Below are 54,236 nucleotides of genomic sequence, written 5' to 3' on the forward strand. Positions count from 1 at the left end.
GACCCGGCGCCACGGCACCACGATCCTGGTCACCAGCCACGACATGGACGACATCGAGGCGCTCTGCTCCCGGGTGATGGTCATCGACCACGGTCGGCTGCAGTACGACGGAAGCCTGAGTGGGCTCGTCCACGCCGCACGCCCGCGCAAGCTCGTCCGGGCGACGTACGCGCGGGCTGTCGACGCGAGCCGGCTGACCGGCCTGGAGGGTGTCGCGGTCGCGAGTGGCGGCTCGGACCTGACCGTGTCGCTGGAGGTCGAGCGGGAACACACCGGGGAGCTTCTGGAACGGCTGACCAGGCTCGGCCCGCTGGTGGACCTCGACGTCGCGGACACCGACATCGAGGAGATCATGCGCGACCTGTTCCTTCGTCGCGGCACGGTCGGCGCTGAGGCCACTGGCAGGGCCGGCACCGAGGCCGTCGGCAAGGGGGAGACGCGATGAACCGGTTGCTGCTCACCGTCCGGCGCAATCTCCGGATCATGCGGCGGATGACCGCCGCCCACGTCGCCATGTCGCTGACCTACCGCGGCGAGTGGGTCGTCTTCATGGCGGCGAACATCAGTGTGCCGATCATCTCCCTGCTCATCTGGCGTACGGCGCTCGCCAACGGCGCGCAACTCCCGGTTGACGAGCACTACCTCACCACGTACTTCGTGTTGCTGAGCATCGTCACGATGGCCACCTCGTCGTGGATGACCGGCTTCCTGTCCAGGGACATCAGGCTCGGTCGGCTGTCCAGCTGGATGGTGCGGCCCGCGTCGTTGCTGCTGGACTTCGTTGCCAACAACCTCTCGGAGAAGATCCTCAAGACCTGCGCCCTGGTGCCCATGGTCGGTGTGCTGTGGTGGATCTTCCGTGACTCGATGAGCGTGCCGTCCGGGCCGGGCCACCTCGCGGTGTTCGCGGTCAGTGTCGTGCTCGCCGCTGTCCTGGTGTTCACGATCGACATCCTGGTCGCCGCGCTGACGTTCTGGATGGACGACGTGACGGCGCTGCACCAGGCGCGGCTGATCATCGCGAACGTGCTCTCCGGCGCGATCGTCCCGCTGGCGCTGATGCCGGACTGGTCGCGCGGGTTCGTCGACCTGCAGCCGTTCCGCTACACCGTGTCGTTCCCGGTCGAGATCGTCGCCGGCCACCTGTCGAACACGGAGATCCTCACCGGCCTGGGCGTTCAGCTCGGCTACGTCGTCGGGTTCGGCGTCCTCGCTCGGCTGGTCTGGGCGGCCGGGATCCGCGGATACTCGGCGGTGGGCGCATGACCCCGAAGCCGGTACCGACACCGACAACGGCAACGACTCGTACGTACGCCGATCCCAGGGAACCGATCGACCGGACCTGGCTGCGGAGGCAGACACGGCATCTGCGGCTGTGGCGGCGGTTCCTGGCACAGGCGATCGTGCGCGAGACCCACTACCGCGCGCACTTCGTGACCACGCTGGCCGTCGGAGTGGTGCAACTCGGCCTTGCGCTCGTCCCGATCCTCCTGCTGTACGGCTACACCGACGACATGCGCGGCTGGTCGCAGGCACAGGTGCTCACCCTCGTCGGTGTGTACCAGGTCGTGACGGGAGTGCTCGCGGCGTTCGTGGCGCCCAACCTGCAACGGATGACGACCTACATCACCGAGGGCGAACTCGACGTGGTGCTCGTCCGCCCTGTCTCCAGCCAGTTCTACCTGACGCTGCGGTGGATCAACGTCGCCGAACTCGGCAACGTGGTCAGCGGTCTGGTGCTGCTGGTGTTCGGCCTGGTCCGTTCGGGGGCAAGCCCGAATCCGCTGCAGATCGCGCAGGCGCTCGTCCTCGCCGCCTGTGGAACCGTACTGCTGGCCTGCGTGTGGTGTGCGATGTCGTTCGCCGCGTTCTGGATCCAGTCGGTGAACCCGATCGGCATGCTGTACACCAGCCTGGCCGAGTCGGGCCGATATCCGCTGGTGTTCTTCCCGTTCGCGGTCCGTACGTTTCTCACGTTCGTGTTCCCGGTGGCGTTCGCGTCGACGCTTCCGGCGCAGGCGCTGCATGGCGGCGTCGGCCGGCTGCCGGTGGTGGGAGGCGTCGTGCTCGCCGCGGTCGCGGTGACGCTCGTCCGCCTGCAGTGGCGGCGCGGCCTGCGTTCCTACGCCAGCGCCAGCAGCTAGGGCAGATCCCGAACGTCCGGCAGGTCGTCCGGAGTCAGTACGGACAGTTTCTCCAGCGCGCGTACGAAGGTGGTGCGTTCGGCGGGGGTCAGGGCGGAGAGCAGGCGCTCCTCCGCGGCCCTGATCTCCGCCCGGGCCGCCCGGCGGACCCGGCGGCCCTCGTCCGTGATCTCCAGCAATCGAGCACGGCGGTCGTTCGGATCGGGCGTACGCGAGATCAGCCCGGCGGCCTGCAACTCGTCGAGGGTGCCGATGATCCGGGTCTTGTCCGCCCCGATCGCCTCCGCCAACGTGGCCTGGGTGCGCACCGGTCCGTCGTCCAGGGCCGTGAGCACGCTGTAGCCCCACATCGAGACCTCGTGCGCGGCGAGGATCGGCAGCTCGACCGCGATGAGCAACCGCAGCACCGGATGCACCATCGCCCCGAGGTCGCGGCGGTCGCTCTCGCGGTGGGCGTTCCCGCGGCGTGCCCCCTCACGACGTGCACTGTCGCGGTCGCCGCTGTCACGGCGTCTGCCTGCCCGGTCGGTCACGTGCTCGAAGATAACAGTGGCGCAATGATGTGCTCTCGCATACGATACGCGCATGTCTATTAATCAGGAGAACTCGACCACCCGGTCACCGGGCGGTTCCGCAGACCTCGTCGCGCTCGACGCGCACGCGGTCGGTGTCAGCATCGATCTCGTGGCGCGAGCCACGCCGGCGGACCTGACCAGACCGACACCGTGCGCGGAATGGACGCTGGAGGGGCTGCTCACCCACATGGCCGTCCAGCACAACGGCTTCGCCGCCGCGGCGCGGGGCGAGACCGACCCGGGGGTCTGGGAGGTGAGCTCCCTCGGCGACGATCCGTTCGGCGCCTACCGCGACTCCGCCGAACGCGTGCTGGACGCGTTCGCCGCGGAGGGGGTACTCGACCGGATGTTCCTGCTCCACGAGTTCCGCGAGGAGCCGTTTCCCGGCCACCAGGCGATCAGCTTCCACCTCGTCGACTACGTGGTGCACTCCTGGGACGTCGCGAAGGCGCTGGGACTGACCCCGAACCTGGCCGCGGCGGCGGTGGAGGCGGCGTACGAGATCGCGCAGATGGTGCCGACCGGCGAGGCCAGGCTGGTACCCGGCGCAGCGTTCGGCCCGGAGGTTGCCTTCAGCGGCGGATCACGCCTCGACCAGGTGGTCGCCCACCTCGGCCGCTCACCGAACTGGCCGGCCTGACACCCGCCCTCACAGGTCGAGGTCGACCACCACCGGGGCGTGGTCGGAGGGGCCCTTTCCCTTGCGGGCTTCACGGTCGACGTAGGCGTCGGTGACGGTCGAAGCCGCCGGCCGGCTCGCGTACACCAGGTCGATCCGCATGCCCTGGTTCTTGTGGAACATCCCGGCGCGGTAGTCCCAGTAGGTGTACGGCGTTCCGTGCTTGAGAGCGCGCGCCGGTACGTCGTCCAGCCCGAGTGCGCGAAGCTCCGCGAGCTCGCGGCGTTCGTCGTCGGTGACGTGGGTCGATTCGGCGAACACCGACGGGTCCCAGACGTCGTCGTCGGTGGGCGCGACGTTGAAGTCCCCGGCGACGACGAACGGGTCACCGGAACGCACCTCTGGTTCGAGGGCGGCGCGCAGTGCGGCCAGCCAGCGCAGCTTGTACGGGAACTGCGGGCTGTCGAGTGACCGCCCGTTCGGGACGTAGACGGACCACACGCGCAGCGGCCCGCAGGTCGCGCCGATCGCACGGGCCTCGGGCACGGATCGGCCCGGCACGTCGACGAGAGTGGGGTCGCTGTCGGCCGGCGCGGGTGCGAGCGGCTCGCCGGGGAAGCCGCGGGAGACCTCTTCCAGCCCCACCCGGGACAGGATCGCGACGCCGTTCCAGCGCCCCTCGCCGTGAGCCGCCACCTCGTAGCCACGCTCGATCGCACCCTGACTGGGGAAGGCGTCCCCGGCGACCTTGGTCTCCTGCAGGCACAGCACGTCGGGCTCGGCGAGGTCGAGCCACTCGTGCAGCCGTGGTAGCCGCGCGCCGACCGAATTGACGTTCCATGTCGCGAATCTCATAGGTACGCGTTATACCCCTTCCGGGTGGCCCATCCGCCTCCGTGGCAGGTTCGCCGATGGCCGCCGTGAGGCGAGGCCGTCTCCCCGGACGCCTCACCGAACTGTTATTGACTAACTAGTGATAGTCGATAACACTTCCTGCATGTGCTCTGAAGTTGAGGTTGCGATCGCGGGTGCGGGCCCGACCGGGCTGGCTCTTGCCTGCGGGTTGCTTGCCAACGGTGTCTCCGTTCGCGTACTGGACAAGGCGCCGGGTCCGGCGGCCACCTCCCGCGCGCTCGGGCTGCAACCACGCGGCGCGGAGGTGCTCGACCACCTCGGCGCCCTCGGTGACCTGGCCGACCGCTCGGTGCGGATCGGCCGGATCGCGATCCACGTGGGCGGCTCCCGGGTGGGGACACTGGAGGTCGGACGGCCGACCCCGCTGGTGACCAGGCCGGGCCTCCTCGTCTCCCAGGCCGAGGTGGAGGCTGCCTTGCGTTCGCGCCTGCGTGACCTCGGCGGCTCGGTGGAGTGGGGCCGGGAGGTGGCTGACGTCACCCAGGATCGCGAGGGCGTCGTTGTCGCGACGGCCGCGCGGGGTGGCACGAACGCCGCGCAGGAGAAGTTCCGGGCGTCCTGGGTGGTCGGCTGCGACGGCGCGCACAGTCAGGTCCGAAAGCTGGCAGGCATCGGCTTCCCGGGGGTCGCGCTGATCGAGCGGTTCCTGCTGGCGGACGTTCAGGCCGATCTCCCGATCCCGCGGGACGAGGTGGCGGTGTGGCTTCGCACCGACCAGATGCTGGGGGTGTTCCCGTTGCCGGGCGCGGACCTGTGGCGGCTGATGGCACCGGCCGAACCACTCCCGGCCGCAGCCACGGGCGAGGAGGTGGTGCCCGCCTTGCTCGCCTCCTGGTCCGGCCACACCGGGCTCGCCGCCCCGGCGGTGAAGAACGTCGTCTGGACCTCGACGTTCCGCGTCCACCGGCGACTTGCCGACCGCTACCGGCAGGGGCGGATCATGCTCGCCGGAGACGCCGCACACATCCACAGCCCACTCGGCGGGCAGGGGATGAACACCGGGCTCGGTGACGCGGAGAACCTCGCGTGGAAGCTCGCCCTGGTGGCGCGTGGACGTGCCGACGTCACGCTGCTGGACACCTACGAGAACGAGCGCCGGCCGGTCGCCTCCGAGGTGCTCGACTCCACCAGCGCGATGACCAGGGTCGTCCTGGGCGACAGTGCACCCGCTCGCCTGATCCGGGACGGGGTGTTCGTGCCCGTACTGAAACGCCCCTTCGTCCAACGGCTGATCTGGGAGCAGGCATCACAGCTGAGGATCGGTTATCGGCGTGGTGTTCTGGCTCGAGGAGAACGCCGCCGGGGGTTCGCGGCCCCTCGGCGCCGCCCGCGGGCTGGTGACCGGGTGCCGGACCTGTCCTGCCGGCGCGCCGACGGAACTCCTACCCGGCTGCACGCCGAGCTTGGCGGACGATGGGTTCTGCTGGGATCTCCTACGGTCACCGGGTCGGCCGCCGACTCCGCCGCGTCTCGGCTGGGCGCCGACCTGGTGACCGTCTTGGAGCCGTTGGAGCCGCTCGACTCGTCGGCCGGTGACATCCTTCTCGTCCGCCCCGACGGGCATCTGGCCTGCCGCGCGGACCGAGCCGACAAGGACCCGGCCAGCGCGGCCGAGCGGGTGGGCGCGTGGATCGGCCACGCACTGGAGGGAGGTCGACGGTGAGCACGCCGGGTGCCAGGCGTTCCGGGAACAGTGCGGACGACTCTGGAGGCTCCGGCGACACCGACGACTCCGGCGGCGGCCGGCGGCCTGGCCTGCGTGAACAACGCAAGGCGCGGACCCGCCGCCTGATCCAGGAGCAGGCGCTACGACTGTTCCTCGCCCAGGGGTACGAGTCGACCACTGTCGCCGAGATCGCCGCAGCCGCCGGCGTCTCCCATATGACGTTCTTCCGGTACTTCCCCAGCAAGGAGGCGGTGGTCGAGAACGACGAGTACGACCCCGTGCTCGTCGACCTCATCCAGCGGCGGCCCGCAGGAGAGGGTCCGCTCATCGCGCTGCGCGAGGCGGTCCGGGAAGGGCTGGGACTCGTCTACGCCGAGGACCGGGAGGGTCTGCTGGTGCGCTGCAGGCTGGTGCTGCGCACCCCGGCCCTGCGGGCGAGGATGGCCGGCAACCTCGGCGCCACGGAGGACATGCTCGCTCGTGCGCTGGCCGCCCGGGCACGCACGGACGTCACCCTGGAGATCAGGGTCGTCGCCGCGGCGGCGCGGGGCGCGCTCACCACCGCGATCGCCGCCTGGGTGGACGGGGAAGGTGCCGAGGAACTGCCCGACCTCATTGATCGGGCCTTCGGCGCACTCCTGCAGACGAACGTCAGTGCTCGATCGCGGCGGGGTCGACGCTGAGGAACCCGCCGCCGACGCCGAACAGTCCGGTCAGGAAGCCGACGACGGCTCCGGTGGCGACCGCTTGGGCAGGCACCCCCTTCCTCGGAGGGTTCGCGGAGCATCCGGACGGCGGCGCTGACCATCAGGACGGCGAACCCGCAAGCACGACCCAAGGTGGCAACGGCCGGTTGACAGCGGCGCCACCGAAGGCGGCCGCCGCGCCGGGCAGGCCGAACACCGGGGCGATCCGCCACCGGATCCGCCCGGTCCGCAGACGTGGGACGAGGCCGGTGAGTGCCGAGACGCCCACGACGACCAGCGCGAGCAGAAGCGCCGCGGTCGTCGCGGCGTCACCTCGTGGAGTCCGCGCCGGGTGTCATGCCGCCCGGCTCGTGGGGAGCCGGTCCAGAACCGTCTCGGCGCTGGGCTCGTCACCCCGGTTGTACGGGAGGCGGGCCAGCAGGCGGCCCATCATGCAGTTGTCGGTGAGCCCGGCGAACGTCAGCCCGGCACCGACGAAGGTCGCGAGGGCGAGCATCCACGGCACCACCAGGCTAGTCAGCGTGCCCAGGAGGACGAGCAGGCCCGCGACCAGGCGTACCTGCCGCTCGATCGACCACTGCCTGCGCCCGTAGACGACGTTTCCGCCGGCGGCGGCGTAGGCGGGGACACCGCCGTCCAGGACGAGCAGGCCGTCCATGCCGACGGAGGCGAGACGCTTCCTGGCCTGGTCGGCCCGGATGCCGGACTGGCACACGAGCACGATCCGGTGGCCGAGGCGGTCACGCAGTTGGTGAGCGTGCTCGTCCAGCAGTCGCAGCGGCACGTTGTACGAACCCCTGATGTGCGCGGACTCGAACTCCGCGGGCGTGCGGACGTCGACGACCGTCACAGCGTCGGAATCGGTGCCGACGTGGCCTGTGCCGGCCAGCCAGCCGGCGACGGTCGGGGCGTCGACCTGATGGGTTGCCCGGGTCATGGGGTTCCTCACGGGTTCTCGGTGTCAAGACCGGCTTTGCGGGCCGAATCGTAACCGTCGTCGTCGATGAGTACGACCCGCCGGCCCGGCCGGTCGAGGGCCGACGCTGCGATCGACGGGCGGTAACCGGAACCGCAGTAGACCCAGACCTCGCTCTCGGGCACCTCGTCCAGGCGTTCGCCCAGCTCGTGCAGCGGAGTGTGCCGCGACCCGGCCACGCCGCCGGCTCGTCGCTCGTCGTTGCGGCGCGCGGCGGTCGCCTGGGCGCATGAGTCGGTTCGGTAACCGAATAGTTCGGCCACAGTAGTATTGTGATGGACGGCCGCCCGGATGGTTCTGCCGCACGGCCGGCGATCACCTTCTGCGTCGACCCGAGATGAACTGACCGGAAATGAGCTGACGATCCGAATGCCCGTCGCCCTGCGCCCGCACTCCCTTGCCGCCGTCCTCGTTCGTGAGCACCCGCGGCCGGAGCGGGTCCGCAACCACACGCGTGCCTGGTGGCTGGCGGTGGCGACGGTGTGCGGCGGAGCGTTCATGGGTCAACTCGACGCCAGCATCGTGACGTTGACCTACGGCGCACTGCGGCGGGAGTTCACCGCGTCGCTGGCCGCGGTCGAGTGGGTGTCGGTGGCGTACCTGCTCACGTTGGTGGCGTTGCTCGTCCCAGTCGGCAGGCTCGCGGACGCCCACGGCCGAAAGCTCTTCTATCTCTACGGTTTCGTCGTTTTCACGATCGCGTCGGCCGCGTGCGGGCTGGCGCCGTCGCTCATCGCCCTGATCGGGTTCCGCGTACTGCAGGCGGTGGGCGCGGCGATGCTGCAGGCCAACAGCGTGGCGCTGATCGTCACCAGTGCACCGCGGGAGCGGATGCGCATCGCGCTGGGTGTGCAGGCCGCGGGGCAGGCGCTGGGGCTGGCCCTCGGGCCGACCGTGGGCGGAGTGCTGGTGACCACCCTCGGGTGGCGGTGGGTGTTCGGTGTCAACGTCCCCGTCGGTGCGCTGGCACTGGTCGCCGGGCACTACCTGCTGCCGCGCACTCGCGTACGCCACCACACGATCGGTCGGTTCGACTGGCCGGGCTTCGTGCTGCTGGGCGTGGCGACCACCACGGCGCTGCTCGGCGTGTCGGCCGCGTCCGGGTTCGACCTCCCGCTCGCCGCGGTGGTGGGGCTGTTCGCGGTGGCAGTCCTCTCCGGAGTGGCGTTCGGCCGGCGGCAGCGTCGTGCCGCCGAACCATTGGTGGACGTGACGCTGCTGCGCAACCGCGCCGTGTCGTGGGGGCTGCTCGGTGCGATGTGCGGCTACCTCGTGCTGTTCGGTCCGCTGGTGATGGTGCCGGTCGCGCTGACCGCCCAAGGTGTTTCCGAACTCACCTCCGGGCTCGTCCTCACCGCGCTGCCGGCGGGGTTCGCCCTGGCCGCTGCCGTGGCCGACCGCGTGCTCCCGCCGGGCCTCGGCGGCCGGGGCCGGGCGACCCTCGGCCTCGCGACCTGCGGCCTCGCCCTGGCAGCCATGCTCGTCGTACCGTTCACGCCCGGTTTGCTGGCACCGCTGCTGGGGCTGGTCGGGCTGGGCCTGGGGATCTTCACGCCGGCCAACAACGCCACGATCATGCGCGCCGTACCGACGCGTTCGTCCGGGACCGGCGGTGGGCTGGTCAACATGGCCCGTGGCCTGGGTACCGCGCTCGGGGTGGCGCTGGTGACCCTGGCGTTCCACCTCGCCGGACCGGCCGCCGGTGCTGTGGGAGAGTACGGTGCCGTGGTGGTGCTGCTCCTCGCCACCGCCGTCGCGGTGATGACCGCCTGCCTCGCACGCGAGGAGCCGTCGAGGGCCCAGGAGTAGCTAGGGTTTGGGGCATGCCGTCGCAGCCGTCCCAGGAGCGTCCGCCGCCGACCGTCACCTCCGACGCCCGGCAGCTCACCGAGGCTGTCACCCGGCTGCGGCGCGCGTTGCGTTCGTCCATACGTACCGACTACCCGTGGGAAGCGCTGCCCATGGCCCAGGTCGAGCTGTTGCAGGTGCTCGCCGAGCACTCACCGGCCCGGACCGGAGACCTCGCGGCTCGCCAGCGACTGGCGCCGAGCACGGTCAGCACCCTCGTCGGGCAGATGATGGCGGCCGGACTGATCACCCGGGAGGTCGACCCGCACGACCGTCGCGCGTCCGTCGTCAGTCTCACCGATGCCGGCAGGGCGGAGCTCGCCTCCTGGACCCAGGCGCACGAACGCCGGCTGGACGCCGCCCTCGGCGCGCTGCCGGAGAAGGATCGGGCGAAGGTACGCGCGGCCCTGCCGGCGCTGTTCCGGCTCGTGGAACACCTCGACGAGACCGCCCGAGCAGACGGGTGACTCGACGGGGACAAGAATGCGTAGGGACAAGGATGCAGGGTGACGACTCGGAAGGAGACAGCCGTGCCCGAGGAGATCCTGGTCACCGGTGGCACCGGACTGCTCGGCCGGCTGGTGGTCCAGCACCTGCTCGACGAGGGCGCGCGGGTGCGGGTGATGAGCCGCCGTCCTCGGCCGGCCGACGATGCTTCGCCGTACGCCTGGGCGACCGCGGACCTGCGATCGGGTGCGGGCGTGGCGGAGGCCGTCGCCGGGGTGGCCGCGGTCGTGCACTGCGCGACCGCGTTCGGCCGGCAGGCTGAACTCCAGTTGGTACGCACGCTTGTCGAGGCGGCCGGCCGGGGCGGATCACCCCACCTGTTGTACACCTCCATCGTCGGCGTCGACCGCATTCCACTGCCTTACTACAAAGGGAAACTGGCGGCCGAGCAGCTCGTCCAGCAGTCCGGTCTTCCGCACACCGTCCTGCGCGCGACGCAGTTCCACGACCTGCTGCGGACGGTCTTCGCCGCGGCCGCGACAGCGCCGGTCGTGATGCCGGTCCCCGACTTCCGCTTCCAGCCTGTCGACGCCGGCGAGGTGGCCGCCCGGCTCGCCTCGCTCGCGGTCGGCGAGCCTGTCGGCCGCGCGCCGGACTTCGCCGGTCCGGAAGTACGGCAGGCGGGTGAGTTCGCCGCTGCGTACCTGCGAGCGAGCGACCGTCGCCGGCGCATCCTTCCGGTACGACTTCCGGGCAGGACCTTCCGCGCCTACCGGTCCGGTGCCCATCTGGCCCCGGACCAGACGGTCGGAAAGGTCACCTTCGAGGACTACCTCGCCGGCATCCCCGACGTACGGGGCCGCTCGTATCGTCAGCGGTGACTTCAGCGCGGTGGGGCGTTTCCGGTGGCGTGGTCGACGTACGGGACGATCGTCGCCACGACGGTGAGCGCCAGGCCCCGTACATCGCCACGACGGCCCGGGGGGCAGTGGGCTCGGCGGCGGAAGTCTTGCCAGAGAAGGTGCACCGCTTCCGCGCGACGGTTCGTCGACGGACTGCTCACCCGGGCCACGTCAGGTCGAAGGTCTCGGGAAACAAGGGGGTCCTGACAATGGCGGCGGACCCGGCGGAAGGACTGGACGCGGACGGGTTCATCACCACCGGCGCCGACCTCGCCAACGTCCGCGCGCCCTACGATGCCGTGCTGGCAGACGTTCGTACGACAGTCGAGGCGCGACTGGGCTCCGAACTTCACGGGCTCTACCTCTATGGGAGCGTTGCCACCGGCCAGGCCGTCCCGCCCACCTCGGACCTGGACCTTTCGGTGATCCTCACCAGTCCGCGCGGGATCGAGACCTGTCGCCGGATCGGGGAGGAGCTGTCGGCGCGACATCGTTCCGTCGTACGGGAGGTGGGTATCTCGCCAGGCCTGCTGGACGATGTCCTTGCCGAGGGCGACCAGGGTCGGGCGGAGCGCTGCTTCCTGAAGCACTACTGCGTGAACGTTGCCGGGACCGACCTGCGCCCGGATCTCCCGCGATGCCGATCGGACACGGCGATCGCCCGCGGGTTCGTCGGGGAGCTCGCTCCGAGGATCAGACAGTTCACCGAACGACTGGACGCCGCGGTCACCCCGGCCGAGGTGGAGGCGGTCGCGGTGCTGGTCGCCCGTCGCCTGCTGATGGCGGCCGCGGTGGTGTACTCCATCCCCGACCGCACCTGGACCACCGCGCGCGCCAACGGGGCCGGCATGCTCGGCCGGCATCATCCCGCGTACGCGGACCACGCCGCGCGTGCGCTTGCCTGGATCGACCCGAACCTCCCTGCAGATCCGCGGTACGTCCGGCCGACTCGCGAGGACGTCGAGGTTCTGCTCACCGAGGTCGGGGCCGTGGTCGCGCGCGACGTCGAGGAGTACCTCTCGCCGGAGGGCTGAGCGGAGCGGCGTGGCCACGAACGTCCACAGCGTCGATGGCGGCAATGTCGGTACCGCGGGCTTACACTGCTCGCCCTGAACCGTAAATGATCACCCGAGCACGTCGTCCCCAGCAGGAGTTCCGATGCGAGCGGTTCCAGTCGTCGTTCTCGCCGCTGCTCTCTCCGTCGTCGCACCCGTTGCGCCGGCGCTCGCGCTCGCGCCGCCCCCGATCGCCGCGATCGGCATCCCGGGTGAGGATCTGGGCGCCCAGCCGGACGCCGGTGCGGTCGAGGTGCGGTACGCCGACGGCCGTCACCAGATCCTCTACCCGTCCGGCTACCACGCCGGCGACCGTTTCGGTACGGCCGTCGCGGTGCTCGACGTGGACGGCGACTCGGTCTCCGACCTGGTGGTGGGTGCGCCCGGTCGCGACGTGGGTACCGCCGCCGACGCCGGAGCCGTCTACCTCTACCGGGGTTCGTCGACCGGGCTGCGTCCGTGGAAGGTCCTGACGCTGGGCAGCGGCGGGATGCCCGGCCAGTCCCAGCCCGGTGCGGCGTTCGGCTCGGCGCTGTCGTGGTCGGAAGGCTCGAGTACGACACCGCGCGCCCTGACCGTCGGTGCGCCCCGCTGGGACGTCAGCGGCGCCACCGACGCGGGGGCGGTCGCGATCATCTCCCTCACCCAGTCCGCCGACCCGACCGTCGCCGGCACTCTGCTCACCGAGAACTCCCCCGAGCTCGGCAGCTCCGCACAGGCTGGTGACCGGCTCGGCGCCGCGGTCCAGGGACCCGGCGCGCTTGCCGCTCCGGGCAGGACGGTCGACGGCGCGAAGGGCGCCGGCGTCGTCTACGTACGCACCGATCCGGGGGTCCCGGCGTACACCCGGATCAGCCAGAACACCCCGGGCATGCCGGGTGCGGCCGAGGCGGGTGACGGCTTCGGCAGCGCGCTGACCTACGGAGCTCCGAGCGGCCTGTGGATCGGAGTGCCCGGCGAGGACCTCGGCAGCCTGACCGACGCCGGGATGGTCGACACCTTCGGCGACACCGACGAGGACGGCATTCCCGCCGAGCCGGGTCCGGCCTACACGCAGGACACCACCGGCCCGGGCGGACCGGTCGCGGGTTCGGCGGAGGCGGGCGACCGGTTCGGCGCGGCGCTCGCGTCCTACCCACCGAGTGAGGACTCCGACGTCGACGTGGTGCTCGTCGGGGCGCCGGGCGAGGACCTCGGCACGATCCGCGACGCCGGCATGGTGAATGAGATCTGGGGTGGCGGCGGCTCGCTGACGCAGGCGAGTACGGCCGGGATCGAGGAGACCGGTGACCGCTTCGGCTCCAGTCTGCTCGCGGGCAACGGGGCCGGGGGCGACTGGAGTCCGCGCATCATGGTCGGGGCGCCGGGCGAGGACGGCGGCGCCGGTGCCGTCGTGGTCGTCAGCCACGGCGCCGCGATCTGGAAGCAGGTGACCGGAAGTCCCGAGAGTGGTGACGGTTACGGCGCCGCGCTGGACTCCCGCCTCGGCTGAGCCGGTGCGCCGGTACCTGTCCGGACACGTGTTCACGGTGTACGTGATCCACGCGTTCGTGGTGACCGCGACGGCCTACGCCCTCAGCGCGGTCGACCTGCCGACGGCGGTGAAGTTCGTCCTCGCCGCACTCGTCGCGGTGCCTGCCGGCTTCGCGCTCGCCGGCCCGGTCCGCCGGTCCCCGGCCTGCGTCGCGTGCTCTGAGAGGGCTCTGTCGGCGCCGTCGGGTATGAATGGTGCCGCGCTTCCCTCTGCGGACAAGGAGAACTCACATGGCCAAGCTGATCTACTCCGCGCTCGCGTCGCTCGACGGATACGTCGAGGACACGGGCGGTCGCTTCGAGTGGGCCGCTCCCGACGAGGAGGTGCACGCGTACGTCAACGACCTCGAGCGGCCCATCGGCACCTATCTGTACGGACGCAGGATGTACGACACGATGGTGTACTGGGAGACCGTGGACACCAGCCGTCAACCGGAGGTTGCGCAGGACTACACGAAGATCTGGCGGGCGGCCGAGAAGGTCGTGTACTCGCGTACGCTCCAGGGCGCGTCGAGCGCACGGACCCGGATCGAGCGCGACTTCGAACCCGCGGCGGTCCGTGCACTCAAGGAAGCCTCGAGCCGCGACCTCTCGATCGGAGGAGCCGAACTCGCTGCCCAGGCGATCGCCGCGGGCCTGGTCGACGAGCTCCATCTGTTCCTCAATCCGGTGGTCGTCGGAGGAGGCAAGCGGGCCTTGCCCGACGGCGTACACGTGCCGCTCGAGCTCCTGGACGAGCATCGCTTCGGCAGCGGAGTCGTCCACCTCCACTACGCGCTCGGCTGACCGGCCGCCGCCATCCCGATCGCCGACCTGGCTACCACCGGCCGCGCTGGGACGGGACCGGTACGCCGGCGAACTCCAGCAGGTCGGCGTTCAGCTGGTCCTTGTGAGTGGCGGTGAGCCCGTGCGGAGCGCCCGGGTAGACCTTCAGCGTCGCGTCCGCGAGGATCTCGGCGGAGCGTCGGCCGGACGCGTCGATGGGAACGATCTGGTCGTCGTCGCCCTGCACGATGAGCGTGGGCACGTCCATGCGGCGCAGGTCGTCGGTGAAGTCCGTCTCGGAGAATGCCTTCACGCAGTCGTAAGCCGCCTTGAGCCCGACCGTCATGCTCATCAGCCAGAACGCGTCCCGCACGCCCTGCGACACCGTGGATCCGCGCCGGTTCGCGCCGTAGAAGGGAGCGCTGAGGTCCTTCCAGTACTGCGAGTGGTCGGCGGTCACCGCGGCCCGGATCTCGTCGAACACCTCCATCGGCGTGCCCTTGGGGTTGTCCGGCGTCTTGAGCATCAGCGGCGGCACCGCACTGACGAGCACGGCCTTGGCCACCCGGCCCGTGCCGTGGCGGCCGGTGTAACGGGTCACCTCGCCACCACCGGTGGAGTGACCCACCATGACCGCGCCGTTGAGGTCGAGCGCCTCCATCAGCTGGGCGAGGTCGTCGGCGTAGGTGTCCATGTCGTTGCCGTTCCACGGCTGCGACGAACGGCCGTGGCCGCGCCGGTCGTGGGCGATCACGCGGTAGCCGTGCGAGGCCATGAACATCAGCTGGTCGTCCCACGCGTCCGCGGTCAGCGGCCAGCCGTGACTGAAGACCATGGGCGGCCCGGATCCCCAGTCCTTGTAGTAGATCTGCGTGCCGTCGGTGGTGGTGATCGTGCCCATGGCTCCTCCCGGTCCGATGTGTCATCTGCGCGCGCACGTCGAGTCGACCGCCGCCAGAATCTGTCGGGTCACGGCCTGCGGGTGGGATACGAGGGTGAGGTGCGAACCGCCCTGCACGTAGGTGATCCGTGCGTGTGCACGCCGCGCCATCGCCTGTTGCGACTGCGGGGTGATGATCTTGTCGGCGGTCCCGATGACGTACCAGGAAGGGATCTTCTTCCACGCCGCGGCGGAAGACGGTGTGGTGAACGCCTTCATCGCCGCCGGTCGCTGCGCCGCCCACAGGACGTTCGCCGTCGACGCGGGCAGGTCCTGGCCGAACGACCGGCGGAACACGTTCTCCTTCAGGTAGAGCCGGGTGGCGCCACCGGGGTCCTTGGTGCGCGGCACCGTGTCGTACAGACTCCCCGGCGGTCCCGCGAGTGCGGACCCTTTGCCGCTGAGCTGTCCGGTCGACTGGCCGGGCGCCGGCGCGGCCGCGTCGACGTACACCAGCGCCCTCACGTGGGGGTTGCCGGCCGCGGCGTTGGTGATGACCGAGCCGCCGTAGGAATGGCCGACCAGGACGATCGGCCCGGAGACCGTCTTCAGGAAGGCGGCGACACTGGCGGCGTCGGAGTCCAGGCCGTTCAGCGGGTTGGTGACCGCTCGTACGGTCTGTCCCGCCTGCTGCAGGCGCCGGACCTCACCGCTCCAGCTCGACTCGTTCGCCCAGGCGCCGTGCACGAGGACGACGGTCGGCTTGGCGGCACACGCAGATGGCGCGGCCGCGGGCCGCGCCCTTGAGGTCGACGCGTACTCGGCGATCCGGCCGCACGCCGCTGTGGTGAACAGGACCGCCAGCGTGGCGAGCAGGACGACCGGAGCCAGACGCCGGCCGCGGCGTCGGCTCCTGTGGTCCGGTTCCTTCCGGTCGGCGCGGCACGAGGCAATCATCACGCTCAGCGTCGCGCGGCGTGACTGGTGGTCGGAGGGGCCTTGGTCCGTGGATCCGTGCCCCGATTGGGGAGCGGGACGCCCGACGGCATGCGGACCGACGCCGCCCGGTCTGGTGCCGGATCGTGGTGAAAAAGCCGGAATGCGGTGCCGGTACCCGACGTCCCCGAGAAGCGTCCAACTGAAGGTTAGGCTAACCTAAGTCGCGTTCGTCCCACTCGAGACGGGATCACCACATGTCGAGACGTCGCCTCCTCGCCGGCATCGCTGCCGCCACCGCACTGGCCCTGACCGGTTGCTCGACCGGGCCGACGTCCGGCGGTGGGCAGACCCGGGCCGCGGACACCGACACCAAGGCCGACACCAAGGCCGGCACGGCCGCGGCCGAGTCGTTCCCGGTGACGATCAGGCACGCCTTCGGCGAGACCACGATCGAGAGGGAGCCGAAGCGAGTCGCCACTCTCGGGTGGAGCGACCAGGACAACGCGCTCGCGCTGGGGGTCGCCCCGGTGGGGGCGACGAAGCTGACCTGGGGCGGCAACAAGGCCGGCTCGTCGGACTGGTTCGACGCCACCCTGAAGAGCGCCGGCACGAAGGCCCCGGTGAGGTACGACGACTCCGACGGCCCGCCCGCGGAGGAGATCGCCACGCTGCGCCCGGACGTCATCCTGGCCACCAACTCCGGCCTGACGAGGGCGCAGTACGACAAGCTGAGCAAGATCGCTCCGGTGGTGGCCTACCCCAAGGCCGCCTGGACCACACCGTGGCGTACGTCGTTGAAGCTGGTCGGCAAGGCGCTCGGGCGCAGTGAGGCCGCCGACAAGGTGACGGCGGCGACCGAGCGGCGCATCCAGGACGCGCGGGCGAAGTACCCGCAGCTCAAGGGAACGTCGCTGATCTTCGCCTACCTCACCACAACCGACCTGTCCCAGGTCGGGATCTACGCGCCGCAGGACCCCCGGGTGTCGTTCATGCACGACCTCGGCCTGGTGGACGCGCCGGCGGTGGCCACGGCCATCAAGCCGGGCCAGTTCTACGGAACGGTGTCGGCGGAGCGCGCGCCGCAGCTGAAGTCCGACGTCCTGCTCACCTGGTCGGAGAACCCGAGCGACCTGAAGACGTTCATCGACGACAAGCTGATCGGCAAGATTCCGGCGATCGCCGACGGCCGCGCCTACGCCGAAGCCGACAAGCACGTCAGCCTGGCGGTGACCAACCCGACCCCGCTGTCGATTCCGTACGTCATCGAGCACTTCGTGCCGCACGTCGCGAAGGCAGCCGACCGATCGTGACGCAGGTCCTGGCCACGAGCCGGCCGCGTCCGCGGGTGTCGGGGCGGGGCGCCCTGGCTGCCGCTGTCGGGATTTCCGCAGTAGCGGCCGGCGTGTTCGCGGCGTCCGTGCTGGTGGGGTCGAGCGGGCTCTCGTGGGCGGCTGTCCTCGACCCGGCTCACCCGCTGCACGCGGTCTACCAGGCCCGGCTGGAACGCACCGTGCTCGCGTTCGCGGTGGGCGCGGCACTCGGTGTGGCCGGCGCCTGCATGCAGGGGCTGACCCGCAATCCGCTGGCCGACCCGGGGATTCTCGGCGTCAACGCGGGGGCGAGCTTCGCCATGGTGCTGGCGATCTCCTACCTCGGCCTCTCGCAGGTGCACCAGTACCTCTGGTTCGCATTCGGCGGTGCGGCGGCCGCCGCCGTCGTGGTGCACGTGGTCGCGTCCCTGGGCCGCGACGGGGCCGGCCCGCTGAAACTCGCCGTCGCGGGCGCGGCGGTCACCGCCGCGGTGAGCAGTTGGACGTCCGGCGTACTGCTCGTCGACCGGAAGACGATGGAGTCATTCCGGCTGTGGCAGGTGGGCACCGTCGGCGGGCGGGGGTTCGACGTGCTGGCCGCCGGCCTGCCGTTCCTCGTGGCCGGTCTGGTGCTGGCGTTCGCCGGCATCCGGATGCTCGACACGCTGGTCCTCGGCAGCGACCTGGCCCGGGGGCTCGGCCGGCGCGTCTGGCTGGACAAACTCGTGCTGGGGCTGGCCATCGTGCTACTGGCCGGCACCGCCACCGCGCTGGCCGGGCCGATCGCCTTCGTGGGCCTGATCGTGCCGCACGCGGTCCGAGCGGTGACCGGGCCACGGCACGCGCGGGTCGTTCCGCTCAGCGCCGTCGGCGGCGCGCTCCTCGTGGGCCTCGCGGACACCGTGGGCCGGGTCGTCCTCCCACCGACCGAGGTGCAGGTCGGCATCATGACGGCCGTCGTCGGTGTGCCCGTCTTTGTGGTGCTGCTGCGCCGCGGACGGATGGGCGGGCTGTGATGACGCAGGCCGGCACCTGTGCCGTGACGAGGACCGCCGGCGAGACCGCCACCCAGGCAGTACGCCGGGCCCGGCGGATCCCCCGGCGCCGGCAGCGCGTGGTCGTCAGCGGGCTGGCCGGGCTGCTGCTGCTCGCGTTCGCTGCCCGGGTCCTGCTGGGCGACTTCACGATCACGATCCCGGACTTCTTCCACATCCTGACCGGCACGGACATCCCCGGTGCCACCTACATCCTGATGGAGAGCAAGCTGCCGCGGGCGGTCCTCGCGGTGCTGGTGGGTACGGCGTTCGGCACCGGCGGAGCGATCTTCCAGACCATCCTGCGGAATCCGCTCGCGAGCCCGGACGTCATCGGCGTGAGCGCCGGAGCGAGCGCGGCCGCCGTGGTCGCGATCGTGATCCTGGGGCTCGGCGGCCCCGCCGTCTCCCTGGCCGCGGTCGCCGGCGCCGTCGGCGTCTCCGTCCTGGTCCGCTCGGTGGCCGGGAAGGCCGGGAAGGCCGGCGGCTACCGGCTGGTCGTTGTTGGGGTGTGTACGGCCGCCGCGCTGCAGTCGGTGATCCAGTACGTCTTCACCCGCGCCGACGAGTACGACGCACAGGTGGTGCTGCGCTGGCTGACCGGTTCCGTCAGCAGCGCCGCCTGGCCCACCATCGCCGTCCTGGCGGTGCTGCTCGTCCTCCTGCTGCCGACGGCCGGCTGGCTCGGGCGGGGGATGCGGGCACTCGAACTCGGCGAGGACACCGCCGCCGGACTCGGTGTGCCCGGCAGCCGTTCCGACCTGTTGCTCGTGGTCGCGGTGGTGCTGACTGCGTGCGGCGTGGCGGCGGCCGGGCCGGTGGCCTTCGTCGCGTTCCTCGCCGGTCCCATCGCCCGGGCGCTCAACGCCGGGCGTACGACGTTGCCGGGAGCGGCCCTCACCGGCGCCACCATTGTGGTGGCCGCCGACTACGTGGCCGACTACCTGCTCGCCGACATCAACTTCCCCGTCGGGGTCGTCACCGGCGCCCTCGGCGCGCCGTTCCTGCTCTGGCTGCTGGCCAGTGGCCGTACCGGAAGGAGAGCGCAGTGAGCACCGCGGTTCCGTCTGTTCGCCTGCGGGCGGAGGACGTCACGCTCGGGTACGGCGACCGGACGGTCGTGGAGCGGCTTTCCGTACGGATCCCTGACCGTCAGGTGACCGCCGTCGTCGGCCCCAACGCCTGTGGCAAGTCCACCTTGCTCCGCGGCATGGCCCGGCTGATCAGGCCGAGCGGAGGTTCGGTCCTCCTCGACGGTGCCGCCATCCACCACCTGCCGACCAAGGCGGTGGCCCGAACCCTCGGACTGCTTCCGCAGTGGCCGGTGCCCCCGGAGGGTGTGACCGTCGTGGATCTGGTCTCCCGAGGCCGGCATCCCCACCAGGGCCTCCTCGGCCGGTGGTCCGCGGCCGACGAGCGCGCGGTCGTGGAGGCGATGACCCTCACCGGCACCGTCGACCTCGCCGAACGGGTGGTCGACGAACTGTCCGGAGGTCAGCGGCAGCGCACCTGGATCGCGATGGCGCTCGCCCAGGAGACCGACCTGCTGCTCCTCGACGAGCCGACGACCTACCTCGACGTCGCCCACCAGGTGGAGATGCTCGACCTGCTCGCCGACCTCAACCAGCGTCGCGGCGCCACGATCGTGATGGTGCTGCACGACCTGAACCTCGCCACGCGGTACGCGCACAACCTCGTCGCGCTGCGCCAGGGCCGGGTGCTCGCGGAGGGTGCACCCGCTGACGTGGTCACCGAGGACAACGTACGGAAGATCTTCGGCCTGGCCAGCCGGGTCGTCACCGACCCGGTGTCGCACACGCCGCTGGTCGTCCCGATCGGCCGCCACCACCAGGAGACGCGATGACGGCAACCACCGGACGCACCCGCCCCCTGCCCATCATCCTCACCGAGGTGGAGGCGGTACGTGTCGAACGCCTGTCCCCGAGCTTCGTGCGGGTGGAGCTGGCAGGCCCGGAGCTGGCCGAATTCGGGGTACAGGGGGAGCTGTACGACCAGCGCATCAAGCTGATCTTCCCCGGTCCGCGCGGGGCACTGCCCAACCTTGCCGGTGAGGAGTCGTGGTACGCCGCCTGGCTGAACCTCCCCGACGCCGAGCGCGGGCACCTGCGCACCTACACCGTCCGCGAAGTGCGCGGCGCGGGCCGCGACGCGCGGGTGGTGGTCGACTTCGTGCTGCATGGTGACTCCGGGCCCGGCTCGTGCTGGGCGACGAGGGCCCGCGCCGGCGACCGGTTGCTGCTGATCGGACCACGGCGGGGTGAGCGTTTCGGCGGCATCGAGTTCGCCCCCGGTGGACTTCGTGAGGTGCTTCTCGTGGCGGACGAGACCGCGGTGCCGGCGGCGTGCGGCATCCTGGCCGCACTGGACGCGGACTTCGGCGGCGCGGCCTTCCTCGAGGTCCCCGAGTCCGGCGACGTGCTGGACGTCCCCGTCCCCGCCAAGATCAACGTGGTCTGGCTGCCCCGCGACGGCGCGCCGCACGGCCGACGCCAGGTCGCTGCCGTACGCCGTCATCTCGAGCTCGACCCGACGGACGACCTGATCGACGACCGCCAGGTGTCACCCGACCTGTGGGAGACCCCGACGTACTCCTCCTCCGGCGAGCCGATCGAGCCGATGAGTGGCCCGGGGACCGGCGCCGGAGCACGTGACGGCCTCTACGCCTGGATCGCGGGGGAGTCGAAGGTGGTCACCACGTTGCGACGATGCCTGGTCGAGGAGGCCGGCCTCGACCGCCGGCAGGTGGCGTTCATGGGCTACTGGCGGCACGGTGTCGCGATGCGCGGCTGACCGCCGGTCAGTGCAGCACGCGGTAGGTCAGGTGCGTGACCGAACTCTTCGGCGGCGGTGACTCCAGCTGCTGGAGATTCAGCGGCGGGACGCCCTCGAAGAGCCGCGTGCCGGCGCCGAGGGTCACCGGCACGACGTGCAGTCGCAGCTCGTCGATCAGGCCGGCGGCGAGGTACTGGTTGATCGTGCTCGCCCCGCCCTGGATCGACACGTCACGGTTTCCGGCGGCCTCCCGCGCCTGCTTCAGTGCGGACTCGATTCCGTCGGTGACGAAGAAGTACGTCGTACCGCCGTCCATCGGTTGTGGGTCGCGCGGGTGGTGGGTGAGTACGAAGACCGGGACGTGGAACGGCGGGTCGTCGCCCCACCAGCCCTTCCACTCCCGATCCCACTCGCCGCGAACGGGGCCGAACATGTTGCGCCCCATGACGAACGCGCCGGGCGCGGCCACTGCGGTCTGGGCAGCGGCCGCCTGCACGTTCGCGTCACCGCCGGCCCGGTCCTCCTCAGGCGTCTCGAACATGCAGGCGTGCAGCTTGCTCCCCCAGCCGTCCCCGCCGTCGTCACCGAACGGGCGCTGCTCGGTCTGGTTCGGCCCGGCCGAGTAACCGTCGGCCGAGATCGAGAGGTCGCTTGTCACCTTGCTCATTCGCCTGCTCCTCCTCGCGGGCGCGTACTCGCCGCAGGGCCGGCCGGCCGTGGTCGGCCCCGCCTGCGACGCGCTCAGTCCTTCGGGCCGTAGGCCGCGGCGATGTCCTGTGAGCCGTTCCATCGGCTGTAGGTGGGCGACTTCGGCCAGCCGTCGGGCGAGTCCTGCCACTCCTCCTGCCGGCCGTACGGCAGAAGATCGATCAGGCCGAAGGTGTGGCTCAACTGCTCGGTGCCCCGGCCGTTGGTGTGCCAGGTGCGGTAGACCGTGTCGCCGTCACGCAAGAACACGTTGACAGCGAAACCGCCACCGGCCGGCGCGCCGACGTCCTCACCGAACGTGCTGTTGGCGGTGGAGTACCACGTCATCTGGTTTCCGACCCGCCGCTTGTAGGCGAGCGCCTCGTCGATCGGGCCCTGGGTGACGATCACGAAACGGGCGTCGTAGTTGTCCAGGAACTCCAGCCGGGTGAACTGCGAGGTGAACCCGGTGCAGCCGGGGCACTGCCACTCCTCGCCCGGGAACCACATGTGGTTGTAGACGATCAGCTGCGACTTGCCGTCGAAGACGTCGGCGAGCCGGACCGGACCCTCCTCGCCCTCCAGGGTGTAGTCGGGCATCTGGACCGCCGGCAGGTGGCGGCGCTGCGCGGCGATCGCGTCGAGCTCCCGGGTCGCTGCCTTCTCCCGGACGCGTAGCTCGTCGAGGTGGCGCTGCCAGGTCTCGGCGTCGACGATCTTCGGTAGTGCGGTGGCTGTCATGTGGCTCCCCATCGATCTTCGTTCGTGTCCACGGTCCTGTGGCTCGGGGTTGTAGACCGGGTCCGGCCGCCGAACTCATCGGACGGACGCCGTGGAAACCGTCGGAGCGCTCGTGGCGGCTCATCCGGCGTTCCGCGCAGTTCCGGAAAGTAGTCGAATCGCTACCTTATGTGCTACCCGGTGATCGGCGTGTGCGGGCCGGGTGGCATGATCGACCGGCATGGTGGCGATCTCGGTGAGTGAACCGATGGTCAGCGCGGCGGCCGACCCCGGGTCGTTCCAGCGCGGCCGGGACTACTACCTGGCGGGCCGGGTTCGGGAGCTGACGGTCGACGGCGTGGCCGTGTCCGCGATCGTCGATGGCGGGCGCGCCTACCGCGTACGGCTCGACCTGACCCCGGTCGGCCTGGAAGGCCGGTGCAACTGCCCCTTCGGGGCCGAGGGCTTCTTCTGCAAACACTGCGTCGCGGCGGCGCTGGCCTGGCTGGACAGCGCGGGTGCTCCGGTCGATGCTTCACCCGTGAGCAACGGGACGGCCGACCGGAAACAGAACGCCGGCAGGAGCAAGGCCGGCGCGAAGAGCCGGGGCGGGCGCGACCGCCGGTTGCGCAACTTCCTGCTCCGCCAGGAGGGGCCGTGGCTGGTGGAGGAGTTGCTGCGAGCCGCCGGCAACGACCCGTTGCTGCGTGCACGGCTGGAGGTCGCTGCCGGTGTCGACGCCGGTGAGGCGTTCGACGACGCCCACCTTCGCAGCCGCCTGGAGCAGGCGATCGACGCCGGCTACTACGTCGACTACCGCGAGGCGGGGGAGTACTTCTGGGCCGTCGACGAGGTGCTGACCGAGGTGGCCAAGCTGGTCGGGGAGGGCTTTCCGGACGCGGCGAGGGGACTGGCTGCGTACGCGCTGGAGTTGCTGGAAGCGGCAGCCGGCATGGTCGACGACTCCGACGGCGGGCTGCGGCTGGCCATCGAGCGGGCGGAAGGAATTCATCTCGACGCGTGCTCGGCGTCCGCTCCTGACCCGGTGACGCTGGCCGAGTTCCTCGCCGAGCGCGCTCTTCGCAGCGATTGCGAAGTGTTCCTCACCGCCGTGCCCGACTACGTTGCGGTGCTCGGGCCCACCGGGATGGCGAGATACCGCGAACTCGTCCAGGACGCGTGGAACTCCCTGCCGCCCAAGCAGGCCGGCGACCACGGCGGCCACAGGTTCGTCGTCACGTACCTGATGGAACGCCTCGCCGAGTGCGAGGGCGGAACGGACGCGTTGATCGACGTACTCTCCCGAGACATCACCGGTGCGTACGACATTCTCCGGATCGCCGAACGCCTGCACGAGGACGGCCGGGACACCGAGGCACTGGAGTGGCTCGACCGTGGCCTGTCGGACTTCCCGCCGGATCCCCGGCTGCGTGCGCTGGCCGCCGAATGTCGTGTGAACACAGGGGATCGGGCCACCGCGCAGGGCCTGCTGTGGGACAACTTCGCCGAACGCCCCAGCGTGGACGCCTACATCGCTTTGCGGAAGGTGGCGGGAAAGAGGTTCGCCCGTTGGCGCGACCGGGCCCTGAGCGTGCTGCGCGCCAGGCCTGCCGCCGGGCAGCGCGACGACCATCCGCCGTTCTCCGACGGCTACGGGCATTCGACGCTCGTCGAGGTCCTGCTGTGGGAACGCGACGTCGACAGCGCGTGGGACGCGGCCGTCACGGGCGGCTGCCGGATCGAGCTGTGGCTGCAGCTGGCCCGGGCTCGCGCGGAGGGCCATCCTGGCGACGCGATCCAGGTGTTCCGGGCTGCCGCGGACCTGGAGATCGAGAAGAAGGATCGGCGTTCCTACCAGGAGGCGGCCGGTCTCCTGGTGGAGGCGCGCGCTGCGGCCGAGCGCAGCGGTCACGTCGACGAGTCCGACGCGCACCTGCGTGCCCTGCGTACGACCCACAAGGCCAAGCGCGCCCTCCGCGAGGAACTCGACCGCGCCGGCCTGCCCTGACCGCGACCCGGCGCCGCCGACCCACTGGGTGGCTACGTCGAGTCGGCCGTCATCGCGGGCGAGGCCGTCAACGGCGTCTTCCCGTCCGACCACCGGGCGGTGGTCCGCGACCTCCGCTGGCACGACCGCTGAGCGGCGTTCGATCGCGTACGAACGAAGCGCGGTGTGTCAGTCCTCGATGCAGACGCCGATCGCCCCACCGACCGCGGCCCCGATCCCGGCCCCGATGGGCCCCCCGAACCCGAACCCGATTCCGGCGCCGACCAGCGCCCCCGTACCGCCGAACACCGCGTCGCCCGCCTTCAACGACCTCGGTGCCGGCTGGTCACCGTCCGCGGGGCGCTTGGAGACCAGCGAGTTCAGCACGCTGGCCACGGCGACCGCGGCCGGGCTCGAACCCTGGTCGAGCACGAGGCCCTGGTAGAACGCCTGCACTCGCCTGACCAGCTTGGGGTCGGTGCCATCCGGGGAGGCGAAGAAGAGGTCGAAGATGGCCGAGAGCTCCTTGGCCTCGTCCCTGGTGAGCGCCTCCCGGGAGACCAGCTCGTCGAGACCGGCGTGGACCGCCTTCTGCCGATCCCCGTCGTTGTCCGCACGAAGGCGCCTGAGCGCGCTGCGGACGGTGACGCTGATGTCCCCCGCGCTGATCACCGTCCCCCGAACCGCCAACGAAGAGTCCGCCATCCTGGTGTCGTGTTCGTGTTTCATTGCTGCCCTCCGGCTTCCGCGGGGGCGGGGGCTTCGGCGGCGTACTGGCGTACTGAGGATGCGGCCGGCCTCCGACTGTTTCTTGAAGTTACTGCCGTTCGCGCCGCGGTCAACACATAGCCACATATGGTCGTGATCGCCTGCCAGGGCAGCGTTCGCGACGCTGCCTGTGGGAGGCTGTGGGTCGGGTTCGCGCACGAACTACTGGAGGCGTCGTCATGACCGCGACCGTCGGGCAGGGACAGGTGCTCGCAGACACCGATGCGGAGTTCTTCTGGGAGCGGGGTTACCTGCGGGTCGCCCAGGTGTTCAGCCCCGAGGAGACCGCCGAGCTGAAGCGGGAGCTGGACCGGCTGATCGTCGAGTGGGCCAACCGTGACTCGGAGTGGACCGGGCCGTGGCGGCAGGCGTACATGGACGAGGAGACCGAGCGGGCCGGCAAGTTCGCCGGCATGCACGACCTGCAGTACTACTCGGCCCCCTGGTTGCGGGCGATCTCCAACCCGAACCTCGTCGGGGTGCTGGTGAAGCTGCTCGGGCCGGACGTGGAGTTCCACCACACGACGATGCACGTGAAGGTGCCCGAGACCGGGATGCCGTTCCCGATGCACCAGGACCACCCGTTCTACAAGCACGACGACGGCCGGTTCATCGACGTACTCCTGCACCTGGACGACACGAACAGCGAGAACGGCGAGATCCGGTTCCTGGAGGGCTCGCACCAGGGTGGGGCGCTGCAGCACATCACCGAGACCGCCGACGGGCCGTGTTCGCCGCACCTGCCGATGGACAAGTACCGCCTGGCCGACACGGTGGCGGTCCCGGCGAAGGCCGGTGACGTCGTCCTGATGACGATCAACACCGTGCACGGGTCCGACGTCAACCGTTCGTCGAAGCCTCGGCGGCTGGTCCGGATGGGTTACCGCCACCCGCACAACCGCCAGACCGCGGGGCAGTCCCTCGGACGCCCGGGTCTCATGGTCGCGGGGAACCGGGAGCGGCGCGAGGGGGACCAGGCGTTCCCGACCGAGTGAGTTCCCGGGCCTCGGGCCTGCGGGGTGTGCGTCACATCGGCGAATCCCTCACCCGGCGACGTGAGCCGGTGTGCTGGACAGCTCCCGGCGATCGGTGGTAGCTGAGGTACGCATGAGTTACTTCCTCTACAGGTTCGTGCCCCGGCCGGACTTCCCTTCCACCATGACCGAGGCCGAGGCGGCGGTCATGCGCGAACACGTCGCCTACTGGCAGGCCCTCGCGGACAAGGGCACCGCGGTGGCGTTCGGACCGGTCGCGGACCCGGCCGGCTTCTGGGGGGTCGCCGTCGTCGAGGCGGAGACCCCCGAACAGGTACAGGCCATCCGTGCGTCCGACCCGGCCGTCATGGCCGGCCTGGGCCCGGTCGACGTCTACCCGATGCCGGACGCGATCACGCGCCGCTCCTGACCCCTCGTGCCATCACCTCCAGCGGAGACGTGGCCTGACCGATGAGCTCAGCCGAGCAGCCGGACCTTCGGGACGAGCCCGGGTTCGCCGCGCTCTCCGAACGCCACCGCGGTGAGCTGCAGGTCCACTGCTACCGGATGCTCGGGTCGCTGGAGGACGCCGAGGACCTTGTGCAGGAGACCTTCCTGCGCGCCTGGCGAAGCCGGGAGACCTTCGGTGCGGACGGGCGCTTCTCGTTCCGGGCATGGCTCTACCGGATCGCGACGAACGTGTGTCTCGACGCTCTCCGGTCCCGCTCGCGCAGGGTGCTGCCGCCCGATGTCGCACCACCCGCGGACCCGACCGTGCCGCCCGCGCCGCCCACGGACCTGCCGTGGTTGCAGCCGTACCCGGACCCGTTGCTGGACCAGGTCACCGCGCCGGCCGAGGAGGAGCCGGGCGCTGTCGTGGTCGCCCGGGAGACGATCGAGCTCACCTTCATCGCAGCGATCCAGCACCTGCCGCCTCGCCAGCGCGCCACGCTCATCCTCCGCGACGTCCTGGGCTGGCCCGCCAAGGAAACGGCGTCGCTTCTGGACACCACCGTCGCGTCGGCGAACAGCGCCCTGCAGCGTGCCCGGACGACTCTTCGGCAGCACCTCGGAGAGCGGACGAACTGGCGTACGACATCGTCGCCGACAGCCGAGGAGCGGGAGTTGCTGCGCCGCTACGTCGAGGCGCACGAGAGCTCCGACGCCAACGCGCTCGCGGCGTTGTTGCGCGAGGACGCACGCCTGACGATGCCGCCGCACCCGACCTGGTACGCGGGACGCGCCGCGATCATGGCTGCGTCAACCCAGGCTTTCACCCCGGCGTTCGGGAGGCTGCGCAGTGTTCCTGTCCGAGCGAACCGCCAGCTGGGCGCCGCCCACTACCTGCTGGCGCCGGGGGAGACGGTCTACCGGCCGCTGGCGGTCGACGTGCTGAGGATCGAGGACGGCCAGGTTGCCGAGATCACGTCCTTCGACGGTTCTGCGTACTTCGTGATGTTCGGGCTGCCGCTGACGCTGGACCGATGAGTTCTCCGACGGGGCTCGTTGTAGAGGGTGAAGGCCCTCTACCCGAAGGAGAAACCGATGAGAACTCTCGCCGTTTCGGCGTTCGTCTCGCTGGACGGAGTCATGCAGGCAGCCGGCGGGCCACACGAGGATCCGACCGGCGGCTTCACCAAGGGCGGCTGGGCGGTGACGTACTTCGACGAGGAGATGATGAACCGCGCGCCGCAGACGTCGTACGAACTGCTGCTCGGCCGCGGAACCTACGAGATGTTCGCCGCGCACTGGCCCTACGACCAGGGGCCGGTCGCCGACCACCTCAACAGCACCCGCAAGTACGTCGCCTCCACGACGCTCGATCAGCTCGAGTGGAACAACTCGACGCTGATCGAGGGAGACGTCGCGGAGTACGTCGGGAAACTGAAGCGCGAGGACGGGCCCGAGATCCAGGTGCACGGCAGTCCCGGGCTGATCCAGACGCTGCTGCGGCACGACCTGGTCGACGAGTTCCGGACGTGGATCTTTCCCGTCGTCCTGGGCTCCGGCAAACGCCTCTTCGACGGTGGCACGCTTCCGGCTGCGCTGAAGCTCACCGACCGCTGGGTCTCGAAGACCGGGGTGATGATCAACATCTACGTCCGAGACGGGGAGATCCTGATCGGGGAAATGGATTTCGAGGTGCCGACGGACGCCGAACTCGCCCGGCGCGAACGCCTCGCTGCCCGAGGCGCGTCCTAGGACACCTCACCGGGACCGAGAGCGCCCGGTCTTCGGCTTACCTGCCGAGGGACCGGTCCTGCCCGACCGGCGCGGCGCGGCGTCGTTTCGGTAGGCGGCGAGAAACACCCGGGCCGCCGCGGCGGCGATCGCGTCGCGTTCGGCCGGGCTGGGCGGCTCGGCAGGGCAGAAGTGAGCCTTGTCCTGGACGATGCCGAGCGCGAGGTAGGCGAACTGCCCTGCAGCCAACAGGACGTCGCCCGCGGTGATCAGGCCTCGGTCCGCGAAGGTCTGCAGGGCGTCGGCGATGGTGCTGATGCCCCTCGCCGGGGCGCTCTCGTAGTAGCGCCGAGCGAGTTCGGGAAACCGCTCGGCCTCGGCGATGATCAAACGCCGTAGTGCCAGGACATGTGGTTGGAGTACGGCCTCCAGATAGGCGCGAGCGAGGCGTTCCATGGCGGTTGCGAGGTCGTCCGCGGACTCGACCCGGTCCGCATCGAGGGTCGCGGTCAACTCCGCGACGATCTGGTCGGAGTTGCGAGTCACGCCGAGCACGATGTCGGTGAACAGGCGTTCCTTGTCGGCGAAGTGCTTGTACACGGTCTGTTTGGAGACCCCGGCGTCGGCGGCGACCTGATCCATGCTGGTGTCCCGGTAGCCGTTGCGCAGGAACAGGGCGAGCGCCACGTCCGCTATGGCCTGGCGCTTGCGTGCGGATCGGCCCGTCGGGACTCGACCGTCGGAGCCGGTTGCCGTCGCGTCCCCGGTCGGTGGGCTGTCGGTCGTCACTGGGCCTCCTCGGGTGTCGGTCGAGTCATAGTACTGGACAGTCTAGTTTCGAGAGCGGTACTGTACCGTCCAGTTCTCAGTGGTCCGGCTTCGAAGTGGAGTGTGAGGAGTGCCAATGTCGACCGTCGATCTGCCTGCGGTGACAGACCCGTCGAAGAGCTGTGGGCCCGCGTCGAGCAACGTGACGCGGAGCATGCTCGGCTACCTCGCCCTGGCCGGGCCCTTCTATGTCGTCGTCTCGTTGGCCCAGGCGTTGGTCCGGCCGGGGTTCGACCTCTCCCGGCACGAGTGGAGCCTGCTCGCCGTCGGGCACCACGGCTGGATCCAGTGCGCGAATCTCGTGCTGACCGGTCTCATGACGATCGTCGGCGGCATCGGGGCATGGCGGGCGCTCCCCCCGACGACGAGAGGTCGCCGGTGGGTGGGCGCGCTGCTCACCGCATACGGCACGGCACTGGTCGGCGCCGGCGTGTTTCGCGCGGACGCGGCGGACGGCTTCCCCCTCGGTACGCCGGCGGGCCGGCCGGCGCAGCCGAGCCCGCACGGCCTCCTGCACCTGCTGTGCGGCTCGATCGGGTTCGCCTGCCTGATCGCCACCTGCTTCCTGGTCGCCCGCATCTACGCCCGGCGCTCGGACCGGCGTGCCGCTGCCGTCTCCGTCCTGGTCGGCGTCCTCTTCACCAGCGCCTTTGCCGGGATCGCCAGCGGAGCAGGCAACAGCGCTGTCAACATCGTCTTTACGCTCGCGGTGATCATCAGCTACGCATGGCTCACGGCCGTCGCGGTGGACCTGTACAGGCTCACGCGCCGGATCGATCGCGAGAGGGAGGACGCCGACCTCGCGCGGCGCGGTCGCCTCGCCGACGGCCAGGACAGGTAAGTCCTACGGGAGTTCCTGGGCCAGCTCCTCCGCGTCCGTACGCCCGATCGACGCGACGTCGGCGGTGAGGATGGCGACGAACAGCAGGAACGTCACCACGTGGACGGCGGTGCAGTACAGGCAGACCGCGCCCACGACGAGGAGTTCGACGTAGATCAGGTAACACACCATCGCGACGCCGACGACGCCGCCGGCGAGCCGGGCCCAGCGCACCAGCGCAGACCCCGACCGCCAGGCCACCGGCAGGCAGAGCACTGCCATCCCGATGAAGTACGCCAGGCCCGCGACGGCGACCGAGACGACACCCGCCAGCATCGACTGCGGGCTGGTCGTCACCTTGATGCAGTTGACGGTTCCGCTGTCGGGACAGGCCAGTGCGCTCGCGCTGGTGAAGTGGGCGTACGTCAGGTAGGCGGACAGGCCCAGCCCGGCGAGACACAACACCAGCGACACCGGCGCCGCCCAGGCGGGGCGGTCAGCTTGCCGCATCGAGCTGCCTCTGCAGTTGCTTGACGGTGCTCGTCCCGCAGACGTTGCCGGGCTGGTTTCCGGTCAGCTTGCACAGGGTCGCGGTGATGGTGTTGGCCGAACCGTCGACGGCCTTGGCGATCGGATCGTTCGGGTCCTTCAGTGCGGAGGCGATCTCGGCCATCGTCTTGCCCTGCAGGACCGAGGGGTCGTACTGCGCGCCGGACACCAGGTAGCGGCCGCCGAAGTCCACGGTCGGGAACGACAGTTGGCCGCCGCCTGTGACCTGGTCGATCTGCTTCTGCTCGGCCGGCGTCAGCTTGTCCAGCGGGGTGTAGCCGTTTCCGCTGCGCTGGTTGGTGGTGAGCTCCCTGCCGACGAAGCTGAGGTAGCGGCTGGAGTAGCTCGCGCCGTGGAAGCTGAACGTCGCGGTGTTGGGGTAGACGTCCTGCGAGGCGGAGTGTGTCGTACCGAGGTTGGCGAAGCTGCCGAACCTGCTCAGCGCCACCACCATCGACCAGCGCTCGGCCGCGCAGTAGGGGCAGTACTCCGCCCCGACGTAGAGCACCTTCGGCTTACCGCCCTCGGTGACCGGCTTCGCCTTCACCGCCTGCGGCCACTGCTTGACGCTGCCCTTGCCGACCGCGGCCAGGGTCGTGGCCGGGACGCTCGCCACCGCCTTCTCCACCGACGGCTGAGCGCCGCTCCCGCCGGCCTGCTGGGTGCTGCCGCCGCCACCCCTGGTCAGGTAGATCCCGACGATCGCGGCGATCACCACCAGCACCACTGCCACCGCGGCGCCCACGACCGCCAGCCGGCGACGCCGGGCCTGGCGTGCCTGCTCCGCCCGGAGCGCCGCCACCTTCGTGCGCGTGGACCGCTCCCCGTCTCCGTGCTGCTGTCCCTTCGGCCTCGCCATCGCACGCTCACTTCCGGTCATGGCGTCCTGCGTCCTCGATGCGTACCCGCGTCCTCGATGTCGGCACCGGTGACCGGGGTGCCACGGAGCACTATCCCACCCCGACCTCGGGCCGAAGCGGCCTCCTGCCCTCCGGCACGCACCACCGCGGCGTTCGGATCAGTACTCGACCGAGCAAAACTGTAATGTAGAAGTACACTAGGTGAATGGCATCCACATATCCCATCGCTGAGGCCCGCGGTCTGATCGGCGAACTTGCCCGACGCGCTGCTCAGCACGAGCACATCACGCTCACCGACCGCGGCGTACCCACCGCCGTTCTCATCTCGCCCGCCGAGCTCGAAGATCTCGAAGACTCCCTCGCTATCGCCCGCTTGGAACTCAAGCGCGCCCGCGGCTTGGCTGAGAAGCCGGTCCCGAACGACGAAGCTATCGCCAGGCTCACAAAAGCGGCCGGGAGAGACGGCGAGTGACCTGGGAAGTTATCTGGGAGCCTGGCGCGCTCGACACGGCTGCGGGACACCTCAAGGACGCCCCGGAGGCACTTGATGCTCTCATCGAAGCCGCACGCCTGCTGGAGACCGACTCCCGCCCTCCGGGATCGCTGGCCTGGGGCACCGAGCACAGGCGCTACCGGGCCGGACGGTTGCGGGTGCTGTACCGCATCGACCCGGAGAAGCACATCATTCACATCGAACACATCGGACTGGTCGTCGAGTAAGTCAGCAGTAGCGATCAGCGCAAGCGCGGGTGCGTGCACAGGGCTCCTCGACGCGAAGTTGTCCTGTACCTCTAGCCGCTCGTCTGGTGTATCAACTTTGAAGGACCGTTGCGTCGGCATGCGGCGCGCGTCGAGGCCGAATCTGCCTCCGAGGCCATGTGGGCGGCAGGGCAGCCCGGGCTCTTGAACAAGGCTTTTGCTGCGCAGGCCTGTGGTCGTGACGAGACGTGGGCGAGGGTCGGTTGCCGGGGGAGTGGACGTACGTTGTCCTCGTCGCCCATGCGAACCCCAGTCGACTTGGAGTCAGCCAGATGCGCGCACTCACCGTCCAGCCAGGCGCCACCGGCAAGGGCAACTCGATCCCGGTGTCGGTGGAGGAGCTGCCTGATCCGTCGCCGGGCGACGGCGAGTTGCTCGTACGCGGGCTGGGGATCGGGATCTGCGGCACGGACCGGGAGATCATCGGCGGCCACTACGGCTGGGCGCCCCCGGGCGCGTCCCGGCTGGTGCTCGGCCACGAGTCGCTCGGCCGGGTTCTGAGTGCGCCGGCCGGAAGCGCGTTCGCAGAGGGAGATCTCGTCGCCGGGGTCGTCCGGCGCCCTGACCCGGTGCCCTGTGGGGCCTGTGCCAGGGGCGAGTTCGACATGTGCCGCAACGGCGAGTACACCGAGCGCGGCATCAAGGAACTCGACGGGTACGCCAGCGAGCTGTGGACGGTGGAGACCGACTACGCGGTCCGGGTGGACGCTCGGCTGGAGTCGGTCGGCAACCTCGTGGAGCCGACCAGCGTGGTGGCCAAGGCGTGGGACCAGGTCGACCGGGTCGGTGCGCGGTCGTGGTTCGAACCCCAGCGGGCGCTGGTCACCGGGGCGGGTCCCATCGGCCTCCTCGCGGCCCTTCTGGCGAAGCAACGCGGTCTTGACGTCCATGTCGCCGACCTGGTGAAGGCCGGGCCGAAACCCGACGCGGTCAGGGCGCTTGGCGCGGAGTATCACTCCGACCCGATCGGCGACGTGGCGGCCAAGGTGCAGCCGGACGTGGTGATCGAGGCGACCGGCGTCGGCGAGGTGGTCTTCGACGCCATGGCCGCCACCGCGCCGTACGGCATCGTCTGCCTCACGGGTGTGTCCGCAGCCGGGCGCCGGCTGACCATCGACGCCGGGGCCACCAACCGGAGCATGGTGCTGGAGAACGACGTGGTGATCGGCTCGGTGAACGCCAACCTCCGCCACTACGCCGCCGCCGCGTCGGCGCTCGCCGCCGCGGATCTGGACTGGCTGAACCGCCTGGTCAGCCGCCGGGTCCCGCTGGAGCGGTTCAGTGAGGCGCTCACGCCGGAGCCCGACGACATCAAGGTCGTTCTCACACTCTGACGGCCTACACTCCCGCCACAGCCTCACCTCCGTCGTCGCGGAAAGGATCGGTCGTGCGGACTTCGATCGAGAGCTACGCCATGATCGGCGACCTGCAGACGGCCGCGCTGGTCGGTCTCGACGGCTCCGTCGACTGGGCGTGTCTGCCCAGGTTCGACTCATCGGCCTGCTTCGCGGCACTCCTGCACGACGAGCAGGCCGGCCACTGGCGGATCGCGCCGGCCGACGGCGGCAGCGGCGGCGACGATTCCGGGCGGGCGACGTCTCGTCGCTATCGCGGCGACACGCTGGTCCTGGAAACGCAGTGGGACACCCCGTCCGGCACGGTCCGCGTCATCGACTTCATGCCGCCCCGGGGCCACGCTGCCGACATCGTCCGCATCGTCGAGGGCGTGTCCGGCACGGTGCCGATGACCATGCAGCTACGGATCCGCTTCGACTACGGGCACATCGTCCCGTGGGTACGCCGCGAGGAGTCCGGGCTGTGTGCCGTCGCCGGCCCGGACGCGCTCTGGCTGCGTACGGACGTTCCGCTGCACGGGCGGGACCTGACCACCCACAGCGAGTTCACCGTCCAGGCCGGGCAGCGGGTTCCGTTCGTCCTGACGTACAAGCCGTCCCATCACTCACCTCCGGCCCCGATCGATCCCGAACGTGCGCTGGCGGAGACCGAGGCCTTCTGGACCGGCTGGATCGAGCAGTGCCGGTACGACGGGCAGTGGTCGAGCGAGGTCCGCCGGGCGCTGATCGTCCTGAAGGCGCTGACGTACGCACCGACCGGCGGCATCCTGGCCGCGGCCACGACCTCGCTGCCCGAGCAACTCGGCGGCGAGCGCAACTGGGACTACAGGTACTGCTGGCTTCGCGACGCCACCTTCACCCTGCAGGCCCTGCTCGGCGCCGGGTTCGTCAAGGAGGCGACCGCCTGGCGCGACTGGCTGCTCCGTGCTGCGGCCGGCGACCCCGCCGACCTGCGCATCATGTACGGACTGGACGGCACCCGCCGCCTGCCCGAGTACACCCTGGACTGGCTGAAGGGGTTCGACGGCTCCTCGCCGGTCCGGGTCGGCAACGCGGCCGCCGACCAGTTCCAGCTCGACGTGTGGGGCGAGGTCCTCGACGGACTGCACCTGACCCGGGAGACCCGTATCGGCGCTACCGACGACGCGTGGGATCTGCAGCGCGCGCTGCTCGACTATCTCGAGGGCAACTGGCGCGAGCCCGACAACAGCCTGTGGGAGGTACGCGGGCCACGCCGGCACTTCGTCCACTCCAAGGTGATGGCCTGGACCGGCTTCGACCGGGCGATCAAGGCGGTCGAACGCCACCATCTGGACGGGCCGGTCGACAAGTGGCGTGCCCTCAGGGACGAGGTGCACGCCGAGGTGTGCCGGCACGGTTTCGACGCCGAACGCAACACGTTCACGCAGTACTACGGCTCCAGCGGACTCGACGCGGCGCTCCTGCTCATCCCCCGTACCGGCTTCCTGCCCTGGACGGACAAGCGGGTCGCCGGCACGGTCGACGCTGTCGTACGTGAACTCAGCGTGGACGGTTTCGTGCTCCGCTACGACCCGGGTCACGAGAACGTCGACGGTCTGGCGGGCAGCGAGGGAGTGTTCCTCGCGTGCAGCTTCTGGCTCGTCGACGCCCTGCACGCTCTGGGCCGCCAGGACGAGGCGCGACAGCTGTTCGAGCGTCTGCTGTCGCTGCGCAACGACGTGGGGCTGCTCAGCGAGGAGTACGACCCCCGCACGGGCCGGCAGTTGGGCAACACGCCTCAGGCCTTCAGCATGGTCGGTCTGGTCAACAGCGCCCGGCACCTCGGCGACCCGGCCGGCGCCCTCGCGACCGCATCCGAGCCGCACCACACCCTGAACCTCCCCTGACGGAATCGGCTGGGTCCGGGGACCTCCTGCGGTCAGCCAGGCAGAAGCGCAACTCGACCCGCTCGGTCGGGTCGAGGCGCGTTCGCTCGTCCTGCTCGGTCACTCGCGCCCTCCGTCGAAAGGCCCGTGCCTGCCTGTCTCCCTTCCCAGAACGTGGCGGATACTGGCGCGATGGGTGCGGAGAAGTTGACCAAGGATGAGGTCGAGGCGTTCCTGGCCGCACGGCCGGGTGGCGTGCAGGACCTGGAGCCGCTGTCCGGTGGGGCGTGGTCCTCGGCGTGGGCCTACCGCGCGGGCAATGAGGAACTGGTGGTCCGCTTCGGTCCGGACGCGAGCTGGTACGAGGCCGACCGGACCGCGATGACGTTCGCCGGCCCGGACCTGCCGGTGCCGGAGGTCAGGGAGGTGGGCACCACCGCGTCCGGCCAGGCGTACGCGATCTCGGTGCGGCACCGATACGGGTGGTTCCTCGAGGACACCCCGGTCGAACTTGCCGACGCGACCGGTCCCACCCTCACCCGTCTGCTCGTCGCGCTCTACCGTGTGCCGGCACCGCCGGACGTCCCGGTGGTCTGGCACCAGGCGGGCCCGTCAACCCGGAGTTGGCGGGAGTTCCTCCTTGCCGGCCTGTCCGACGACCCGGACAAGCTGGTGAGTGGATGGGCCGACGCTCTGGCCGAGGACGCGCAGCTGGCCGCGCTGTCCGCGGCGGTGACCGAGCGAGTGAAGTCCCTCGTGGACGCCTGCCCGGAGCGCCGCGACCTCATCCACGGTGACCTCCTGCACGGCAACGTGCTGGTGAGTCCGGATGCGACCCGGGTCGAGGCGGTGCTGTCGTGGAAGTGCTCGGTCCGCGGCGACTTCCTCTTCGACGCCGCCTGGTGCAGCTTCTGGGCGCCCTGGCATCCGGGGATCGCCGCCGCCGACCCGCTGTCCGGGCTGCTGCGGGCCCCGACCGTGCGAGCCGAACCCGGCGCCCTGGTCGACGCCGCCACTCGCCACCACTGCTACGAGCTGCACATCGGCTTCACCCACCTGGGTTGGAACGTGTGGACCAAGAACCACGAGGCACTCGCCGCCACCGCCCGCCGTCTCGCCGACGTTCTCGAACGCGGCCCTCTTCCCCTGACTACCGACTGAGGACGACCGAAACGACTCCCCGCGAAGGGCGACGAGCCGCTACATCTTCCGGACGTTCCGGATTGCTGGGCGACTTGCCTCTCTGCCGTATCGGGACTGGAATCCTCGGCCCGACGAACTCAAGGATCTGGTTCCGGTCCCTCATTCAGGCTCAAGGCTCTACGTGCGGAGGTGAACCGCGCCGAATCGAGGAACGGCGCTGGTCGAGGACGGACAGCCAGGGGTGGTCCGGCTGGGTGAGGGTGATCGTCCCGCGCAACCAGTCGACGTGGGCCGGCTCAAGGAGCGGCAGCGCGGCGGCGAGATCGGCCTCGTCCTTGTCCCGCTGGAGTTTCGCCTTCATGTGCAGCGACACCTCGGGCCGGAGGTAGCGGATCCCGTCGGCTGCCACGAAGGTGGCCTGCTCGAACGGCATCCGGATTCGTCCGTCCCGCTTGGAGATCCAGGTCGTGCCGTCGTGCGGGGTGAGCCCGAGGTCGGCGAGCCAGGGGCTGGCGCCGTCACGTCGCATCCACAACTGCTCGCACCCGTCGAGGAGTTCCTCGGCAGTACGCAGCGGCCGCAGGGTTCCGCCGTGATTCGACCAGACGCACACCTGCGGGAGCAGGTGCGCGAGCACCGCCGGGAGGTCGGAGCCGAAGAACCCGATGTCGATGTCCTCGTGTTCGCGAGGGCGACCGGTGAACGCCTCGATCGACCAGCCGCCGAAGATCCACCAGGGAACGGAGATGCCGTCCAGCAACGCGGCGACCTCGGGCGGGGTCAGGCTCGCCCACGGGCCGTACCTCGTCGTCGTCCATCGAACCGTCCTTCCGAACCGGTACGCGTTCCGGCGCACCGCCGACCGCGTTCACCATCGCCGAGGCTTTCGGCACTCCGGCCGCCATCGCGTGCTTAGCCGTCGGCCTTCTGCCGTACACGGTGGCCAACCACGTCACTCGTGACCTCGACGTGCTGAGCACGCGCGTCGACCGTGTGCCCGAACTCGTTCCGTAGCAGGCGTTCCTGCTGCTCCTACCGGCCCGACGTCTTCTTCGCGGTCTTCGCCACGGCCTTCTTCGCCGTCTTCTTGGCGGTCTTCTTCGCAGCGGCCGCCTTCTTGACGGCCTTCTCCACCACTTCGGTCGCCGGCTTCTCCTCGGCGGGGCGACGCCCCTTCGACCGCAGCCACAGCCGGCCGCGCCCACCCGCGCCGACGACCGTCTTGGTCTCCAGGAACGGTTGCGCCTTGACGAGTTCACTCAGCTTGCCGAACCCGTAGTTGCGCGCGTCGAACGCGGGGTCGGTGCGGTTCAGGTGGTTGCCGAGCGCACTGAGCGAAGCCCAGTCGTCGTCATCGGTGTCGACCCGGTTCAGTGCCTTGGTCAGAACACTCTGGATCGGACGCGGCTGGTCGGCCTTCGTCGACTCGGTCGTCGCGTCCGTCGTCGTCCCGGTCCCCGTCTCGGGTGGAGTCGCGACGCCGGAGAGAACTTCGGTGAACACGAACTTCTCACACGCCTCCACGAAGGCCTTCGGCGTCTTGCGACCGCCGACACCGATGACGCGCTTGCCCGACTCGCGCAGCCGGGTGGCCAGCGGCGTGAAGTCGCTGTCGCTGGAGACGATCGCGAAGCCCTCGACGTTGCCGGAGTACAGCAGGTCCATGGCGTCGATGATCAGCGCCGAGTCGGTGGCGTTCTTGCCGTAGGTGTAGGCGAACTGCTGCTGCGGTGAGATGGCGTTGCCGAGAAGCGCGTCGCGCCAGCCGGTCAGGTGCGGATTGGTCCAGTCACCGTAGGCACGCTTCACGGTGATGGTCCCGTAGCCGGCGAGTTCCTCGAACATCTCCTTGATCAGCTTCGAGGAGGTGTTGTCGGCGTCGATCAGGACGGCGAGGCGGGTGCTGTCGTCGGTCATGAGCGGTAGATCTCCTCGTCCGGGGCTGTCAGTCTCCCGCACGGTGCCCCCGCCCCGCAGCACCAGCCGCCGCTCGACGATGGCGTGCTGCCTTTTCCACGAGGTTTGGGCGGGTTGGTCCCGCCCGGGGGGCGCTTGGTTCAGCGGCGGCGGGTGCCCCCTGCGACCAGGGCCACGCCGACAGCAGCGAAGCCGACCTGGATCGCGAGCTGGATCCAGTCGATGCCACCCGTGTGCGCGACGTTGAGAGCCGAGGCGACGGCGGTGCCGAGGAGGGCAGCGAGAATGCCGATACCGACCGTGAGCAGGCAACCGATCTTCTGCTTCCCGGGCACCACGAGACGTCCCAGGGCGCCGATGATGGCGCCGACGACCACGGCGGCGATGAGCCCATTGATGTCCACGACTGCCTCCTGCTTCGCCGCGCGGCCACCCGGTTGGCCACGGGGACGAGTGACGTTACCAGGGTGGGCTGGCCGAGCGGATCCACAGCCACGGCGGATCCGCGCTCGGCGAAGGCGGCTGCGCGTGGTCGACGACGGCCTCCACACCGGGAGGGCGATCGGTGGTCGAGCGACGAACCGGGGCGAAACGGTCCCGACGGAAGGCATGGCGCCGTTGTTACAGTGCCGCCGTGCATCGCAGCCGGTTCTCGACGCTCCTGATCGACGTTCCCCGTGACGAGGTGCCGGCCGCGGCCGGCTTCTGGTCGGCGGCGCTGGGAGTTCCGGCGCGGCCGGTACCTGGTGAGGAGCAGTTCACCAGTCTTCCCGAGGCGTTCCCAGGACTCGTGATGGCGATCCAGGCGGTCGACGACCAGGCCCGTTACCACCTGGACATCGAGACCGACGACGTGGACGCCGAGACCGCGCGGTTGGTCGGCCTCGGAGCGGTCGAGGTCGACCGGTGGCTCGACTGCCGGATCCTGCGAGCGCCCGGTGGCCACCTCCTGTGCGTGATCCCCCTGCACAGTGATCCGGAGACCTTCGAGAAGCACGCGCACGTCTGGGAGTGACCGCGCGCACGGCGCTTCGCATCCCTCACCTGGCGGCGAACATCACCAAGGTCTGCCCCGGAGCGAAGGTCATCGGCCGGCCCGAGGTCGTGGTGAACCTCGTACCCGCGGCAGCGCGTGGGCGTGACCAGCGGGCGTCGTACGCACGGCCGTTCCGGAGCACGAGCGCGCGACCGGAGCCGACTGTCCTGGTGTAGGGCGTGTAGTTGCCCGCCGAGTCCTTCAGCGTCGAGCGGCGAATGTCGGTGTACTGCACCACGACCGTCGCCGGGGCCGGAGGCGCACCGTCGGTGGCCCGCATGGGAGTGCCGTCCATCGACACCCGCCAGCGCTGCGTCTTCGCCGACCAGCCGAAGTCGGCACGGAACGACGGGTAGCGCACCTGTTGGGACGTCACGGCCCGGCCACCCGGCGGCGGAGCGCCGAAGCGGAAGCCGATGTCGCGCGCGGTGCTCGCCTTCGGCGCCCGGGCCAGGAGCGCGCCTGTCCGGGCGTACAGGTTGTGCGGGGCCGGCCTCGAACCGCCGCGGAAGTACGCCGCGCCGGCGTGCGCCGGTGAGACGTCGTACGCCGGTGATTTGGCGAGCTTCCCCAGCACGGTGGAGTTCGCGCCGGAGTAGGCGAGGGCCGGCCGGCCGAACTGGCGCAGCAACTCGATGTCGGACTCCCGCGCACTCCGCACCGGCCCGAGAGTCGCCGGCACGTGGGAGGAGAAGACGGCGAGGATCCGGGACAGCCCGCCCTCGACCTGTTCGACGTAGATGATGTCCGCTCGGGCCAGACCCGCGGCCGGCCGGGCCGGCGGCACGTTGTCGATCTTCACCGCGAGGACCCGCTTCGCTGCTCCCCGCGCCGGCAGGCCCGTGAACGGCGACCCTCCCCGCACGGCCGACGGCTTCGGCGTGGCCCTCGGCGACGGTGTGGATTCGGGCGTACGGGTCGCCGACTGCGACGGCGTCGCCGTGGGGGTGGGATCGGCTGTCCAGAAGTGGTCACGGCCTGCGCCCATCGCCACCGCGCCGGCGGTGACGACAAGGACGCCGACAACGGCGGCGAGAACGATGCGGAGGGTCCGGTTCATCCAGCTTTCCGATGTATGTGGACGAGCCCCCGACCCGTCGCCCTGTCGTACAAGGGGATTCCCCGTAGTTCGCGGTCGACGTTGCCTCGTCCGGCCGCCCCCGGTCAAGTCGGCGGTCCCGCCGGTCGTGGCGGCTCGAACGCGCGGGCGGCGTAGGCTCCGCGATCATGCAGGCTCCCAGGCTCAGCGGGCGGAAAGTGCTCGGCGTGTTCGCCCACCCCGACGACGAGACCTTCTTCGGTGGCGCGACATTTGCCGCGTACGCCGCGGCCGGATGTGACGTGCGGCTCGCGACCCTCACGGCCGGGGAGGCCGGGGCGATCGGGGGTGGGCCGGCGCGCGCCGCGCTCGCCCGGTCCGACCTCGGCGCTCTCGAGGCGGCGGCCGAAGCGGGCCTTTCGCGGTACGCCTCCGCGTGCGCCACGCTCGGCGTACGCCGGTTCGGCGTGGTGGCCCCTGGCCGCTGGCGCGATGTCGGTGACTCGGGGGCGGGCTCGCCGGCCGCCGGTGACATCGCCGAGATCGCCGAGGCGATCAGGAGGCTGGTGGCGGCCCACCGGCCGGACGTCCTCGTCACGGTCGACGTCGACGGGGTGACCGGACACCCCGACCACGTGCGCGTCCACGAAGCCGTCCAGCGGGCACTCGACCTCCTGGGACCGGCGGACACCCCGGCCATGATGCTCGGTGGCTGCGTCCGCTCCGAGGACGTCGCCACCGCCCGCGAGCGCCTCGCCGGGCTCGTGCCGGGCGGTGAGATCGGTACAACCCAAATCGTCGGGACGTCGGCCGACGACGTGGTGGCGGTCAGCTGGTCGTCCGAAGCAGGCGCCGCCAAGCTGGCCGCACTGGACGCTTACGCGCCCGGCCTCGGCACCGCGCCGCTCACCGGCCTCGCACCCGACCGGCCGCCGGTGGGCGACGGGATCCTGCTCCGGACCATCGCCGAGGTGGCCGGGCCCGCGCGCGAGTACTTCCGCCCCCTCCGAACCTGATGGCCCACCGCGCTTCGGGTCCTTCCGCCCGTGCCGATCCGGGTGCACCATATGCGGCACCACATGCGGCATCACGCACACAGAGGAGCCCGGATGCGCATCAGAATCCTGCTCGTCGCCGTGGCATCGGTCCTCGCCGTGGTCGCGGGCACCGTACCTGCGCAGGCGATCACCCACGGCACCCCCGACGGCCAGCGGCACCCGTTCGTCGGCGAGTTGTTGTTCTACGTGCCCGACGAGGCCGACAGCCGCTTCGACGATCCGGGCTCGTGGTTCACCTGCTCGGGGACACTGCTGAACGGCCACATCGCGGTGACCGCCGGCCACTGCACCTACGGGGTCGGTCTGAACGGCGCGTCGACCACCGCTGCCGGCGGCTCGGGGTCGGGTGGCAACGACGTGTGGATCAACTTCGACGAGAGGCCGAACTTCGACATCCTCACGCCCAGTTCGTCGTACGGCCGGGACCAGAACGGCCGGCGGTACCACGACTGGGCCGCCGCCCTGAACTCCTCGCCGAGCTGGCACCGCGCGACGTCCCACCCGCACCCGCAGTTCGACCCTGACGCGTTCTACCTCCACGACGCCGGTGTGCTCGACCTGCAGGACTCGGTGTCGATGCCGTCGTACGGCAAACTGCCCACGCAGGGCTACCTCGACCAGTTCCAGACCGGCCCGCGGCACGAGGCCCTCTTCACCGTCGTCGGGTACGGCCTGAACAAGGTCCTGCCCGGCCGTGACATCGGCGGCGACACCAGGATGCAGGCCACCACCCAGCTCGTCACGTTGGAGGGCCTGATGGGTCTGCCGTACGGCACGGCCGCGCGGTTCAGCAACAACAACGGCAAGGTCCACCAGGGCGGCACCTGCTTCGGCGACTCGGGCGGGCCGACGTTCCGCGGTGCGAACACCGTCGTCGCGGTCACGTCGTTCGGCGTCAGCCCCAACTGCACCGGCACCGACGACGAGTACCGCCTCGACCAGCCCGACGACCTGGCCTTCCTCGCCGGCTTCGGCGTCACGCCCTGACCTGCTGCTGGTACCCGGCGCTGGCGGTCGCTCACGCGATCCGCTGCGCCGGGTAGCTCCCGGTGACCAACGGGCGAACGAACGCCGGCCGGCCGGTCATCAGCGGACTTGTGGAGTCCGACTCCGGACTTCTGCTGCCGCCGGTGCCCGGTGACCGAGAGGGTGGCGGGGCGGACCTGGGAACATTGACACGATTCACAAGGACCCGCGAAGTACGCCGGTGCGGAGCCGGCCGGCAGAGCAGTTCCCGCTCGAAACACGATCAAGACCAGCGGCAAGGATGATCTAGATGAAGATCGGCGTCATCGGTACTGGGCAGTTCGCCCGCAGTTTCATCTCGTTGTGGCAGATGCATCCCGACGTCGAGGCGGTCTACGCCTGCGACGTCGTTCCGGAGCGGGCGAAGGAGCACCAGGAGAAGTACAACCTGGCCGGCGTGTTCGCCGACGCCGACGAGATGCTCGCCTCCGAGGAGGTGGACTCGGTCGCCGTCATGACGCAGCGCTGGACCCACGGGCCGCTGGTGTTGCAGGCCCTGGAGGCCGGCAAGAACGTCTACTCAGCGGTGCCGATGGCGATCTCCGTCGAGGAGATCAAGGCGATCATCGACAAGGTCGCCGAGACCGGCCTGATCTACATGATGGGCGAGACCAGCTACTACAACCCGGCAGTGGTCTGGGCCCGCGGCAAGGTCGCCGAGGGCGCGTTCGGGCGGGTGTTCTACTCCGAGGGCGACTACGTCCACGACATGGACAACGGGTTCTACGCCGCCTACCAGTACAGCGGCGGCGACGACTGGAAGAAGACCGCCAGCTACCCGCCCATGCTCTACCCGACGCACGCCATCGGCGGTGTCCTCGGTGCGCTGCCGACGTACGCCACCAGCGTGAGCTGCATCGGTATCGCCGACGACCGCGGCGACGGCGTGTTCGACAAGAACGTGTCGCTGTGGGGCAATGATTTCTCGAACATGAGCGCGCTGTTCCACCTCGCCGACGGCGGCGCGATGCGCACCAACGAGTTCCGCCGGGTGGGCTACTGGCAGGGACACGAGTCCCGGTTCCGGTTCTACGGCACCGACTCGGTGATGGAGCAGACCGGTCACGGCGCCACCTGGAGCGTCAAGACCGAGGGCGAGGACTACCGCAAGGGTGACACCCTCGACATCAGCGACCTCTTCTACACCCGCAGCCGTCAGGTGCCGGAGGGCTTCGGCGACGTCGACCCGGCACTGATGCAGAGCTTCGCCTCCGGCACCGCCAAGGTGCAGGACCGCAGCCGGCTGCCCAAGGAGTTCGAGGGCGCGCACAACGGGCACGAGGGCTCCCACCACTTCCTGGCCGACGACTTCGTTCGGGCGGTGACGACCAAGACCCAGCCTCCGGTGAACGCCTGGAAGGCGGCCAGGTTCACGCTGCCGGGTGTCATCGCACTCGAGTCGGCTCGCCAGGACGGCGCCCGCCTGGAGATCCCGGACTTCGGCGACGGTCCCGAGAACCCCAACTGGTGAATCGCCAGCGGTAGCTGACGTACGGGAGCCGGGCCGGAGTCGCCGCGGAGTGTCGCGGCGCCTCGACCCGGCTCCTCGGTTTCAGCGTCACGGCATCGAAGGCGTCCCGACCTTCTCAGGTCGCTGGACCGGACCGGGCGGATTCTTCCGCGGAGGAATCGCCGACGGTCCGGGCCCAGGAGAGGATTCGTAGCGCGATCTTCTCCGCGTCCTCGTCATCGGTGGTGATGACCGTGGGGATCAATTGGCGTGTTTCAGCGGCGTCGGCCAATGCGTCCTCGATCCACTCCGGGGACCAGCCACGCGTGCGGAGGCGAGCGCGCCTGAGCTGGTCGGCGCAGTCGAGCAGGGCCCAGTGCACGGGCCCGTCCTGGTCCGCTGTCGTGGTCAGCTCCTCCGGGTACGGCGTGGGGCCGAGCAGGAGGACGGGGTGACCGGCTCGCCGGACGATGTGGACGATGCGATCCCACATCCGGTTGTACGCCGGCCAGTTCGGTTCCGCGTCCGGGAACGCGATCGGTACGCCGAGCAGGGCACCGTCTTCCAGCAGTTCGTCCTGGTCGATCACCACCAGCCCCTGCCCTAGCCGGACGAGCTCGGGCACGAGCGTCGTCTTCCCGACGCCCGGCGCACCGGTGACCAGGAACAGGGGAACAGAGGTGGGTCCGGACGTCACCCGGCGCACAGTAGCGCCGGGCGGCCACGGCAACCCAACGGATTTGCTGCAGGGTCAGGTCGCCGTCACCGAAGTCTCATTCGAGGATCGGGTCGTACATGAACATCCGAACCCACTGACCACAGCGGTGGGCGACGGCGATCTTGGCGGCCCACTCCAGCGCGGCTTCGTGGGTGGGCGCCTTGACCACAGCGAAGCCGCCGAGAGGTCTCGTGGTCTTCGGGCGGGGGCTGTCGGCGACCGTCCCGTCGGCCGTGACCGCGCCGACCCAGGCCGGCGTACTTTCGTCCGGCGGCTCGTAGTCCAGCCCGCCGCTGAAGACGTACACCCCGGCGTCCATGGTGTCCTGGATCGCCGCGTGGGAGGTCTCGCCGACCGAGGCCCACTCCTCGTCGGGAAAGTCCATGTCGCCGTTGTCGAACGAGATCAGGTAGCGCGCCGGCCCGTCACCGTCTCGCCTGAGCGCGCGGACCTTCTGCGGAGTGCGGCAGCCGGCCGCGACCCTCCCGCCCCACTCCAGCGCTGCCTCCCGGCCGGGCACCTCGACGATCGTGACGCCGCCGAGGAGTTCCTTGCTCTCCGGGTACGGGCCGTCGGTCACCATCCCGTCCGTGTCGACCACGACGGACTTCACGTCGTGGTCGAGCTCGCCCGCGAAGACGAACACCCCTGCCTGCATGGCCTCCTCGCGGACCGCCTGCACGGCCTTGGCGACCTCGGGCAGGTCCTCCGCGGGGAGGTCCGTCGCAGCGTTGTCGAACGAGATCAGGTACCGCGGCATCTCACGACTCCTTGTTCCGGCGGCCTCCTTCGGCCGCCCCTCGTCCCTGCTACGAACACCTCGCCCCGGATCCGACAGGCTGCCGGCAAGAATCTCACGGGACGGTCGTTCACGCGGGTCAGGAGGCGAGCTTGCGTGCGATCGCGGGGACCACGATCACCGCCGCGACCAGGTGGGTGAGCATCAACAGCGCCTTGGTGGCCGGCGCAGCGTCGGCGAGCAGGTCGGGGACGAACGAGAGCGCGGTCAGCGCCACGGTCGTACGGAGAAACGCACGGCGGGGATGCCGGGCCCAGCGGGCCAGGGCCACGGCGATGACCAGGCCGATCAACGAGAAGGCGGCCGTCAGTACGCCGAAACCGGTGACCGGGATCGGAGCGCCGGCCATGTCGAGGCTGACGCCCGCGGCGTTGCCGGCGGCGGCGACGGTCATGGTGGCGGCGCTCGCGACCGCCGCGGCGGCGACTCCGGTCATGGTCAGGGTGGCGTAGCGGGGGGTGACGGCCTGCGCGGTGGCGGTGGTCAGGGCGGTGGTCATTTCTGCCTCCCGGTGAGATGTCCGGACGGGCAGGCTGCCCGTCTCTCACTCTGACATCGAACGGGGCGCAAACTCATCGACACTCGGCCCACCTGAATTCTGGAAGTTCTCTCGCGGAGCGATCATCGGCCCGGCGGCACCCTGCGCGGCCACGGTGCCAGAGCGGCCCGGCCGGATCGGCGTGGCCGGTTTTTACCCGCGAGAAATCCGAGCTTTTCACAAATTCGAACGGCCTATCCGATATCGCCTCGGTGGGGGAGGACTTTGCTCCGGAGTAGCGTTGTGGAGGACCTTCCGATCCATTGGAGGGGACGAATTGATGGGGGTTGCCATGACTGACACAGGACCCCGTGACACCGGCGCCGGGGCGCAGGAGAAGCGGGCAGACATACCAGGGCAGGCCCAGCGGGGTGAGGCCACGGCTCCGACCGCGGAAACGCCTACGGGGCGCGTGCCCGCGGAAGCGGAAGAGGCACGAGCGGCGGCCGGCGGTGGGGGGCTCGGCTGGATGATGTATGCGGGCGTGGTGCTCGTCGCGGCAGGTATCTTCGAGGCGATCTGGGGCCTGACCGCCCTTCTCAGGACGACGTACTTCGTGGTTCCGTCCATCGGGCTCGTCGTTTCCTTCAACTACACCGCATGGGGATGGGTCCACATCGGGCTCGCCGTGCTCTTGGTCCTCACCGGACTGGCGGTGCTCGCGGGCCAGAGTTGGGCGCGCTACGCCGGAATCTGCCTGGCCGCCCTGAGCATGATCGCGAACTTCCTGACGCTAGCGGCATTTCCGTTCTGGTCGCTGGTGATGATCGCCGTCGACATTCTCGTCATTTACGGCCTTTCCGTACACGGACAGGAAATGCAGAGACTGCGTACCTGAGTAAGGGGGGTTCAGCATGCACGTCAAGCCACCCGCGGTCGCGGCAGTCGCAGTCGGACTCGGTGTCGCGGGCACCGTCGCCGCCATGCGGCATCGCCGGCACGGGAAGCCGGCCAGAAGGCACCACCGCCACCACCACTGAGCACTACTGAGCACTACGAAGAGCGGTGGCCCCGGTGGCACAGGGGGTGTCAGGACCCGGGTGTCGCCCGGCTCCCGACAGCCCCCGCTTCGGTCTCCGCGGTCCTGCGCGGCTCGGTGTCTCGCGGCTCGGCCTGTCCCGGCTCAGTGCCCTTGGGCGTCCTTGGGCGGGGCGGTGCCGTTGTCGGAGAAGCCGACTGCCCACAGCGACGGTGACTTCGCCCCCATCCCGGCGGCAAGTTGCCGCAGTACGTGCGGATCAGTTCGCGTGAATCAGTGCGTGCGTGTTCAGTTCGTGCTGAAGACCACGTCGACCCAGTAGTTGCTCGACTTGTAGCTGGTGCTGGGGAATCCGCCGGCGCCGTAGCGGTAGACGCCGTTGGAGCCGTCGGTGCCGTTCTTCAGGGCGGTCAGCGGCCCTCGCGTCGTCGCGGACGCGAAGTAGTTGTCGTCGACGGAGTAGTGGCCCGCGGTGGTGAAGTACGAGGCGACGTACGTGGTGTTCGCCGTCACGGCCACCGGGCTGGCAAAGTTGACCTGCTGCCAACCGGAGCTTGACTCTCCGGTGAAGGTCGCCGTCGCGAGCCTGGTGCCGGTGCGGCTCCAGAGCGTTCCGGTGTGGGTGCCGCTGTTTCCCGGGCCCTTGTAGAACCGGACCCCGCGCACGAAACCTGTCTGGCTGGTACGGAACTTCACGCCCAACTCGATCGAGCCGGAGTCGGGGTCGGCCGGCGTTCCGGGCGTCGCGCTGTCTGCCCAGATCGTGCACGGGCAGCCACTGCTCGAGGCCGCTGCCGTGGTGAAGGTCCAGCTGTCCTGGCTCATCGTGTTGCCCGCGACGTCCTTGGCGCCGGACACGGTAGCCGTGTAGGAGGTGCTGTTGCCCAGCGGTGCGCCGGGTGTGAAGGTGGCGGTGCGGGTCGTGGCGTTGTAGGACGTCGTTCCGGCCACGGTGGTGCCGTTCGCCTGGGCGAGGCCGATCCGCGCGGTCGAGTCCTGGACCGGCTCGCTGAAGGTGGCCGTCACAATCGTGCCGGTGGAGACGTTGGACGCACCCGCCGCCGGGGTGCGCGACGTGATCGTCGGCGGCGTGGTGTCCGAGGTCCCGGCACCACCGTCGTCGAAGACCACGTCCACCCAGTAGTTGGTCGAGCGGTATCCCTGGCTCGGGAACCCGCCGGCGCCGTAGCTGTAGAGACCGTTCGGGCCGTCGGCGTTGTCCGCGAGGGCGGTCAGTGGCCCGCGGGAGACAGCAGCGCCGAAGTAGCTGTCGGAGCTTGCGTAGTGGCCGTTCGGCGCGAAGTAGGAGGCCACGTAGGTGGTGTCGGCGGCGACGGTCACCGGGGTCGCGAAGTTGGCCTGCTGCCAACCCGAGGTTGACTCACCGGTGAAGGTAACCGACGCCAGCCTGGTCCCGGCGGAGGTCCACAGTGACCCCACGTGGGTGCCGGTGTTTCCCGAACCCTTGTAGAACCGGATGCCGGTGATCGACCCGGCCTTGGTCGTACGGAACCTGACCCCGAGTTCGACTCCGCCGGTGTCGGAGTCCGACGCCACGGCCGGCACCGCTGAGCTCGGCCAGATGGTGCACGGGCAGGCGCCCGGAGGCGGTGATCCGTCGCCGACGGTCACGGTCCGCGCGGGACCTGGCGTTTCGGTCCGTGCACTGTCGTCGGTCGCCCGGGCCATCACCGCGAGGTTCGTGCTGGTGGCCGGGGTGAAGGTGTACGACCAGGAGCCGCGGCCGGTCGCCGGGTGCCACGACAGGCCGCCGTCGACGGACACCTCGACCCCAGCGACCACGCCCCCTCCGGTGTCGGTGGAGGTACCGCTGATGGTCAGCGGCTGACCGGCCGGAACGGTCGCGCCGGCCGCCGGCGAGCTGATCGTCGTAGTGGGCGGAGTCGTGTCGGTGGACGGGGTGGCCCCGACCAGTCCGGTCTGCAGGGTGGCCGGCTGGGCGCCCATGTCCGCGAAGAGGTTCACGGTCGCCTGCCTGACCGCGGTATCGGACGTGGTGCCCGAGACGTCACTCCAGTGGTTGTCGTCCAGACCCCACGACCACTGGATGCTTCCGGCCCCGAAGACCAGCGCGCCGCTGCGTGCGCGGTACAGCGAGAGATGGTGGGTGGCGGTGCCGGACGCGTACGTCGAGCCGTAGTCCTGCAGGTAGCTGGGGACGTTCTGGGTGTCGGTCGACAGATGAATCAGACCGTCGGGCCGGAAGCCGTTGTCCGGGCTCTCGTCCCACTCGTAGCCGAGAATCCCGTGTCCCAGTGTGGCTGTCGCGGTGGAGGTGAGGCCGGCCACCTTGGTGTTGCGCCAGAAGCGCAGCTTGGCGTCGGCCCCACCGACGTGCATGTCGGTGGCGCAGCAGTTGACCATGAACATCGTGCCGCTGAGGCTGTTCTCCGGCCGGCCGCCGTCGGCAGGTGGGCTGAACCGCGGGTCACGCCAGGTGCCGGTCCACACAGTGGGATCGAGTGGGTCGATCGTCGCGTTGGCGTGGGTCTCCTTGTAGGTGACCAGCGTCCGGTAGTTGTTCTCGTACCGCGTCTTCCAGAAGATCTCGTTGCCGCTGAAGAACGCGAGATTCACCCCGGCGTCGCGGGCCGACTCGACGTTCGTGCGCTGCTGACCCGACCAGTACTCGTCGTGGCCCACCGACAGGAAGGCCTTGTGCTGCTTGAGTAACGAGCCGTAGCGGTCTGTGTCGACGCCGGTCTCGTAGCTTGTGTCGTACCCGTTGGCCTCGAGGAAGCGGACCATCGGGTACTCCGCGCTCCACACGAAGTCGTGGAAGGTGTCACCGCTGTTGGTGTCGAACGGGCGGTTGTAGCTGACCTTGTAGGCGCGACCGGCCGGGCTGCCGGCGTAGAGGCTGTTGCCTCCGTAGTCGTTGTACGCCTGCCAGGTGGTGTCGGAGGTCTGGACGTACAGGTCGGAGCGGCTGGCGTCGTCGCGTACCACGAACACGATGTGCCCGCGGGTCGTACCGGACTTCAGTTCGGCGAAGTAGATGCCGGACACCGCGGTCGACGGTACGGCCCAGGTCGCACTGGTCGACCAGTTGCCGCAGTCGATCAAACCGGTCGTGGTGTCCTTGTCGCAGGCGGGCTGGTCGGTCGGTGCGACGTTCGCGATCGAGGTGACCTTGCGGGCGCCCGCGCCGCCGTAGTAGCCCATCCGGTAGATGCTGAGCGTGTACGTCAGCGTGGTGTCGACCTTGAAGCCGATGGTCGAACCGTGGTTCACGCTGATGTCGGTGGAGAAACCCTGCAGCGCCGGGCTGTCTGGGCTCGACACGTCCCAGTCGGTGGAGCCGGCCTGGGTGTTCTCGCAGGCGACGGGATTGAGCACCGGCGGGTCGCAGGGCGCGGCGACCGCTCGCGGCGTCGACACGAAGAGCAGCGACGCCAGCCCGAGGCACAACGTGAGAAGTAGAGCCACCGCCCGGCGACGGTTGCCACCGAGCCCAGGTGTATGCGGTCGAACGCGCACGACGTCTCCCCCCGAGATGTCGAGATGATCACCGATCCAAGCACGGCGGGACGCAGCCGCGCTGGCAAATGGGAAAGCGTTGATCATCGGGGGACGCTTCGGCTGTCTGCCTCCGAACCCGGGCCGGATGTGCTCTGCGCTTCAGACCTCGACGGTCATGTCGAGTTCGTTTCCGAACTCGGGGTTGCCGCCCCGCACGAGCAGGTAGCTGTGGCGCAGGCCGGCGCGGTAGACGACCATCGGGCCGTACGGGTGCACGTCGTCGCGGCTCAGCCGCTTGTGCTGCGGCACGCGCGTGTTGAGCTCTCGAAGAGCCGCCAGGATCTCCTCCTCGTCCAGGTCCGCGCGTTCGGCATGCGCGTCGAAGTAGGCCGCCTCCGCCCGACCCACCTCGACGGTGGAGTCGAACACGGTGATCGCGACCGACGCCCGCTTGGCGATGTTGCGAGAGTGCCGGCTGTCGGGCGACGACACCCAGACCACCTGGTCTGCGTCGAGGGGTGCGAAGAAGACGGGGGAGACCCACGGGTTTCCGTCCTCGTCGGCCGTGCCGAGGACGAGGTAGCGGTTCGCCGCGAGGATGCGGTCGACGTCGGAGCGATCGATCATGTCGGCTGCCTACCGCGGCCTAACGTCCAGCCAGCTTGGCTACGACCGGAGCGAGCGTGTCGGCGAAGTCGGCGCCGAAGACGAAGTACGAGAAGCCGAACTCCTCCCGTCGACGCTGGATCTCCTCGGCGGCCGCCGAGGGATCGGCCGGAAGCGCGGCCAGGGAGTCCGCCGCGTGAAGCGCGGCAGTGTCGGTGTCGGGAGGCGCCATGAACGGTGCGACGCTGTCGCCGATCACCGCCACGTGCTGTGAGAGTTCGACGTCTCGACCGGGGCGGAATTCGCGTACCACTCGCTGAATTTCGGACCGAGCATCTCCTGGCATCAGCGCGAAGGTGACCGTGTCCGCGAGATCGGCCGCCAGCGCCAGGGCCTTCGGACCCCGTACTGCCATCACCACCGGTGTGTGGAGGTCGGGGCCGTCGAGATCTCGCAGCGCCGTCACGGTGTCACGCACCTGGGCCAGCCGCTCGCCCGGCGGCACGACGGGCAGTTGGAGGTCTTCGATGCCAGGCCTGCCGATACCGATGCCCATCTCGAAGCGACCCTCGGTGAGCACCGACAGCGAGTGCGCTTCCCACGCGGTGCTCCAGGACTGGCGCAGCGCTGAGGCGTACACCCAGGTGCCCACCCGCAGGTCGGCAAGGCAGGCGGCGACGGCCAGGGTGGGACCAGGCGCCGGCTGCCATCGTGGGACGTCGGGCATCAGCAGTGTGGAGTAGCCGAGGTCGGCGATGCGGCGCACCCGGTCTCGCCACGTCGGCAGGTCGGATCTGAGCGGGGCGACCGCCCCGAACCGGAACGGTCTGGTGCCGGCGCTTGCCGTCGAATCGGTCATCGTTCCTGTCCTTGTTGGAGATAGTCAGTGGTACGCCAGTCAGACGGGCACCGCCGTCGAAACTCATCGGCGGCGTCGTCAGAGAAAACGGCCCCTGGCGGTCGGCTACCGCAGCCAGGTCACCTTGGCGAGGTCGGTGGTGAGCTCGACGTCGCGCCACGCCCTCATGTCGTGGCTGCCCGGGCTGACTCGGGAGATGACGACGGGGGTCTGGTCGAGGTGCCGGTGCAGGTGCGTCGCGTCGTCCTGCGCGGGGCAGAACTCGTCCTTGATGTTCGATTTCTGTACGCAGACGATGACGACGGGAAGCCCGCCCTCGTGAGGGCCGTCCGTGGGGAAGAAGTAGACCGACCAGGACGCGGCCGGCGCGATCGTCACGTCCGGAGACCCCGAGCCGTCGAAGGACCCCGAGTCGAACGAACCTGGGTCGTCGAACGACCCCGAGGTGGCTCCGTCGCTGCTGGTCTCGGGTTCGTAATCGCGGGCGAAGTCGTACCCGGGCGGAAGGATCGTGGGCAGGACCGGCCGGATGCCCTCGACCTGCCTGAGCTGTTCCTCGACAGCCCTGCGCTCGTGCAGGTCGGGTGGTGAGTCCTGGGGATTCGGCGCACTCACGATGCTGCTGACGCCGACGATCAGAGCGACCACACCGAAGATCACCCATGGCGGTATCAGTCGAGGCGAGTCCACAGCCGGATCCTGTCAGCCTTCCGCCCGTCCGGCCAGAGGTAGCCCGTGGGCTCCCCTCCCATGTGGCGGAGAGAGTGTGGCACAGATGATCACTGATCCGCGACGGCCCCGACGTCCGGAAACGTGTTTCGACTTTTCTCACCTGTTGGCTACCCAGACAGCCGGGTGGCGATCTAGGTTCTGAGGACTCGAGAAGACCTGACGATTGTGAGGTGCTCATGTCGCTACGTCATGCGCTGGCAGCGTTGGCCGTGCTGCCGGTTGTCGCCGTACCGGTGACCGCACAGGCCGCCTCCGCGACGGGACCGGAGGTGTTGCCGCAGAAGACCCAATTCGACCTGCAGGCGCACCGCGGCGGTATCGGGATGACCACCGAGGAGTCGCTGCAGGGGTTCGCCAAGGCTCTGCGGCTGGGGGTCACCACCTTGGAACTGGACGCGCACGTCACCAAGGACGAGAAGGTCGTCGTCAACCACGACCGGCAGATCAGTGCCCAGAAGTGCCGCGACACCGAGCCTGTCACGCCGGGCGATCCGATGTATCCGTACGTCGGCAAGTACATCAAGGACCTGACGCTCGCTCAGATCAAGACGATGGACTGCGGATACCAGCAGCTGCCCGGGTTCCCTGAGCAGGAGGTGATCCACGGCTTCCGGATGGTCGAGCTCAAGGACGTGCTGAATCTCGTCAGGAGCTACAACGCCAACCAGGTGAAGCTGAACATCGAGACAAAGGTGGAGGCGGGCGCGCCGGAGCAGACCGCGCCACGCGGGTTGTTCGTTCGCCGGGTGTACGAGGAAATCCACGCCTCCGGAATCGAGGACCAGGTGACCATCCAGTCGTTCGACTGGGGCGCACTGATGGAGATGCATCGGCTCGCGCCGACGTATCCTCTGGTGGCGTTGACGAACTACGACTTCCTCCAGGTGGGCCAGCCCGGCGCCTCGCCGTGGCTCGGCGGGATCGACGTCGACGACTACGACGGAGACTTCGTGAAGGCCGCCGACGCTGTCCCTGGCGTCACGGCGCTCTCTCCGGTGTACGGGTTCCCGCAGAACGGAACGATCAGCGACCCCGCGTTCCGCTTCTACGTCAGTGACGACATGGTGTCCGAGGCACACGCGCGTGGCCTGAAGGTCGTCCCGTGGACCTGCGACGACCCCGCCACCGTCGAGGCCCTCATGGACATGGGCATCGACGGCATCATCACCAACTACCCGAACCACGTCCGACAGATCATGGCCGACCGCGGCATGCGACTGCCCAAGGCCTACCAACCCCGCTGAGCCGTGGGTCACAGCCCGGGCGGCGGGCGGTGCTCTCCCGGAGGGGGGCCTGCCTCTGGCCCGGGCCTCTCTCCGGGGGGAGGCGTTCGTTCGTAGCCCGATTCATCGGAACGCCTGACGGACTCGCGACGGCTCCTCTCCGCCCGCTCCTCCTGACTCCGGCGGT

The 54,236-nt window shown here is 69.9% G+C and carries 59 protein-coding genes (2 of these 59 cut by a window edge); 34 read left to right on the forward strand and 25 right to left on the reverse strand.

Annotated elements, in window-relative coordinates; genetic code table 11:
• The 3 genes in view from ABZV93_RS21925 to ABZV93_RS21935 are tightly spaced (each overlapping or abutting the next) and all read left to right on the forward strand, a layout consistent with a single transcriptional unit that may run on beyond the window.
• Positions 1 to 445, forward strand: the final stretch of a protein-coding gene (locus ABZV93_RS21925) for an ATP-binding cassette domain-containing protein (protein ID WP_354939072.1). Its footprint begins 635 nt before the window's first position; 445 of the gene's 1,080 nt are visible here — the last part of the coding sequence; its start codon lies beyond the left edge, outside the window; its stop codon occupies positions 443 to 445.
• A complete protein-coding gene (locus ABZV93_RS21930; RefSeq protein ID WP_354939074.1) occupies positions 442 to 1,266 on the forward strand; it encodes an ABC-2 family transporter protein in 825 nt (274 codons plus the stop codon). Before ABZV93_RS21925 ends, ABZV93_RS21930 begins: the two co-directional genes overlap by 4 nt.
• A complete protein-coding gene (locus tag ABZV93_RS21935; RefSeq protein WP_354939076.1) occupies positions 1,263 to 2,144 on the forward strand; it encodes an ABC-2 family transporter protein in 882 nt (293 codons plus the stop codon). Before ABZV93_RS21930 ends, ABZV93_RS21935 begins: the two co-directional genes overlap by 4 nt.
• Here ABZV93_RS21935 and ABZV93_RS21940 read toward each other — a convergent pair.
• Positions 2,141 to 2,677, reverse strand: coding sequence for a MarR family transcriptional regulator (locus tag ABZV93_RS21940; protein WP_354939078.1), 537 nt, complete (start codon positions 2,675 to 2,677; stop codon positions 2,141 to 2,143). The two genes, ABZV93_RS21935 and ABZV93_RS21940, sit on opposite strands and share 4 nt — an antisense overlap.
• Positions 2,678 to 2,729: 52 nt before the next feature.
• Here ABZV93_RS21940 and ABZV93_RS21945 point away from each other — a divergent pair, with 52 nt between their 5' ends.
• Positions 2,730 to 3,359, forward strand: a complete 630-nt coding sequence (locus tag ABZV93_RS21945) for a TIGR03086 family metal-binding protein (protein ID WP_354939080.1) — start codon at positions 2,730 to 2,732, stop codon at positions 3,357 to 3,359.
• Positions 3,360 to 3,368: 9 nt separating this feature from the next.
• Here ABZV93_RS21945 and ABZV93_RS21950 read toward each other — a convergent pair whose 3' ends face one another.
• Complete coding sequence (locus ABZV93_RS21950; protein ID WP_354939082.1) at positions 3,369 to 4,193, reverse strand: exodeoxyribonuclease III; 825 nt, start codon at positions 4,191 to 4,193, stop codon at positions 3,369 to 3,371.
• Positions 4,194 to 4,335: 142 nt separating this feature from the next.
• Between ABZV93_RS21950 and ABZV93_RS21955 the strand changes: the two genes are divergently transcribed.
• Together ABZV93_RS21955 and ABZV93_RS21960 are read left to right on the forward strand one after the other, a co-directional pair.
• Positions 4,336 to 5,916, forward strand: a complete 1,581-nt coding sequence (locus ABZV93_RS21955) for an FAD-dependent monooxygenase (RefSeq protein ID WP_354939084.1) — start codon at positions 4,336 to 4,338, stop codon at positions 5,914 to 5,916.
• A complete protein-coding gene (locus ABZV93_RS21960; RefSeq protein ID WP_354939086.1) occupies positions 5,913 to 6,602 on the forward strand; it encodes a TetR family transcriptional regulator in 690 nt (229 codons plus the stop codon). Before ABZV93_RS21955 ends, ABZV93_RS21960 begins: the two co-directional genes overlap by 4 nt.
• A gap of 124 nt (positions 6,603 to 6,726) precedes the next feature.
• Here the strand turns inward: ABZV93_RS21960 and ABZV93_RS21965 are convergent, their stop codons facing one another.
• The 3 genes from ABZV93_RS21965 to ABZV93_RS21975 form a co-directional block, all read right to left on the reverse strand.
• Complete coding sequence (locus ABZV93_RS21965) at positions 6,727 to 6,894, reverse strand: hypothetical protein (protein WP_354939088.1); 168 nt, start codon at positions 6,892 to 6,894, stop codon at positions 6,727 to 6,729.
• A 66-nt stretch (positions 6,895 to 6,960) separates the two neighbouring features.
• Positions 6,961 to 7,563: a rhodanese-like domain-containing protein gene (locus ABZV93_RS21970; RefSeq protein WP_354939090.1), complete on the reverse strand. Its 603-nt coding sequence runs from the start codon at positions 7,561 to 7,563 to the stop codon at positions 6,961 to 6,963.
• Between the two features lie 8 nt (positions 7,564 to 7,571).
• The gene (locus ABZV93_RS21975) at positions 7,572 to 7,865 is read right to left on the reverse strand and encodes a hypothetical protein (RefSeq protein WP_354939092.1); all 294 of its coding nucleotides are present in this window, start codon (positions 7,863 to 7,865) and stop codon (positions 7,572 to 7,574) included.
• A gap of 106 nt (positions 7,866 to 7,971) precedes the next feature.
• Here ABZV93_RS21975 and ABZV93_RS21980 point away from each other — a divergent pair, with 106 nt between their 5' ends.
• The 6 genes from ABZV93_RS21980 to ABZV93_RS22005 all read left to right on the forward strand — a co-directional run bounded on the left by ABZV93_RS21980 (position 7,972) and on the right by ABZV93_RS22005 (position 14,173).
• A complete protein-coding gene (locus tag ABZV93_RS21980; protein WP_354939094.1) occupies positions 7,972 to 9,411 on the forward strand; it encodes an MFS transporter in 1,440 nt (479 codons plus the stop codon).
• A gap of 14 nt (positions 9,412 to 9,425) precedes the next feature.
• The gene (locus ABZV93_RS21985; protein ID WP_354939096.1) at positions 9,426 to 9,917 is read left to right on the forward strand and encodes a MarR family winged helix-turn-helix transcriptional regulator; all 492 of its coding nucleotides are present in this window, start codon (positions 9,426 to 9,428) and stop codon (positions 9,915 to 9,917) included.
• 39 nt (positions 9,918 to 9,956) lie between these two features.
• Positions 9,957 to 10,778: an SDR family oxidoreductase gene (locus ABZV93_RS21990; protein ID WP_354939098.1), complete on the forward strand. Its 822-nt coding sequence runs from the start codon at positions 9,957 to 9,959 to the stop codon at positions 10,776 to 10,778.
• Positions 10,779 to 11,008: 230 nt separating this feature from the next.
• On the forward strand, positions 11,009 to 11,833 hold the full coding sequence (locus ABZV93_RS21995) for a hypothetical protein (RefSeq protein ID WP_354939100.1): 825 nt from the start codon (positions 11,009 to 11,011) through the stop codon (positions 11,831 to 11,833).
• 124 nt (positions 11,834 to 11,957) lie between these two features.
• Positions 11,958 to 13,346, forward strand: coding sequence for an integrin alpha (locus tag ABZV93_RS22000; protein ID WP_354939102.1), 1,389 nt, complete (start codon positions 11,958 to 11,960; stop codon positions 13,344 to 13,346).
• Positions 13,347 to 13,618: 272 nt separating this feature from the next.
• Positions 13,619 to 14,173, forward strand: coding sequence for a dihydrofolate reductase family protein (locus ABZV93_RS22005; RefSeq protein WP_354939104.1), 555 nt, complete (start codon positions 13,619 to 13,621; stop codon positions 14,171 to 14,173).
• Between the two features lie 31 nt (positions 14,174 to 14,204).
• On the opposite strand, the gene ABZV93_RS22010 is transcribed toward ABZV93_RS22005, so the two are convergent.
• Positions 14,205 to 15,053 carry an alpha/beta hydrolase gene (locus ABZV93_RS22010; protein WP_354939106.1) on the reverse strand — a complete coding sequence of 283 codons (849 nt, stop codon included), beginning with the start codon at positions 15,051 to 15,053 and terminating at the stop codon, positions 14,205 to 14,207.
• A gap of 21 nt (positions 15,054 to 15,074) precedes the next feature.
• Positions 15,075 to 15,989, reverse strand: coding sequence for an alpha/beta hydrolase (locus ABZV93_RS22015; RefSeq protein ID WP_354939108.1), 915 nt, complete (start codon positions 15,987 to 15,989; stop codon positions 15,075 to 15,077).
• A gap of 236 nt (positions 15,990 to 16,225) precedes the next feature.
• On the opposite strand from ABZV93_RS22015, the gene ABZV93_RS22020 reads away from it, so the two are divergent.
• From ABZV93_RS22020 to ABZV93_RS22040, 5 genes are read left to right on the forward strand one after another with little or no spacing between them, the layout of a single operon-like run.
• Positions 16,226 to 17,281 (forward strand): iron-siderophore ABC transporter substrate-binding protein, encoded by a 1,056-nt coding sequence (locus ABZV93_RS22020; protein WP_354939110.1) that lies wholly within the window; start codon positions 16,226 to 16,228, stop codon positions 17,279 to 17,281.
• Positions 17,278 to 18,297 (forward strand): iron ABC transporter permease, encoded by a 1,020-nt coding sequence (locus tag ABZV93_RS22025; protein WP_354939112.1) that lies wholly within the window; start codon positions 17,278 to 17,280, stop codon positions 18,295 to 18,297. The genes ABZV93_RS22020 and ABZV93_RS22025 overlap by 4 nt, the downstream gene beginning before the upstream one ends.
• Positions 18,297 to 19,367: an iron ABC transporter permease gene (locus ABZV93_RS22030; protein WP_354939114.1), complete on the forward strand. Its 1,071-nt coding sequence runs from the start codon at positions 18,297 to 18,299 to the stop codon at positions 19,365 to 19,367. The genes ABZV93_RS22025 and ABZV93_RS22030 overlap by 1 nt, the downstream gene beginning before the upstream one ends.
• Entirely contained in the window at positions 19,364 to 20,179 is an 816-nt protein-coding gene (locus tag ABZV93_RS22035) for an ABC transporter ATP-binding protein (protein WP_354939116.1), read from the forward strand. The genes ABZV93_RS22030 and ABZV93_RS22035 overlap by 4 nt, the downstream gene beginning before the upstream one ends.
• Positions 20,176 to 21,126 (forward strand): siderophore-interacting protein, encoded by a 951-nt coding sequence (locus tag ABZV93_RS22040; RefSeq protein ID WP_354939118.1) that lies wholly within the window; start codon positions 20,176 to 20,178, stop codon positions 21,124 to 21,126. Before ABZV93_RS22035 ends, ABZV93_RS22040 begins: the two co-directional genes overlap by 4 nt.
• A gap of 7 nt (positions 21,127 to 21,133) precedes the next feature.
• Here the strand turns inward: ABZV93_RS22040 and ABZV93_RS22045 are convergent, their stop codons facing one another.
• Both ABZV93_RS22045 and ABZV93_RS22050 read right to left on the reverse strand, forming a co-directional pair.
• On the reverse strand, positions 21,134 to 21,775 hold the full coding sequence (locus ABZV93_RS22045; RefSeq protein WP_354939120.1) for a dihydrofolate reductase family protein: 642 nt from the start codon (positions 21,773 to 21,775) through the stop codon (positions 21,134 to 21,136).
• Between the two features lie 74 nt (positions 21,776 to 21,849).
• The gene (locus tag ABZV93_RS22050; protein ID WP_354939122.1) at positions 21,850 to 22,536 is read right to left on the reverse strand and encodes a DUF899 family protein; all 687 of its coding nucleotides are present in this window, start codon (positions 22,534 to 22,536) and stop codon (positions 21,850 to 21,852) included.
• 235 nt (positions 22,537 to 22,771) lie between these two features.
• Between ABZV93_RS22050 and ABZV93_RS22055 the strand changes: the two genes are divergently transcribed.
• The gene (locus ABZV93_RS22055) at positions 22,772 to 24,523 is read left to right on the forward strand and encodes a DUF6880 family protein (RefSeq protein WP_354939124.1); all 1,752 of its coding nucleotides are present in this window, start codon (positions 22,772 to 22,774) and stop codon (positions 24,521 to 24,523) included.
• Between the two features lie 168 nt (positions 24,524 to 24,691).
• Here the strand turns inward: ABZV93_RS22055 and ABZV93_RS22060 are convergent, their stop codons facing one another.
• Positions 24,692 to 25,207 carry a hypothetical protein gene (locus ABZV93_RS22060; protein ID WP_354939125.1) on the reverse strand — a complete coding sequence of 172 codons (516 nt, stop codon included), beginning with the start codon at positions 25,205 to 25,207 and terminating at the stop codon, positions 24,692 to 24,694.
• A gap of 242 nt (positions 25,208 to 25,449) precedes the next feature.
• Here ABZV93_RS22060 and ABZV93_RS22065 point away from each other — a divergent pair, with 242 nt between their 5' ends.
• The 4 genes from ABZV93_RS22065 (at position 25,450) to ABZV93_RS22080 (ending at position 28,446) form a co-directional block, all read left to right on the forward strand.
• Complete coding sequence (locus tag ABZV93_RS22065; RefSeq protein ID WP_354939126.1) at positions 25,450 to 26,265, forward strand: phytanoyl-CoA dioxygenase family protein; 816 nt, start codon at positions 25,450 to 25,452, stop codon at positions 26,263 to 26,265.
• Positions 26,266 to 26,377: 112 nt separating this feature from the next.
• A complete protein-coding gene (locus ABZV93_RS22070; RefSeq protein WP_354939128.1) occupies positions 26,378 to 26,674 on the forward strand; it encodes a YciI family protein in 297 nt (98 codons plus the stop codon).
• A 41-nt stretch (positions 26,675 to 26,715) separates the two neighbouring features.
• Positions 26,716 to 27,732 (forward strand): sigma-70 family RNA polymerase sigma factor, encoded by a 1,017-nt coding sequence (locus ABZV93_RS22075; protein ID WP_354939130.1) that lies wholly within the window; start codon positions 26,716 to 26,718, stop codon positions 27,730 to 27,732.
• Between the two features lie 57 nt (positions 27,733 to 27,789).
• Positions 27,790 to 28,446, forward strand: coding sequence for a dihydrofolate reductase family protein (locus tag ABZV93_RS22080; protein ID WP_354939132.1), 657 nt, complete (start codon positions 27,790 to 27,792; stop codon positions 28,444 to 28,446).
• A 6-nt stretch (positions 28,447 to 28,452) separates the two neighbouring features.
• Here ABZV93_RS22080 and ABZV93_RS22085 read toward each other — a convergent pair whose 3' ends face one another.
• Positions 28,453 to 29,214, reverse strand: coding sequence for a TetR/AcrR family transcriptional regulator (locus ABZV93_RS22085; protein WP_354939133.1), 762 nt, complete (start codon positions 29,212 to 29,214; stop codon positions 28,453 to 28,455).
• A gap of 115 nt (positions 29,215 to 29,329) precedes the next feature.
• Between ABZV93_RS22085 and ABZV93_RS22090 the strand changes: the two genes are divergently transcribed.
• Positions 29,330 to 30,094 carry a DUF998 domain-containing protein gene (locus tag ABZV93_RS22090; RefSeq protein ID WP_354939135.1) on the forward strand — a complete coding sequence of 255 codons (765 nt, stop codon included), beginning with the start codon at positions 29,330 to 29,332 and terminating at the stop codon, positions 30,092 to 30,094.
• Positions 30,095 to 30,097: 3 nt separating this feature from the next.
• On the opposite strand, the gene ABZV93_RS22095 is transcribed toward ABZV93_RS22090, so the two are convergent.
• Both ABZV93_RS22095 and ABZV93_RS22100 read right to left on the reverse strand, forming a co-directional pair.
• Entirely contained in the window at positions 30,098 to 30,583 is a 486-nt protein-coding gene (locus tag ABZV93_RS22095) for a vitamin K epoxide reductase family protein (protein WP_354939137.1), read from the reverse strand.
• Complete coding sequence (locus ABZV93_RS22100) at positions 30,570 to 31,502, reverse strand: DUF929 family protein (protein WP_354939139.1); 933 nt, start codon at positions 31,500 to 31,502, stop codon at positions 30,570 to 30,572. Before ABZV93_RS22100 ends, ABZV93_RS22095 begins: the two co-directional genes overlap by 14 nt.
• A gap of 185 nt (positions 31,503 to 31,687) precedes the next feature.
• Between ABZV93_RS22100 and ABZV93_RS22105 the strand changes: the two genes are divergently transcribed.
• The 5 genes from ABZV93_RS22105 (at position 31,688) to ABZV93_RS22125 (ending at position 36,604) form a co-directional block, all read left to right on the forward strand.
• Positions 31,688 to 31,954, forward strand: coding sequence for a type II toxin-antitoxin system prevent-host-death family antitoxin (locus tag ABZV93_RS22105; protein ID WP_354939141.1), 267 nt, complete (start codon positions 31,688 to 31,690; stop codon positions 31,952 to 31,954).
• Positions 31,951 to 32,202, forward strand: a complete 252-nt coding sequence (locus tag ABZV93_RS22110; RefSeq protein ID WP_354939143.1) for a type II toxin-antitoxin system RelE/ParE family toxin — start codon at positions 31,951 to 31,953, stop codon at positions 32,200 to 32,202. The genes ABZV93_RS22105 and ABZV93_RS22110 overlap by 4 nt, the downstream gene beginning before the upstream one ends.
• Before the next feature lie 311 nt (positions 32,203 to 32,513).
• On the forward strand, positions 32,514 to 33,575 hold the full coding sequence (locus ABZV93_RS22115; protein ID WP_354939145.1) for a glucose 1-dehydrogenase: 1,062 nt from the start codon (positions 32,514 to 32,516) through the stop codon (positions 33,573 to 33,575).
• 53 nt (positions 33,576 to 33,628) lie between these two features.
• Positions 33,629 to 35,464, forward strand: coding sequence for a glycoside hydrolase family 15 protein (locus tag ABZV93_RS22120; protein ID WP_354939147.1), 1,836 nt, complete (start codon positions 33,629 to 33,631; stop codon positions 35,462 to 35,464).
• Positions 35,465 to 35,635: 171 nt separating this feature from the next.
• Positions 35,636 to 36,604 (forward strand): aminoglycoside phosphotransferase family protein, encoded by a 969-nt coding sequence (locus ABZV93_RS22125; RefSeq protein ID WP_354939149.1) that lies wholly within the window; start codon positions 35,636 to 35,638, stop codon positions 36,602 to 36,604.
• Positions 36,605 to 36,755: 151 nt separating this feature from the next.
• Here ABZV93_RS22125 and ABZV93_RS22130 read toward each other — a convergent pair whose 3' ends face one another.
• The 3 genes from ABZV93_RS22130 to ABZV93_RS22140 form a co-directional block, all read right to left on the reverse strand.
• Positions 36,756 to 37,442, reverse strand: coding sequence for a hypothetical protein (locus tag ABZV93_RS22130; RefSeq protein WP_354939151.1), 687 nt, complete (start codon positions 37,440 to 37,442; stop codon positions 36,756 to 36,758).
• A 176-nt stretch (positions 37,443 to 37,618) separates the two neighbouring features.
• Complete coding sequence (locus tag ABZV93_RS22135) at positions 37,619 to 38,503, reverse strand: NYN domain-containing protein (protein ID WP_354939153.1); 885 nt, start codon at positions 38,501 to 38,503, stop codon at positions 37,619 to 37,621.
• A gap of 140 nt (positions 38,504 to 38,643) precedes the next feature.
• Entirely contained in the window at positions 38,644 to 38,907 is a 264-nt protein-coding gene (locus ABZV93_RS22140) for a GlsB/YeaQ/YmgE family stress response membrane protein (RefSeq protein WP_354939155.1), read from the reverse strand.
• Between the two features lie 230 nt (positions 38,908 to 39,137).
• On the opposite strand from ABZV93_RS22140, the gene ABZV93_RS22145 reads away from it, so the two are divergent.
• Positions 39,138 to 39,518, forward strand: coding sequence for a VOC family protein (locus ABZV93_RS22145; RefSeq protein WP_354939157.1), 381 nt, complete (start codon positions 39,138 to 39,140; stop codon positions 39,516 to 39,518).
• Positions 39,519 to 39,543: 25 nt separating this feature from the next.
• Here the strand turns inward: ABZV93_RS22145 and ABZV93_RS22150 are convergent, their stop codons facing one another.
• On the reverse strand, positions 39,544 to 40,599 hold the full coding sequence (locus tag ABZV93_RS22150; protein ID WP_354939159.1) for a DUF3048 domain-containing protein: 1,056 nt from the start codon (positions 40,597 to 40,599) through the stop codon (positions 39,544 to 39,546).
• Between the two features lie 167 nt (positions 40,600 to 40,766).
• On the opposite strand from ABZV93_RS22150, the gene ABZV93_RS22155 reads away from it, so the two are divergent.
• The 3 genes from ABZV93_RS22155 to ABZV93_RS22165 all read left to right on the forward strand — a co-directional run bounded on the left by ABZV93_RS22155 (position 40,767) and on the right by ABZV93_RS22165 (position 44,133).
• Complete coding sequence (locus ABZV93_RS22155; RefSeq protein ID WP_354939161.1) at positions 40,767 to 41,594, forward strand: PIG-L family deacetylase; 828 nt, start codon at positions 40,767 to 40,769, stop codon at positions 41,592 to 41,594.
• A gap of 93 nt (positions 41,595 to 41,687) precedes the next feature.
• Positions 41,688 to 42,623 (forward strand): trypsin-like serine protease, encoded by a 936-nt coding sequence (locus ABZV93_RS22160; protein ID WP_354939163.1) that lies wholly within the window; start codon positions 41,688 to 41,690, stop codon positions 42,621 to 42,623.
• Between the two features lie 289 nt (positions 42,624 to 42,912).
• The gene (locus ABZV93_RS22165; protein WP_354939165.1) at positions 42,913 to 44,133 is read left to right on the forward strand and encodes a Gfo/Idh/MocA family oxidoreductase; all 1,221 of its coding nucleotides are present in this window, start codon (positions 42,913 to 42,915) and stop codon (positions 44,131 to 44,133) included.
• A 115-nt stretch (positions 44,134 to 44,248) separates the two neighbouring features.
• Here the strand turns inward: ABZV93_RS22165 and ABZV93_RS22170 are convergent, their stop codons facing one another.
• From ABZV93_RS22170 to ABZV93_RS22180, 3 genes are all read right to left on the reverse strand, one after another.
• Positions 44,249 to 44,809, reverse strand: coding sequence for an AAA family ATPase (locus tag ABZV93_RS22170; protein WP_354939167.1), 561 nt, complete (start codon positions 44,807 to 44,809; stop codon positions 44,249 to 44,251).
• A 76-nt stretch (positions 44,810 to 44,885) separates the two neighbouring features.
• A complete protein-coding gene (locus ABZV93_RS22175; RefSeq protein ID WP_354939168.1) occupies positions 44,886 to 45,590 on the reverse strand; it encodes a YciI family protein in 705 nt (234 codons plus the stop codon).
• A gap of 118 nt (positions 45,591 to 45,708) precedes the next feature.
• Positions 45,709 to 46,128, reverse strand: coding sequence for a DUF6069 family protein (locus ABZV93_RS22180; protein WP_354939170.1), 420 nt, complete (start codon positions 46,126 to 46,128; stop codon positions 45,709 to 45,711).
• A gap of 331 nt (positions 46,129 to 46,459) precedes the next feature.
• On the opposite strand from ABZV93_RS22180, the gene ABZV93_RS22185 reads away from it, so the two are divergent.
• Positions 46,460 to 47,005, forward strand: coding sequence for a hypothetical protein (locus tag ABZV93_RS22185; protein WP_354939172.1), 546 nt, complete (start codon positions 46,460 to 46,462; stop codon positions 47,003 to 47,005).
• A gap of 429 nt (positions 47,006 to 47,434) precedes the next feature.
• Here the strand turns inward: ABZV93_RS22185 and ABZV93_RS22190 are convergent, their stop codons facing one another.
• From ABZV93_RS22190 to ABZV93_RS22205, 4 genes are all read right to left on the reverse strand, one after another.
• Positions 47,435 to 50,596: a DUF4082 domain-containing protein gene (locus tag ABZV93_RS22190; protein WP_354939174.1), complete on the reverse strand. Its 3,162-nt coding sequence runs from the start codon at positions 50,594 to 50,596 to the stop codon at positions 47,435 to 47,437.
• Positions 50,597 to 50,788: 192 nt separating this feature from the next.
• Positions 50,789 to 51,256: a pyridoxamine 5'-phosphate oxidase family protein gene (locus ABZV93_RS22195; RefSeq protein ID WP_354939176.1), complete on the reverse strand. Its 468-nt coding sequence runs from the start codon at positions 51,254 to 51,256 to the stop codon at positions 50,789 to 50,791.
• Between the two features lie 19 nt (positions 51,257 to 51,275).
• Positions 51,276 to 52,094 carry an LLM class flavin-dependent oxidoreductase gene (locus tag ABZV93_RS22200; RefSeq protein ID WP_354939178.1) on the reverse strand — a complete coding sequence of 273 codons (819 nt, stop codon included), beginning with the start codon at positions 52,092 to 52,094 and terminating at the stop codon, positions 51,276 to 51,278.
• A 105-nt stretch (positions 52,095 to 52,199) separates the two neighbouring features.
• The gene (locus tag ABZV93_RS22205) at positions 52,200 to 52,784 is read right to left on the reverse strand and encodes a hypothetical protein (RefSeq protein WP_354939180.1); all 585 of its coding nucleotides are present in this window, start codon (positions 52,782 to 52,784) and stop codon (positions 52,200 to 52,202) included.
• Between the two features lie 218 nt (positions 52,785 to 53,002).
• On the opposite strand from ABZV93_RS22205, the gene ABZV93_RS22210 reads away from it, so the two are divergent.
• Entirely contained in the window at positions 53,003 to 54,070 is a 1,068-nt protein-coding gene (locus ABZV93_RS22210) for a glycerophosphodiester phosphodiesterase family protein (RefSeq protein ID WP_354939182.1), read from the forward strand.
• Between the two features lie 8 nt (positions 54,071 to 54,078).
• Here ABZV93_RS22210 and ABZV93_RS22215 read toward each other — a convergent pair whose 3' ends face one another.
• On the reverse strand, positions 54,079 to 54,236 hold the end of the coding sequence (locus ABZV93_RS22215; RefSeq protein ID WP_354939184.1) for a hypothetical protein. Its footprint extends 592 nt past the window's final position; only the last 158 of its 750 coding nucleotides appear in the window; its start codon lies off the right edge, out of view; the stop codon is at positions 54,079 to 54,081.

The sequence above is a fragment of the Actinopolymorpha sp. NPDC004070 genome (assembly GCF_040610475.1).
GTDB lineage: Bacteria > Actinomycetota > Actinomycetes > Propionibacteriales > Actinopolymorphaceae > Actinopolymorpha.

Bases quoted from the DNA above. Each gene is read 5' to 3' on its own strand.
- ABZV93_RS21945 (WP_354939080.1), top strand. From the start codon at position 2,730: ATGTCTATTAATCAGGAGAACTCGACCACCCGGTCACCGGGCGGTTCC.
- ABZV93_RS22015 (WP_354939108.1), bottom strand. From the start codon at position 15,989: ATGATTGCCTCGTGCCGCGCCGACCGGAAGGAACCGGACCACAGGAGC.
- ABZV93_RS22105 (WP_354939141.1), top strand. From the start codon at position 31,688: ATGGCATCCACATATCCCATCGCTGAGGCCCGCGGTCTGATCGGCGAA.
- ABZV93_RS22185 (WP_354939172.1), top strand. From the start codon at position 46,460: ATGACTGACACAGGACCCCGTGACACCGGCGCCGGGGCGCAGGAGAAG.
- ABZV93_RS22210 (WP_354939182.1), top strand. From the start codon at position 53,003: ATGTCGCTACGTCATGCGCTGGCAGCGTTGGCCGTGCTGCCGGTTGTC.
- ABZV93_RS22070 (WP_354939128.1), top strand. From the start codon at position 26,378: ATGAGTTACTTCCTCTACAGGTTCGTGCCCCGGCCGGACTTCCCTTCC.
- ABZV93_RS22050 (WP_354939122.1), bottom strand. From the start codon at position 22,536: ATGACAGCCACCGCACTACCGAAGATCGTCGACGCCGAGACCTGGCAG.
- ABZV93_RS22000 (WP_354939102.1), top strand. From the start codon at position 11,958: ATGCGAGCGGTTCCAGTCGTCGTTCTCGCCGCTGCTCTCTCCGTCGTC.
- ABZV93_RS22065 (WP_354939126.1), top strand. From the start codon at position 25,450: ATGACCGCGACCGTCGGGCAGGGACAGGTGCTCGCAGACACCGATGCG.
- ABZV93_RS22115 (WP_354939145.1), top strand. From the start codon at position 32,514: ATGCGCGCACTCACCGTCCAGCCAGGCGCCACCGGCAAGGGCAACTCG.
- ABZV93_RS22150 (WP_354939159.1), bottom strand. From the start codon at position 40,599: ATGAACCGGACCCTCCGCATCGTTCTCGCCGCCGTTGTCGGCGTCCTT.
- ABZV93_RS22010 (WP_354939106.1), bottom strand. From the start codon at position 15,053: ATGGGCACGATCACCACCACCGACGGCACGCAGATCTACTACAAGGAC.
- ABZV93_RS21930 (WP_354939074.1), top strand. From the start codon at position 442: ATGAACCGGTTGCTGCTCACCGTCCGGCGCAATCTCCGGATCATGCGG.
- ABZV93_RS22125 (WP_354939149.1), top strand. From the start codon at position 35,636: ATGGGTGCGGAGAAGTTGACCAAGGATGAGGTCGAGGCGTTCCTGGCC.
- ABZV93_RS21985 (WP_354939096.1), top strand. From the start codon at position 9,426: ATGCCGTCGCAGCCGTCCCAGGAGCGTCCGCCGCCGACCGTCACCTCC.
- ABZV93_RS22005 (WP_354939104.1), top strand. From the start codon at position 13,619: ATGGCCAAGCTGATCTACTCCGCGCTCGCGTCGCTCGACGGATACGTC.
- ABZV93_RS22165 (WP_354939165.1), top strand. From the start codon at position 42,913: ATGAAGATCGGCGTCATCGGTACTGGGCAGTTCGCCCGCAGTTTCATC.
- ABZV93_RS21995 (WP_354939100.1), top strand. From the start codon at position 11,009: ATGGCGGCGGACCCGGCGGAAGGACTGGACGCGGACGGGTTCATCACC.
- ABZV93_RS22100 (WP_354939139.1), bottom strand. From the start codon at position 31,502: ATGACCGGAAGTGAGCGTGCGATGGCGAGGCCGAAGGGACAGCAGCAC.
- ABZV93_RS22080 (WP_354939132.1), top strand. From the start codon at position 27,790: ATGAGAACTCTCGCCGTTTCGGCGTTCGTCTCGCTGGACGGAGTCATG.
- ABZV93_RS22135 (WP_354939153.1), bottom strand. From the start codon at position 38,503: ATGACCGACGACAGCACCCGCCTCGCCGTCCTGATCGACGCCGACAAC.
- ABZV93_RS22040 (WP_354939118.1), top strand. From the start codon at position 20,176: ATGACGGCAACCACCGGACGCACCCGCCCCCTGCCCATCATCCTCACC.
- ABZV93_RS22090 (WP_354939135.1), top strand. From the start codon at position 29,330: ATGTCGACCGTCGATCTGCCTGCGGTGACAGACCCGTCGAAGAGCTGT.
- ABZV93_RS22030 (WP_354939114.1), top strand. From the start codon at position 18,297: ATGACGCAGGCCGGCACCTGTGCCGTGACGAGGACCGCCGGCGAGACC.
- ABZV93_RS22020 (WP_354939110.1), top strand. From the start codon at position 16,226: ATGTCGAGACGTCGCCTCCTCGCCGGCATCGCTGCCGCCACCGCACTG.
- ABZV93_RS22195 (WP_354939176.1), bottom strand. From the start codon at position 51,256: ATGATCGATCGCTCCGACGTCGACCGCATCCTCGCGGCGAACCGCTAC.
- ABZV93_RS21980 (WP_354939094.1), top strand. From the start codon at position 7,972: ATGCCCGTCGCCCTGCGCCCGCACTCCCTTGCCGCCGTCCTCGTTCGT.
- ABZV93_RS22155 (WP_354939161.1), top strand. From the start codon at position 40,767: ATGCAGGCTCCCAGGCTCAGCGGGCGGAAAGTGCTCGGCGTGTTCGCC.
- ABZV93_RS22045 (WP_354939120.1), bottom strand. From the start codon at position 21,775: ATGAGCAAGGTGACAAGCGACCTCTCGATCTCGGCCGACGGTTACTCG.
- ABZV93_RS22060 (WP_354939125.1), bottom strand. From the start codon at position 25,207: ATGGCGGACTCTTCGTTGGCGGTTCGGGGGACGGTGATCAGCGCGGGG.
- ABZV93_RS22095 (WP_354939137.1), bottom strand. From the start codon at position 30,583: ATGCGGCAAGCTGACCGCCCCGCCTGGGCGGCGCCGGTGTCGCTGGTG.
- ABZV93_RS21970 (WP_354939090.1), bottom strand. From the start codon at position 7,563: ATGACCCGGGCAACCCATCAGGTCGACGCCCCGACCGTCGCCGGCTGG.
- ABZV93_RS22180 (WP_354939170.1), bottom strand. From the start codon at position 46,128: ATGACCACCGCCCTGACCACCGCCACCGCGCAGGCCGTCACCCCCCGC.
- ABZV93_RS22160 (WP_354939163.1), top strand. From the start codon at position 41,688: ATGCGCATCAGAATCCTGCTCGTCGCCGTGGCATCGGTCCTCGCCGTG.
- ABZV93_RS21955 (WP_354939084.1), top strand. From the start codon at position 4,336: ATGTGCTCTGAAGTTGAGGTTGCGATCGCGGGTGCGGGCCCGACCGGG.
- ABZV93_RS22075 (WP_354939130.1), top strand. From the start codon at position 26,716: ATGAGCTCAGCCGAGCAGCCGGACCTTCGGGACGAGCCCGGGTTCGCC.
- ABZV93_RS21950 (WP_354939082.1), bottom strand. From the start codon at position 4,193: ATGAGATTCGCGACATGGAACGTCAATTCGGTCGGCGCGCGGCTACCA.
- ABZV93_RS22200 (WP_354939178.1), bottom strand. From the start codon at position 52,094: ATGACCGATTCGACGGCAAGCGCCGGCACCAGACCGTTCCGGTTCGGG.
- ABZV93_RS22175 (WP_354939168.1), bottom strand. From the start codon at position 45,590: ATGCCGCGGTACCTGATCTCGTTCGACAACGCTGCGACGGACCTCCCC.
- ABZV93_RS21935 (WP_354939076.1), top strand. From the start codon at position 1,263: ATGACCCCGAAGCCGGTACCGACACCGACAACGGCAACGACTCGTACG.